At 66.0% G+C, this 56907-nt stretch carries 51 protein-coding genes (1 of these 51 only partly in view); 27 read left to right on the forward strand and 24 right to left on the reverse strand.

What is annotated here, in order from left to right; genetic code table 11:
* Window positions 1-41 precede the first annotated feature (41 nt).
* The 6 genes from IE113_RS13760 to IE113_RS13785 all read right to left on the reverse strand — a co-directional run bounded on the left by IE113_RS13760 (window position 42) and on the right by IE113_RS13785 (window position 11006).
* Entirely contained in the window at window positions 42-1115 is a 1074-nt protein-coding gene (locus IE113_RS13760) for a tyrosine-type recombinase/integrase (RefSeq protein WP_189542458.1), read from the reverse strand.
* A 322-nt stretch (window positions 1116-1437) separates the two neighbouring features.
* On the reverse strand, window positions 1438-3198 hold the full coding sequence (locus IE113_RS13765; protein WP_189542460.1) for an SLC13 family permease: 1761 nt from the start codon (window positions 3196-3198) through the stop codon (window positions 1438-1440).
* 67 nt (window positions 3199-3265) lie between these two features.
* Window positions 3266-4018 carry a FadR/GntR family transcriptional regulator gene (locus IE113_RS13770; RefSeq protein ID WP_189542462.1) on the reverse strand — a complete coding sequence of 251 codons (753 nt, stop codon included), beginning with the start codon at window positions 4016-4018 and terminating at the stop codon, window positions 3266-3268.
* Window positions 4019-4125: 107 nt separating this feature from the next.
* Complete coding sequence (locus IE113_RS13775) at window positions 4126-5391, reverse strand: MFS transporter (protein WP_189542464.1); 1266 nt, start codon at window positions 5389-5391, stop codon at window positions 4126-4128.
* Window positions 5392-5483: 92 nt separating this feature from the next.
* Window positions 5484-7889, reverse strand: coding sequence for a TonB-dependent receptor (locus IE113_RS13780; protein WP_189542466.1), 2406 nt, complete (start codon window positions 7887-7889; stop codon window positions 5484-5486).
* A gap of 669 nt (window positions 7890-8558) precedes the next feature.
* Entirely contained in the window at window positions 8559-11006 is a 2448-nt protein-coding gene (locus tag IE113_RS13785; RefSeq protein ID WP_189542468.1) for a TonB-dependent receptor, read from the reverse strand.
* A gap of 317 nt (window positions 11007-11323) precedes the next feature.
* On the opposite strand from IE113_RS13785, the gene IE113_RS13790 reads away from it, so the two are divergent.
* A complete protein-coding gene (locus IE113_RS13790) occupies window positions 11324-13246 on the forward strand; it encodes a flavin-containing monooxygenase (RefSeq protein WP_189542470.1) in 1923 nt (640 codons plus the stop codon).
* A gap of 65 nt (window positions 13247-13311) precedes the next feature.
* Here the strand turns inward: IE113_RS13790 and IE113_RS13795 are convergent, their stop codons facing one another.
* From IE113_RS13795 to IE113_RS13815, 5 genes are read right to left on the reverse strand one after another with little or no spacing between them, the layout of a single operon-like run.
* A complete protein-coding gene (locus tag IE113_RS13795) occupies window positions 13312-14163 on the reverse strand; it encodes an SDR family NAD(P)-dependent oxidoreductase (RefSeq protein WP_189542473.1) in 852 nt (283 codons plus the stop codon).
* A 1-nt stretch (window position 14164) separates the two neighbouring features.
* Window positions 14165-15103, reverse strand: a complete 939-nt coding sequence (locus tag IE113_RS13800; RefSeq protein WP_189542475.1) for an alpha/beta hydrolase — start codon at window positions 15101-15103, stop codon at window positions 14165-14167.
* A 13-nt stretch (window positions 15104-15116) separates the two neighbouring features.
* A complete protein-coding gene (locus tag IE113_RS13805; RefSeq protein WP_189542477.1) occupies window positions 15117-15728 on the reverse strand; it encodes a Dabb family protein in 612 nt (203 codons plus the stop codon).
* A complete protein-coding gene (locus tag IE113_RS13810) occupies window positions 15721-16065 on the reverse strand; it encodes a hypothetical protein (RefSeq protein ID WP_189542478.1) in 345 nt (114 codons plus the stop codon). Before IE113_RS13810 ends, IE113_RS13805 begins: the two co-directional genes overlap by 8 nt.
* A gap of 3 nt (window positions 16066-16068) precedes the next feature.
* Window positions 16069-16965, reverse strand: coding sequence for an SDR family NAD(P)-dependent oxidoreductase (locus IE113_RS13815; protein WP_189542480.1), 897 nt, complete (start codon window positions 16963-16965; stop codon window positions 16069-16071).
* 101 nt (window positions 16966-17066) lie between these two features.
* On the opposite strand from IE113_RS13815, the gene IE113_RS13820 reads away from it, so the two are divergent.
* From IE113_RS13820 to IE113_RS13830, 3 genes are all read left to right on the forward strand, one after another.
* Entirely contained in the window at window positions 17067-18056 is a 990-nt protein-coding gene (locus IE113_RS13820) for a quinone oxidoreductase family protein (RefSeq protein WP_229822508.1), read from the forward strand.
* Between the two features lie 3 nt (window positions 18057-18059).
* On the forward strand, window positions 18060-19118 hold the full coding sequence (locus IE113_RS13825) for a hypothetical protein (RefSeq protein WP_189542482.1): 1059 nt from the start codon (window positions 18060-18062) through the stop codon (window positions 19116-19118).
* A 127-nt stretch (window positions 19119-19245) separates the two neighbouring features.
* On the forward strand, window positions 19246-19899 hold the full coding sequence (locus tag IE113_RS13830; protein ID WP_189542484.1) for a TetR/AcrR family transcriptional regulator: 654 nt from the start codon (window positions 19246-19248) through the stop codon (window positions 19897-19899).
* 7 nt (window positions 19900-19906) lie between these two features.
* Here the strand turns inward: IE113_RS13830 and IE113_RS13835 are convergent, their stop codons facing one another.
* Genes IE113_RS13835 through IE113_RS13845 form a run of 3 tightly spaced genes read right to left on the reverse strand, consistent with a single transcriptional unit; the run spans window position 19907 to window position 21791 of the window.
* Window positions 19907-20329, reverse strand: coding sequence for a VOC family protein (locus IE113_RS13835; RefSeq protein WP_189542486.1), 423 nt, complete (start codon window positions 20327-20329; stop codon window positions 19907-19909).
* A 26-nt stretch (window positions 20330-20355) separates the two neighbouring features.
* The gene (locus tag IE113_RS13840; RefSeq protein ID WP_189542488.1) at window positions 20356-21582 is read right to left on the reverse strand and encodes a cytochrome P450; all 1227 of its coding nucleotides are present in this window, start codon (window positions 21580-21582) and stop codon (window positions 20356-20358) included.
* Window positions 21579-21791, reverse strand: a complete 213-nt coding sequence (locus IE113_RS13845) for a ferredoxin (RefSeq protein ID WP_189542490.1) — start codon at window positions 21789-21791, stop codon at window positions 21579-21581. The genes IE113_RS13840 and IE113_RS13845 overlap by 4 nt, the downstream gene beginning before the upstream one ends.
* 154 nt (window positions 21792-21945) lie before the next feature.
* On the opposite strand from IE113_RS13845, the gene IE113_RS13850 reads away from it, so the two are divergent.
* Both IE113_RS13850 and IE113_RS13855 read left to right on the forward strand, forming a co-directional pair.
* The gene (locus IE113_RS13850; protein WP_189542492.1) at window positions 21946-23577 is read left to right on the forward strand and encodes a GMC family oxidoreductase; all 1632 of its coding nucleotides are present in this window, start codon (window positions 21946-21948) and stop codon (window positions 23575-23577) included.
* Window positions 23574-24668: a zinc-binding dehydrogenase gene (locus tag IE113_RS13855; protein ID WP_189542494.1), complete on the forward strand. Its 1095-nt coding sequence runs from the start codon at window positions 23574-23576 to the stop codon at window positions 24666-24668. The genes IE113_RS13850 and IE113_RS13855 overlap by 4 nt, the downstream gene beginning before the upstream one ends.
* Window positions 24669-25057: 389 nt before the next feature.
* Here the strand turns inward: IE113_RS13855 and IE113_RS13860 are convergent, their stop codons facing one another.
* Together IE113_RS13860 and IE113_RS13865 are read right to left on the reverse strand one after the other, a co-directional pair.
* A complete protein-coding gene (locus tag IE113_RS13860) occupies window positions 25058-26572 on the reverse strand; it encodes an acyl-CoA synthetase (RefSeq protein WP_189542496.1) in 1515 nt (504 codons plus the stop codon).
* Window positions 26572-27372, reverse strand: a complete 801-nt coding sequence (locus tag IE113_RS13865; protein WP_189542498.1) for an enoyl-CoA hydratase/isomerase family protein — start codon at window positions 27370-27372, stop codon at window positions 26572-26574. The genes IE113_RS13860 and IE113_RS13865 overlap by 1 nt, the downstream gene beginning before the upstream one ends.
* A gap of 69 nt (window positions 27373-27441) precedes the next feature.
* Here IE113_RS13865 and IE113_RS13870 point away from each other — a divergent pair, with 69 nt between their 5' ends.
* From IE113_RS13870 to IE113_RS13885, 4 genes are read left to right on the forward strand one after another with little or no spacing between them, the layout of a single operon-like run.
* Window positions 27442-28806: a phosphotransferase family protein gene (locus IE113_RS13870; protein ID WP_189542501.1), complete on the forward strand. Its 1365-nt coding sequence runs from the start codon at window positions 27442-27444 to the stop codon at window positions 28804-28806.
* Window positions 28806-29894 (forward strand): acyl-CoA dehydrogenase family protein, encoded by a 1089-nt coding sequence (locus IE113_RS13875; RefSeq protein ID WP_189542503.1) that lies wholly within the window; start codon window positions 28806-28808, stop codon window positions 29892-29894. Before IE113_RS13870 ends, IE113_RS13875 begins: the two co-directional genes overlap by 1 nt.
* Before the next feature lies 1 nt (window position 29895).
* Window positions 29896-31116, forward strand: coding sequence for an acyl-CoA dehydrogenase family protein (locus IE113_RS13880; RefSeq protein WP_189542505.1), 1221 nt, complete (start codon window positions 29896-29898; stop codon window positions 31114-31116).
* Between the two features lie 2 nt (window positions 31117-31118).
* The gene (locus IE113_RS13885) at window positions 31119-32099 is read left to right on the forward strand and encodes an aldo/keto reductase (protein ID WP_189542507.1); all 981 of its coding nucleotides are present in this window, start codon (window positions 31119-31121) and stop codon (window positions 32097-32099) included.
* 8 nt (window positions 32100-32107) lie between these two features.
* Here IE113_RS13885 and IE113_RS13890 read toward each other — a convergent pair whose 3' ends face one another.
* Entirely contained in the window at window positions 32108-33598 is a 1491-nt protein-coding gene (locus tag IE113_RS13890; protein WP_189542509.1) for a class I adenylate-forming enzyme family protein, read from the reverse strand.
* 72 nt (window positions 33599-33670) lie between these two features.
* Here IE113_RS13890 and IE113_RS13895 point away from each other — a divergent pair, with 72 nt between their 5' ends.
* Together IE113_RS13895 and IE113_RS13900 are read left to right on the forward strand one after the other, a co-directional pair.
* The gene (locus IE113_RS13895; RefSeq protein ID WP_229822517.1) at window positions 33671-34957 is read left to right on the forward strand and encodes an FAS1-like dehydratase domain-containing protein; all 1287 of its coding nucleotides are present in this window, start codon (window positions 33671-33673) and stop codon (window positions 34955-34957) included.
* Between the two features lie 7 nt (window positions 34958-34964).
* A complete protein-coding gene (locus IE113_RS13900) occupies window positions 34965-35753 on the forward strand; it encodes an enoyl-CoA hydratase-related protein (RefSeq protein WP_189542511.1) in 789 nt (262 codons plus the stop codon).
* 2 nt (window positions 35754-35755) lie between these two features.
* On the opposite strand, the gene IE113_RS13905 is transcribed toward IE113_RS13900, so the two are convergent.
* Window positions 35756-36580, reverse strand: coding sequence for a thioesterase family protein (locus tag IE113_RS13905; protein ID WP_189542513.1), 825 nt, complete (start codon window positions 36578-36580; stop codon window positions 35756-35758).
* Window positions 36581-36669: 89 nt separating this feature from the next.
* Between IE113_RS13905 and IE113_RS13910 the strand changes: the two genes are divergently transcribed.
* Genes IE113_RS13910 through IE113_RS13925 form a run of 4 tightly spaced genes read left to right on the forward strand, consistent with a single transcriptional unit; the run spans window position 36670 to window position 40742 of the window.
* Window positions 36670-37890, forward strand: coding sequence for an acyl-CoA dehydrogenase family protein (locus IE113_RS13910; protein WP_189542515.1), 1221 nt, complete (start codon window positions 36670-36672; stop codon window positions 37888-37890).
* A 2-nt stretch (window positions 37891-37892) separates the two neighbouring features.
* On the forward strand, window positions 37893-38891 hold the full coding sequence (locus IE113_RS13915; RefSeq protein ID WP_189542517.1) for an acyl-CoA dehydrogenase family protein: 999 nt from the start codon (window positions 37893-37895) through the stop codon (window positions 38889-38891).
* Window positions 38892-38938: 47 nt separating this feature from the next.
* Window positions 38939-39226, forward strand: a complete 288-nt coding sequence (locus IE113_RS13920; protein WP_189542519.1) for a hypothetical protein — start codon at window positions 38939-38941, stop codon at window positions 39224-39226.
* Window positions 39227-39245: 19 nt separating this feature from the next.
* Window positions 39246-40742, forward strand: coding sequence for a class I adenylate-forming enzyme family protein (locus tag IE113_RS13925; RefSeq protein ID WP_189542522.1), 1497 nt, complete (start codon window positions 39246-39248; stop codon window positions 40740-40742).
* Window positions 40743-40746: 4 nt separating this feature from the next.
* Here the strand turns inward: IE113_RS13925 and IE113_RS13930 are convergent, their stop codons facing one another.
* The 4 genes from IE113_RS13930 to IE113_RS13945 all read right to left on the reverse strand — a co-directional run bounded on the left by IE113_RS13930 (window position 40747) and on the right by IE113_RS13945 (window position 44003).
* Window positions 40747-41724 (reverse strand): NADPH:quinone oxidoreductase family protein, encoded by a 978-nt coding sequence (locus IE113_RS13930; protein WP_189542524.1) that lies wholly within the window; start codon window positions 41722-41724, stop codon window positions 40747-40749.
* A 1-nt stretch (window position 41725) separates the two neighbouring features.
* Window positions 41726-42592 carry an SDR family oxidoreductase gene (locus IE113_RS13935; RefSeq protein ID WP_189542526.1) on the reverse strand — a complete coding sequence of 289 codons (867 nt, stop codon included), beginning with the start codon at window positions 42590-42592 and terminating at the stop codon, window positions 41726-41728.
* Between the two features lie 135 nt (window positions 42593-42727).
* The gene (locus IE113_RS13940; RefSeq protein WP_189542529.1) at window positions 42728-43153 is read right to left on the reverse strand and encodes a nuclear transport factor 2 family protein; all 426 of its coding nucleotides are present in this window, start codon (window positions 43151-43153) and stop codon (window positions 42728-42730) included.
* Window positions 43146-44003: an SMP-30/gluconolactonase/LRE family protein gene (locus IE113_RS13945; RefSeq protein WP_189542531.1), complete on the reverse strand. Its 858-nt coding sequence runs from the start codon at window positions 44001-44003 to the stop codon at window positions 43146-43148. Before IE113_RS13945 ends, IE113_RS13940 begins: the two co-directional genes overlap by 8 nt.
* A gap of 97 nt (window positions 44004-44100) precedes the next feature.
* Between IE113_RS13945 and IE113_RS13950 the strand changes: the two genes are divergently transcribed.
* From IE113_RS13950 to IE113_RS13965, 4 genes are all read left to right on the forward strand, one after another.
* Window positions 44101-44982 (forward strand): SDR family oxidoreductase, encoded by an 882-nt coding sequence (locus tag IE113_RS13950; protein WP_189542533.1) that lies wholly within the window; start codon window positions 44101-44103, stop codon window positions 44980-44982.
* Complete coding sequence (locus tag IE113_RS13955) at window positions 44982-45482, forward strand: SDR family oxidoreductase (RefSeq protein WP_189542535.1); 501 nt, start codon at window positions 44982-44984, stop codon at window positions 45480-45482. The genes IE113_RS13950 and IE113_RS13955 overlap by 1 nt, the downstream gene beginning before the upstream one ends.
* Entirely contained in the window at window positions 45475-46335 is an 861-nt protein-coding gene (locus IE113_RS13960; protein WP_189542537.1) for an SDR family NAD(P)-dependent oxidoreductase, read from the forward strand. Before IE113_RS13955 ends, IE113_RS13960 begins: the two co-directional genes overlap by 8 nt.
* A gap of 96 nt (window positions 46336-46431) precedes the next feature.
* Complete coding sequence (locus IE113_RS13965) at window positions 46432-47217, forward strand: FadR/GntR family transcriptional regulator (RefSeq protein ID WP_189542539.1); 786 nt, start codon at window positions 46432-46434, stop codon at window positions 47215-47217.
* Here IE113_RS13965 and IE113_RS13970 read toward each other — a convergent pair.
* Window positions 47214-48398: a thiolase family protein gene (locus IE113_RS13970; protein WP_189542541.1), complete on the reverse strand. Its 1185-nt coding sequence runs from the start codon at window positions 48396-48398 to the stop codon at window positions 47214-47216. The genes IE113_RS13965 and IE113_RS13970 overlap by 4 nt on opposite strands.
* Window positions 48398-48820 (reverse strand): Zn-ribbon domain-containing OB-fold protein, encoded by a 423-nt coding sequence (locus tag IE113_RS13975; RefSeq protein WP_189542543.1) that lies wholly within the window; start codon window positions 48818-48820, stop codon window positions 48398-48400. Before IE113_RS13975 ends, IE113_RS13970 begins: the two co-directional genes overlap by 1 nt.
* 138 nt (window positions 48821-48958) lie before the next feature.
* Between IE113_RS13975 and IE113_RS13980 the strand changes: the two genes are divergently transcribed.
* The 7 genes in view from IE113_RS13980 to IE113_RS14010 are tightly spaced (at most 28 nt apart) and all read left to right on the forward strand, a layout consistent with a single transcriptional unit that may run on beyond the window.
* Window positions 48959-50266, forward strand: coding sequence for an amidohydrolase family protein (locus IE113_RS13980; protein ID WP_229822519.1), 1308 nt, complete (start codon window positions 48959-48961; stop codon window positions 50264-50266).
* Window positions 50263-51519, forward strand: a complete 1257-nt coding sequence (locus tag IE113_RS13985) for a cytochrome P450 (protein WP_189542547.1) — start codon at window positions 50263-50265, stop codon at window positions 51517-51519. The genes IE113_RS13980 and IE113_RS13985 overlap by 4 nt, the downstream gene beginning before the upstream one ends.
* A 10-nt stretch (window positions 51520-51529) precedes the next feature.
* A complete protein-coding gene (locus tag IE113_RS13990; protein ID WP_189542549.1) occupies window positions 51530-53005 on the forward strand; it encodes an aldehyde dehydrogenase family protein in 1476 nt (491 codons plus the stop codon).
* Between the two features lie 13 nt (window positions 53006-53018).
* Window positions 53019-54248, forward strand: coding sequence for a CaiB/BaiF CoA transferase family protein (locus IE113_RS13995; RefSeq protein WP_189542551.1), 1230 nt, complete (start codon window positions 53019-53021; stop codon window positions 54246-54248).
* Window positions 54249-54276: 28 nt separating this feature from the next.
* Window positions 54277-55257, forward strand: a complete 981-nt coding sequence (locus IE113_RS14000) for an enoyl-CoA hydratase/isomerase family protein (protein ID WP_189542553.1) — start codon at window positions 54277-54279, stop codon at window positions 55255-55257.
* The gene (locus IE113_RS14005; RefSeq protein WP_189542555.1) at window positions 55257-56177 is read left to right on the forward strand and encodes a CoA transferase; all 921 of its coding nucleotides are present in this window, start codon (window positions 55257-55259) and stop codon (window positions 56175-56177) included. Before IE113_RS14000 ends, IE113_RS14005 begins: the two co-directional genes overlap by 1 nt.
* Window positions 56174-56907: the 5' portion of an amidohydrolase family protein gene (locus IE113_RS14010; RefSeq protein ID WP_189542557.1), read on the forward strand. 604 nt of this gene lie beyond the right edge of the window; only the first 734 of its 1338 coding nucleotides appear in the window; it begins with the start codon at window positions 56174-56176; the stop codon falls past the right edge of the window. The genes IE113_RS14005 and IE113_RS14010 overlap by 4 nt, the downstream gene beginning before the upstream one ends.

The following is a 56907-nucleotide window of genomic DNA, read 5'->3' on the forward strand; positions in this document are numbered from 1 at the left end:
CCGGGCCGAAAAGGCCAACCCTCACGTCTCAAAAGCCGCCATCAGACCCCTCGCGCCGCCGTCAAGCCAAAAACAGCCGGTTCTTCGAGGTGTCCAACTTCCTTCGGGAAATCTGTCTTCTCCGCTGCCCAGTCCGTGAAGGACGAGCGGAAGCCGTGAACCGTCGCGCCGGTGATCCCGTCGTTGCGGAGCAATTTGGTCATCGTCATGTCACTGATCGGCTTTTCGCCGTCTGCGGAGAATACAAGCCCGTCATCGCTGGTCCGTTCTTCCCACCGCTTGCGCAGCAGCGCCACGGCGGGCGGCGACAGTGGCACGACATGGGTTTCACGCGCCTTCATGCGCTCGCCGGGGATTGTCCAAATGGCCTTGTCGAGGTCGAATTCGGTCCAAACCGCGAAGCGCGTCTCGTTAGAGCGCACAGCGTTGTAGATCGTGAAGCGCAGTGCATCTCTACCAGTCGTAGGCGACGCTGCTGCCAATTGGGCCATAAGTGCTGGCACCTCGGCAAACGGCATTGCTTCAAGGTGCACCGCTTTCGCTGTCTGGCGCGGAAGGCCCTTTCGCACCGAACGCAGGGCAGCCTCCTCGGCCCGCCAGCCCTTGATATGGGCGAAGTCCAGGACTGCGCCTATGCGCTGAAGCAGGCGACGTGCTGTTTCCGGTATTTCCAGCCAGATGGGCGACAGCACGGTGACAACACAGGCGCTGTCCACCTGATCAACCGGCTTGGTGCCGATGTGCGGGAATACGTGGTTCTCGAAGCTGGAAATCCAGTTCGCGTAGCGGCGGTTCTTCCAGCCCTCCTTCAACGCGTCGTAGCAGTCGCGCGCCGCCGTCTCGAAACTCGGTATGACTTTGCGTGCCTTGCGCCGCTCAGCCACCGGATCAGCACCAGCCCTAACTTTGCTCCGCAGCGCCGTTGCCGCCTCTCGGGCTTCGACAAGGGACACGTCCAAGGCAGAGCCGAGCCCGTAATCCCTCCGTCTGCCTTTGTGCTGCATACGCAGCACCCAGGTCGCCGCGCCGCTCTCCTTGACCAGTAGGCAAAGGCCACGGCCGTCGACATAACGGCCCGGTTTCGCGTTCTTCACTTTCAATGCAGTCAGTGCCATCGTTCGAGTCCCGTTTAGGGAATCTTCGGCTTCCGTTCCCACGGAAAGGTCGCCGAAAATGCTCCCACATTCGTTCCCACAAATCAGTGGGATTTCAGGCAAATGTGAGCGACCGACCGCGAACACCTTACAAGCCAAATTGGCAAGATTACAGTGTGGTTAGGGATGCCTCGGCATTGCCTGAGACAGAATTTTTACGCCTCTTCTGGCACCATTACTGCTTCCAAGCAGGCAAAAAGACCAAAAGGCCCGGATTTTTCCGGGCTTTTTGCTGTCCGGGGCGCGGGGGTGCTGCGGGGCGTCGGCGGCTGCTGTGCGTTGGCTAGCTCCAGACCAGCGTGATCAAGGTCGTTCCCAGTATCAGGACCAGCGCGGTCAGCGGGGTGCCGACGCGGGCGTAGTCGGAGAAGCGGTAGCCGCCCGGGCCCCAGACCAGCGTGTTCGACTGGTGGCCGATCGGGGTCAGGAAATCGCACGAGGCGCCGATTGCGACCGCCATCAGCATGGCATCGACCGCGGTGCCGGTGGCGAGGCCGGTCTCGGCGGCGATCGGCCCCATGATCAGGACGGCCGCGGCGTTGTTGAGAAAGGGCGTGATCGCCATGGTCAGGCCCAGCGTGACGGCGATCATCAGCCAGTCCGGCCGATCCTGGCCGAACGCGCTGATCATGCCGGCGATCGCATCGCCCGCGCCGCTGTCGGAAAAGGCCTGGGCCACTGGAATCAGCGCTGCCAGCAGGATGATGATCGGCCAGTCGATGTCCTGATAGACCTGGCTCTTCAGCCGCCCGGTCAGGCCCAGCATGACGACGGCCAGCACCAGTGAGACCGCGAGGTTGGCCAGGCCGGTCGATGCCGCCGCGATCGCTCCGACCAGCGCGGCCAGCGGCAACCAGTCCCGCGCGGCCAGGCGCAGGTTCAGGGGGCGTTCGGCCAAGGGCAGCAGATCGAAGGCGTTGACCAGCTCGCCAACCCGCTCCTGCGCGATCTGCACCAGGATCACGTCGCCCGGTTGCAGCCGCAGCGCGGCCAGACCTTCCGCGATGTTTTTGCCGCGCCGGCTGATTGCGACCAAGGCCGCTCCGGATTGTTCCAGCAAGAGCGAGGGGTTCCCGCTGGCGATGAGCGCGCTCCTGTCGGTTACGACGCATTCGGCAAACGAGCCTTCGAGCAGGTCGTCCTCCGCGTCGGAGGCCAGTTCCAGTCCGAACCGTTCAAGCGCCTGCTCCACCACCGGCGCCCGGCCCTCGACCTGGACGATGTCGCCGGGGCGGAACGCGCGGCTCAGCCGGGGAGCGGTGAAGAGCAGTCCGCCCCGGTCGATCGCGTGCACGGCCAGACGGTCCTCGCCCGTGCCGGTTGCCGCGAGCTGCTCGACTGTCAGGGTGCGCCGATAGCCTTTGGGTATCCGCAGTTCGAACAGGTAGTCCGCGATCCTGAATTTCAGCGGTTCGGCATCGCTGCTGGCGCGGGATGGCAGAAAGCGGACCATCAGCAAGGTCAAGACAAGCCCCGCCAGAGCGAGCGGCAGGCCGACCCAGGTGAAATCGAACATCCCGAATGCAGGCCTGTCGTAATCGGCGCGCAATTCGGCCAGGATCACGTTGGGCGGGGTCCCGATCAGCGTGACCAGCCCGCCCAGCAGCGAGGCGAAGGCCATCGGCATGAGGATGCGGCTGGGCGCGACCTTTGCGGAACGGCAGGTTGCCAGGGCGGCAGGCAGCAGCAGGGCAAGCGCGCCGACGTTGTTCATGAACGCGGAGGCGATGCCGCAAAGCAGGGCATAAGTCGCCGCAATGCCGCTTTCCCGGTGCATCACCCGGCGCAGGGGGCGCAGGGCGTGGGCCAGGATGCCGGATCGCGAAATGGCCGCGCTGACGATCATGACTGCGGCAACCGTGATTACCACCGGATCGCCGAATCCGGAGAATGCCTGCTTGCCGGGTACGATGCCCAGCACGACAGAGGCACCCAGCATCAGCAGTGCGACCAGATCATGCCGCACCCGGTCGGTCGCAAAGCCGAACAGGCCAGCCACGAAAATCAGCGTGATCAGAACGGCATGATCAAGGCCGGGCATCATGCCCCGGACCTAAGCAGGAATACCCCCGTGGGCAAGCACCTGCCACCCGCACTGCCGGACGGGACGGTCAGGCCGTCGCGCGGGCGTAGCGTTCGCGCTTGGCCTGGGTCGCCCGGCGCGCTTCGGCCAGGGCCCGCTCTTCGGTGGCAAACAGCAGGCCATCCAGCACGGCGGAGAGATGCACGCGCATGGCCGCGCGGGCGGCATGGGAATCGCCCGCGCGCAGGGCGTCGAGGATGGCGGTGTGTTCAGCCACCACGGGCTTCACGTTGGCGTGCCGGGCCTTTTCATGCAGCAGGGCGGCCTCGGCCGAGCTTGCGCGCATGTCCCACAACTGCTCGATCACCTTGTAGACGGCGAGGTTGCGGGTGGCGCGGGCAATGGCGAGGTGGAATTCGCGGTCTGCCTTTTCGGTGCCGTTGGGGTCCTGGTTCTCGATCGCGATCTGCTGCACCAGCGCTTCGATTTCCTGAAGTTCGGCCTTCGTGATCTGGGTCGCAGCCAGGGCCGCGGCCTCGCTCTCGAACAGCAGGCGCGCTTCGGTCAGCTCGAACGCGGTCACGTCGAAACCGGGGCGGTCCTCGTCTCCGGGCAGGCGCTTGACGTATGCGCCGGAGCCGATCCGCACTTCGACCAGGTTCTGCACTTCCAGCGCGATGATCGCCTCGCGCACGGTCGGGCGGCTCACTTCGAACCGCGCGGCAAGTTCGCGTTCCGCAGGCAGGCGGCTGCCGACAGGGTAACGCCCGCTCGAAATTTCCTCGATCAGGGCGCGGGCCAGATCCTGGTAAAGGCGATCATTGGGCTGAATGTTTGCCATAGGGTGCTGATGGTATTACCAATCTTCCAGAATTGACAGGCCGAAGTTGCGCTGCGGTGCACACTTTTCGGCAGATGAACCGGGCTGGCGCGGGTGCTGCGCGGGGCTCAGGCCTTGGCAAAGCGCTCGCGCAGCAGGACCCACAACACCCCCGCAGCCAGCAGATCCAGCGCGGCCAGTGCAACGAACAGCGGGTTGTAGCCGAACTGGTCGGCGCTCTGGCCGATCAGCAGCGTGAACAGCATACCCCCGATCCACGCCGACGTACCCGCCATGCCGCTGGCCGTGCCGACCGTGCGGGCATCGAACACGTCGGCGCACAGGGTGATCAGCGCGCCGTTGAGCATCTGGTGGGCGAAGCCGCCGATGCAGAACAGGGCGATGGCAACCCCCGGCGAGGTGGCGAGGCCAATGCAGGCCGGGCCGATCATGCACAAGGCCCCCAGCGTCATCGTGATCTTGCGGCTGGCGATCAGCGAAACCCCCTGCGAGGAGAACCGGTTGGGTTTCATCAGCCAGGTCGGCAACAGTCCGGCGGCCAGGCTGCCGAAATCGGCGGCCAGGAAGGGCAGCCAGGCCCACAGCGCGATCGACTTGAGATCGAGGTTCCACACCGCGACCAGATAGAGCGGGATGAAGAAGTTGAAGGTCTGCCACGCCGGCTCCGACAGGAAGCGCGGCACGGCAATTGCCCAGAACGAGCGGCTTTGCAGCACATCGCGCTTGGTCGCGGGCTTGCCGGGCAGCTCGTCGCTGCGACCGCTTTCGATCACGGCGCGTTCCTCTGCCGACAGGCGCGGGTGTTCGCCCGGATCGCGGTATCCGGTCCACCACAATCCCGCCCAGAGCAGCGACAGGGCGCCGGTGACGATAAAGGCCGCCTGCCAGTTCCACGCCAGGATGCAGAAGGCCACCAGCGGCGGGGCGATCATGTTGCCGACGCTGGTGCCCATCTGGAACAGGCTGGTCGCCAGCGGCTTTTCACGCGGCGGGAACCAGGTGGCGACGGTCTTTGCCCCGGCCGGAATGGCGGCCGCTTCGGTCGCGCCCAGCGCGGCGCGGAAGAAGGCCAGGCTCTGCCAGCCGGTGGCCATGGCGTGGGCCATGTTGGCAACGGCCCAGCCCACCGCGAACACGAAGAAGCCCAGCCGGGTTCCGAGTGCGTCGAGCACCGATCCGGCCACGGTCTGCATGACCGTATAGCTGGCCTGAAAGGCCAGCACGACCCAGCTGTACTGCTCGGTCGTCATCGAGAATTCGTCTTTGAGAGTCGGGGCTGCGACCGAAAGTGTCGAACGAGCGAGGTAGTTCAGGATCGTTCCGAGGGTGACCAGTCCGATGATCCACCAGCGCAGCGGCAGTCGCTTCAGCATGCCTCAATTCCCTTCGATTGCCTGCCCCGGCCAGGAAAGGACCGGATCGGGACCGCCAAGGCAATCCCGATCCGGCAGGGGGGTGGACTGGATCAGAAGCTGACGGTTGCCTTGATCCCGGCATAGCGCTGGGAATCGCGGCTGAGGAACTGGTAAATGACGTGGGTGTCGTTGCTGGCGCTGCCACCCAGCGTGCCGAAACCGTCGGACAGGCTGGAAGCATAGCGCTTGTTGAACAGATTGTTGACGAAGGCGACCAGCTTCACCGAGCCGAATTCGGCGCCAAGGCTGGCGTTCATCACGCCATAGCCCTTCTGCACGGTCAGCGGGTTGCCAAGCAGGTCGAAGTTGACCGCGCTCTGGTGCTGGTAGCTGATGATCGCCGTGCCGGTTGCATCGCCCAGCGGGAAGTCGGCGGTCGCACCAATGTTCCACTTGAAGCGCGGCGAGTTGGGCAGGCGGGCGCCCGAGCGGTCCTGGAAGGCGCAGGTCGTGCGCGGGGCAGCGGCGGTGGCCGCAGCAGCCGAGACGCAGGGGCCGACGAGGACCGAAGCGGTGCCATTCCAGATCTGCCCGGTCTGGCCCGGATAGCCCTGGGCCTGCGGGAAACTGGTCATGACCGCATCGGTATAAGCCGCGCCGGCATCGATCTTCAGCCAGTCCGACGGCTTCGCGACGAGTTCCACCTCGAAGCCCTTGGTGCGCAGCTTGCCGACGTTGTTGAGCACGAACTGCGGTGCCGGCGGGGTGCCGACGAGAATCGCCGACTGGGCCTGGAAGTTGTTGTAGTTCGTCAGGAAGCCGATCAGGTTGAACTGGATGCGGTTGTCTGCAAAGCGGCTCTTGAGGCCCAGCTCGTACGAGGTCGAGGTTTCCGGCTTGACCGGACCGACGCCGATCAGGCCAGCGCCGGTGCCATTGAGAGCGCCGTTGATGCGGGCCGGGTTGAAGCCCGACGTGATGTCGTAGGCAAAGCCCTTGTAGCCCCGCGCGACCGACCCATAGACCATGACCTGCTGTGCCAGTTCCTGCGAGATCGAGCCCTTCCAGGTCACCACCTCGTCAGTGTTCGAACCGCGGCACAGCGGGTTGCCTGGGGCGCACTGGTTGGCCGTGGCGCCGGCAACGTTGTTGTCAAAGGCAACGGCGATCTTTTCATGGTTGTAACGCACGCCGCCGCTGATCGTGGTGTTGGTCGGCAGCGTGTAGTCAAGCTGCGCGAACAGGCCCAGCGTCTCGCTGGTGTTGCGGGCCGACCAGTTCGCCACGGCCACCACCGGGCCGCGCAGGAACGCGCGGGTGGTGCGGGCGTTCGAATAGAACCCGCCCACGACATACTTCAGGGCGCTGCTGCCGCCCGAAACGAGCCGCAGTTCCTGCGTGAAGTTCTTCGAGTGATAGGGGCCGCTCTGCGTGAGGCCGCCGTTGACCGCGCCGCCGGTAAAGGCCGAAAGCACGTTGAGGTCGGTGTTATCGAAATCGTTCTGGAAGTTGTACTTCCAGTCCTGGAAGGCCGTGACCGAAATCAGGTCGGCAAAGCCGAGGTCGACCGAGAGCTTGCCGGCAATGCTGGCGGTCTCGTTTTCGGTCGCGCCAAAGGCATCGACGCGGGCGTTGGTGTTGCCGGCGCCGGGCGTGATGCCGGTCAGGCTGGGCAGCAGGGGCAGGGCCGGGCTGCCGAACACGCGCGGGGTGCCGGTGCCGCGAATCTCGCGGATCGTGGTGGCGGTCCCGTCCTGGGTAGCCTTGGAATAGGCACCGGTGAGCGTGAGCGTGACCGCGCTGCCCAGTTCTGCGCGCAGCTTGGCGCGCACGCCATAGTTGCTCTGGTCGTTCAGCTTGCGACCAGAGGTCAGGTTGCGCACGTTGCCGGGGTAATCGTGGTAGAAGCCGGTCAGGCGCAGGCCGACGCCATCGGCGAGCGGGGTGGACACCATCGCTTCGGCGCGGACATCGCCATCGGTGGCCACGGTTGCGCCGATCGAGCCTTCGAAGCTGGAGCCCGGATCCTTGGTGACGATGTTCACGACGCCGGCCGACGAGTTCTTGCCGAACAGCGTGCCCTGCGGACCCTTCAGCACTTCGATCCGCGACAGGTCGGCCATGTTGTCGAAGGCCTGGGCCTGCTGCACCACGGGCATGTCATCGATGATCACTGCCACGCTGGGCTCGACGCCGATCGAGAAGGCGAACGTGCCGATGCCGCGCAGGATGATCGAGTTGTTGGGCGAGGACGTGGTCTGCGTGATCGTCAGCGACGGCGCGGCGCGCGTCAGGTCGGAGAAGTCGGCGATCCGCTGGTTGGCGATGGCTTCACCCGACAGCGCGGTAACCGCGACGGGAACGGACTGCATGTTCTGTTCGCGCTTCTGCGCAGTGACGACGATATCTTCCAGCCCGCTATTAACGGCTTCCTCTGCCGTTGCCTCCTGGGCCTGAGCAGCCTGGGCGAATGCCAGGATCGATGCGCCGGCGATCAACATAGTCTTCTTGTGCATTGCTGTCCTCCCAGACTTACCACTTTGGACAGGCCAATTGCACAGTCTGATCAGTCAATCAACCCATAATTAATCTGTCCAGTCTCAGGAGTGTCTGTGCGAGCGGCGGCGGGATCGGCAGTTCGGGCTGTTTCCGGCATAATCGAGACAGTCCGGGTTTCGCACGGGCTGGCCGCAAAGATGGCGCAATTCCTCGATTTTCCGAGTTTCGCGGCATTCGGCTTGACCAAAGTCAGATTGCAATCGCAATCCTGGTAAGGCCAGTTTTCGATGATGCGGGAATTGGCGGCGTGGCCCGGATGACACGGTATTTTGACCCGCCGGGCAGGGATTGGTCAGGCGGGTTTGCCTCTTCGCTGCCCGGAGTCGCGGAGGTGCCTGGTCGCCAGGCACGGCTGTTACGGACACATGAGGCGGGCGATCCGCTACCACCCGGCGTACCGGAGTTTGCGCGGCAGCCTGCGCGATGGCCGCCTCTTCGGGTCTGTCGCCGCTTTGCCAGATCTGCGGCGATGGTCGCGACTTGCGCCGTGATGGGGCAGCCCTGCTTCGGGACAGGCGCCTTTGGTGCGGACCGCTTCGGCGCCGGGGGCAACTGCTCCGGCCCCAACGCAAACGGACTTCGGGATCGCTCCCGAAGCCCGTCGTGCCGCTGCCGGAAGGCAGGCGCTAGAACTTGAAGCCCAGCGTGGCCCCGAATTCGCGCGGGTTCATGACATTGACCGGGCGATAGCCGGAGTCATAAACGCCGCCGCCCACCCCGGCGAGGATCGAGCTGATGGTCTGGGTGCCCAGCGTGATGTTGGTGATCTTCTGCTGGTTGAGCAGGTTGCGGGCAAATACCGTGACCGACCACTTGTCATCCGGCCCGCGCACCCCGACGAATGCGTTGAGCTGGGTCCGCGCATCATAGTCGTACTGCACCGTCTGCGAGAAGAAGCCGGGGCGATAGGCCAGCATGGCCGAGGCGAACGGCGTGACCGAACCCATCGGGAAGCGGACTTCGGTGTTGGCGGTCAGGCCGAAATCGGGAGTATCCGAAATCCGCCCGTTGTTGCGGCAATAGCTGACATTGCCGGTCCCGGTGACGCGCGGCGCGCCGGTCTGGTTGGGCTTGCCCGTTCCGGCGTAGTCGTTGCAGGGCAGCAGCGCGTTCTTGTAGCGCGCCTTGGCATAGGATGCGCTGAGGCCGATGCCCCAGTTTTCCGTCACCCGCCCGTCGAGCGAGGCTTCGATGCCCTTCACTTCGGCATCGCCGTTATAGTTGAAGCCGAAGAAGCCCTGGCCCTGGGGGTCGGCGGCAGACACCCAGTAGATCTGCTCGAAGCGGCGAATGTAGCCGTCGAACTTCTGGTAGAATCCGGCCACGCTGTAGTTCAGGCGGCCCAGCACCTTGCCCTTGATGCCCGCTTCGAACGAATCCGTCTTTTCCTCCTTGGTGCGGATCAGGTCGGCGGTGATCCCGGCCGGCAGCGACACCCCGGTGGTCGGCGCGCGATACGAGTGGCCATAGGCGGCATAGACAGTGAGCGTGTCGGTCACGTCATAACTGATGTTCGCGCCGCCGGTCCACGGTTTGGCCGTGGTGCGCTGAAGGTTGGCCGGGATCGCTTCGTTCGGGCCGCTGTTCTGGAAGCCGGTGGTGGTGATCTGGGTCGTCTGGGTGCTGCGACGGATCGAATAGCGCAGCCCCGCCTCGATCCGCAGCGGCCCGGAATTGTAGCGCAGGTTGCCCGCGAACGACCAGGTGCTGTTGCGCACCGGAACGACCACGTGGACCAGCAGCGGCAGCTTGTTCGGCACCGTGATGAACGAACCGCCCGCGCCCAGCGGCGCCTTGACGAAGCCGTTGGGGTCGGTGTTGTAGACGAACAGGTCGTTATAGATGTCGTTGATGACATCGCCCGTGCGGTTGTAGTGGAAGGCGCTCACGCTCCACCCGAACCCTTCGGTATTGTTCGAATGGAGCCGCAGTTCCTGCGTGTCGAACTTGCTGGGCACGGAGACGAAGTTCTTCTGGACATAGCCGGGAATGGCATTGCCCAGATCCTGGTCGCGGTCGGTCAGCACGCGGCTGTACTGGTGCGCGCCGACGAATGACAACGTTGCCGGGCCCAGATCGTAATCCGCCGACAGGTTCACGATATGCGTCTTGTTGCGGATACGATAGCCGCTGTCCGACACCGCCGCATAATTGCCCGCGGTCAGCGCCGGGCCGGAACGGACGGCGGTGTTGGTTGCGAACGGTCCGCCGCCGAACGAGGGCGGCATGAAGATGCTGGGGATGCCGAAAATCTCGGAATAGACGCGCTGCGGCGTGTTCCCGGTGCCGACAACCTGCTGGTACGATTTCGCATCGGAATTGAGGTACTGATAGCTGAGGTAGGCGGTGAAGGCCTCGCTCGGCTGGAAGCCCAGCGTCACGCGGCCGCTGGCCGTGGTGTTGTAGCCGCGCTTGTTGGCCAGCGTCAGGTTGCGGACGTGATTGACCCGGTTGCCGTCGTAGAGCCCGGCCACGCGCAGCGCCAGCGTATCCGACAGCGGCAGCGTCACGCCGCCCTGCACGTTCACGCCGCCGCGATCGGTCGCGCTGGCCTGGGCATAGCCTTCCGTCACGCCGAAATCGGGGCGGCGGGTGGCGATGGTGATGGAGCCCGCCGGGGCCGACAGCCCGCGCAGCAGGCCCTGGGGACCGCGCAGCACTTCGATCTGCGCAACGTCGTACATCGCGGTGTAGACGGTCTGCGCGTCGGTCGGAATTTCGTTGAAGTAGACTTCCACCGTCGGGCTGGTGCCCTGATCGGGATCGAACGAGATGCCGCGCAGCGTGGTGGTGTTCTTGCGCGGGTCGTTGTTGTTGAGATCAAGCCCCGGCGCGAGCTGCGAGATGTCCTTGATGTCGAACAGGCTCAGCTTTTCAAGCTGCTCGCCCGTCGCGACGTTCACCTGCATTGCCACTTCCTGCAGGCTGCGGGAATCGCGGGTGGCGGTGACGATGATGTCGGTGCTGCTGTCACCGCTGCCATCGGCCTCCTCTGCCTGCGCATGGCCGGAAAATGCCAGTGCGGATGACCCGCAGGCCAGGATGGCCAGACGACGAAGCTTTGTGATGCGCATGCATTCCCTCCCCAGTTCAGGCTTGTCAGCCGGATTGCTTGCCGGGCTGCCAATCGACGCGATCGCTGGGAATCATGCGCAACAGCGGCCCGTCTGGGCCCGCGTTTCATCACTCTTCCCGGTCACGAGTCGGTTGGTTGCCCGCTTATTTGTGAGTATATACTTACCCATGAGGATCCACGGCGTCAACGGGGCGCGGTGGCTGCGATGAAATGATCCATGCCGTTCGTCAAAAGTCGCAAACAGGGGCTTGCAGTCCATCCGGCAATATGTGAGTAAACACTCACAAGATTGATCGAGGGAAATGGGAGTCCGCGATGTCGCAAGTGCTGAACCCTGCCGCGAGCCTGCCGCTCGCAGATTCGCCGGAGCTGCAACAGGCCCTGGCGCAGGCCAATCTGCCCACCCTGCTGGCGGTTTACGTGCACCTGTCGCACGACGCGGCCATGCTGGACCGGTTTGCCGATTGCATCCGGCCCGCGTTCGCGCCGGTGCCGACGTCCATTCCCGATGATCTCGCGGCGGACTTGCGCGGCAAGCTGCACCACTTGCTGGTCACTGGTGAGGGCCTTGCCACTGGCGCGCCCGATGATGCCCTGTTCCAGCGCATCATGTCGGTGATGGTCGGTGAGCCGGTGGAGCAGGAATTCATCGAACTCGCCTTCGACCAGTGCGGCTTCCGCCCGTGGATCGACCGTTCGGCCCTGCCGGGCCGGGCGAGCCGCCCCGCGAACTTCAAGGTGCTGGTGATCGGCGCCGGGATGACCGGGATGGCCGCCGCGATCAAGCTGGAGGAAGCGGGCTATGACTATGTGGTGATCGAGAAGAACGCCGAAGTCGGCGGCACCTGGTACGAAAACCGCTACCCCGGCGTCGGAGTCGATACGCCCAGCCATTTCTACAGCTTCAGCTGGGAAATCTGGCCGGACTGGCACCATTACCACCCGCAGGGCGCGGACATGCAGCGCTACATGGTGGAGGTGGCCGACAAGTATGGGCTGCGCCGCAACGTGCAATTCAACACCCGCGTCGAAACGCTGGTTTATGACGAGGCGAGCGGCATGTGGACCGTCACCGTCCGCCGCCCGGATGGCCGGACGGAAGACCTGGTGGTCAACGCGGTGATCAACGGCCATGGCCCGGTCAACCGCTTCAAGTGGCCCGACATTCCCGGCCTTGCCGATTTCAACGGTCCCGTGGTCCATACCGCCGACTGGCCCGCCGACCTTGACCTGAAGGGCAAGCGCGTGGCGGTGATCGGCACGGCCGCCAGCGCCGCGCAGCTGGTCGGCGCGATTGCCCCCGAAGTGGCAAGCCTGACCGTCTATCAGCGCACCCCGCACTGGGTGATCCACAACCCGGAAATCGCCGACGAGGTGAGCGCCGGGATGCAGTGGGCGCTGCGCAACATTCCCGGCTTCAAGGAATGGTTCCGCTTCAAGGTCTATTGGGCGGCGGCGGACGGCCTGTTTGCCAACGTGTTGCAGGACCCGGCCTGGGTCGGCAACGACCTGGCGGTGTCGGAACTCAACGAGATGACCCGGCAATATGCCCTGTCCTACCTGCACCAGAAGTTCGCCGACCGGCCCGACCTGATCGAGAAGCTGACGCCAGACTTCCCGATCTTTTCGAAGCGGATCGTGCTGGACAACGGCTGGTTCGACGCGCTGCTGCGGCCCAACGTCACGCTGGAAAACAAGGGCATCGCGCGGATCCTGCCGAACGGGATCGAGGCGAAGGACGGCAGCGTGTTCGAATGCGACGTGATCGTCTGCGCCACCGGGTTCAACGTGGCCAGGATGCTGGGCAACCTGACGGTCAAGGGCATCGGCGGGCGCGATCTGGGCGCGGAATGGGGCGAGGAGGATGCGCGGTCCTACATGGGCATGTGCGTGCCGGGGTATCCCAACTACTTCCACACCGTCGGCCCCAACAGCGCCCCCAACCACGCTGCCGGGCAGAACCTGATTTCGGAATGCCAGGTCAACTGGATCATCGAGGCACTGGACCGCGTGACCGAAGCCGGGGCAAAGTCGTTCGAGGTGACCGAGCAGGCCTATGACGACTGGAACCGCAAGGTCGAGGCCAGGATGCCGCAGATGATCTGGTCGCACCCGCGCGCCAGCAGCTATTACATGAACAGCAAGCGCCGCATCTTCCTGTCGTGGCCGTGGCGGCTGGTGGACTTCTTCAACGAAACCCGCGCCCCGGCCGAAGGCAGCTACGTGCTGCATCGCTGACGTGCGGAACCGGCGGGGCGCACCCTCTCAGTGCCCCGCCGGATACCGCAGCAATGGTTTGGCCGTCAGTCGACCAGCTCGCGCACGGCCTCGTTCATCACGGGCGGCTGCTGGCTGTTGAAGAAGGCGATGCGGCTTTCAATCGCGGACATCGTCATGTCGGGCTGGGTATGGACCCAGAACCGGCCTTCCGCGACCTGCTCCATGATGCGCTGGCACCCTTCGGCCAGGTCCATGCCGTAATCGCGCATCATCTCGAACATCTTGCGGCGATGCGTGGCGGCGGCGGGCGGTTCGCCCGCACCGGCGCTGGCTTCGAAGATGCTGGTCTTGAGCATGCCGGGCATGATCGAGCAGACATGGATCGGCGCGCCTTTCAGCTGCATTTCCAGATAGAGGCATTCGCTGAATGCCTGCACCGCATGCTTGGTCATGATGTAGGCCGTCTGGCATGGCATCACGCTGAACGCCCCCATCGAGGCGAGGTTGGCGATCCAGGCTTCCTGACCACTGGCCAGCATCCGGGGGGCAAAGGCGCGCACGCCGTGGACCACCCCGTGCACATTGATGTCCAGCGTCGCGTCCCAGCGCTCGGCCGGGATTTCCCAGCTATAGCCGATCGTCTCGATCCCGGCATTGTTGACCAGCAGGCGCACATCGCCGTGCCGGGCGTGGACCGTTTCGGCCAGCCGGTCGAGCTCTTCCGCGCGCGATACATCGACGCGGATCGGATCGGCGAGGCCGCCCGCCGCGCGGATCTCGCCGGTAATGGCCTGTGCCCGGTCCAGATCGACATCGGCGACGACCACCGTCATGCCCAATGCGCCCGCGCGCCGGGCCAGCCCGGCGCCGATGCCAGCACCGGCCCCGGTGATCACCGCTACGCCATGGCTGAAAACTTCCACATCGCGGCCCATGTCAATTCTCCAGGTGAAGTTTCAGAAAGGCCGCCGCGTCCTGCAGCACGGCCCGCGCGCCCGGCAGGAAGCCGACCCACGAGGCAAAGCCATGGACCATGCCGGGATAGCGCTTCACGGTAACCGGCACGCCCGCAGCGGCCAGCTTTGCGCCAAAGGCTTCGGCGTCGTCGCGCGAGGGGTCGCATTCGGCCGTGCCGACGAAAGTCGGCGGCAGGTTCGCATGGCTGGCGGCGCGCACGGGGGAGGCCTGCGGATCGTGCTGCTGCACGGCCGGATCGTGCAGGTACTGTTCATAGAACCACGCGATGTCGTCCTGCTGAAGCAGCGGCCCGGCGGCAAATTCGCGCGCCGATGCGGTCAGTTCCGAGGGGTAGTTGCACGAGCCATAGATGTTGACCTGCGCGCGTAGCGCCGGCCCGCCAAGGTCGCGCGCGCGCAGCGCGGCGGCGGCAACCAGATTGCCGCCCGCACTGTCGCCCGCCACCGCCAGCCGGGCCGGATCACCGCCAAAGTCCGCGGCATGGCCCGCCGCCCATTGCAGCGCGGCGAAAGTATCGTCGGGCGCGGCGGGGAAGGGATGTTCCGGGGCGAGCCGGTAATCGACCGAGACGACGATGGCCCCGCTCCACGCGCAGAGCGCGCGGGCGATCATGTCCTGCGTGTCGAGATCGCCCACGACATAGCCGCCGCCGTGGCAATAGATGACCACGGGGAAGGGGGCGCTGCCCTCCGGCGTGTAGAGGCGCAGGCCCAGCGGACCGCCGGGGCCGTCGATGGTCCGGTCCTCCACCGCTGCCACCGGGGCATCGGGCGGGGGCGGGAGCATCACCGAACTGTCGCGCACGGCCTGTCGCAAGGTGGCCAGGTCCATGTTGCGCACCCCCGGCCAGGGCGGCGCGGCGGCCAGCATGGCTTCGATCTGCGGGTCTACCGGCATGGCTGACGCTCCCTCAGCCGAGCACGGGCGCGCCGAACGCGGCGAAGCTGTGGCACAGGCGGGTGTTGACGATCCAGTCGGGGCATTCGGGATCGAACCAGCGGTCGATCACCGCCCAGTGATAGGGGTGCAGCATATATGGCCCCATCAGTCCGCCGATGTCGGCGTATTCCTGTTCCCACACGTGGGTCCAGGGCAGATCTCCGCCAGATTCGATGGCGGACGCCAGCCGCCAGTTGCGGATTGCCGGAATGTATTTGGGCATCAGCACCATTTCGGCCTCGAACTCGGCCAGGCGGGCCGTCGCCTGCGGGCGGTCGGCACACAGCAGCAGGCCGCGCCAGACCCCATCGGCCAGGCCGGGCGCACCGACGGCGCTCTGGCCGTTGCCGAACAGGGCCCAGTTGCACTGCACGGCACCGGCCGCGGCAATCGCGGCATCGATCGCGGGGCGGGCTGCGCGATAGGCCGACTCGTCCGCGAACGCGAAGCGGGCTGCCACATCGCCGCCGTTGAAGTTCCCTTCCATCACCGGCGCGGCGGCACCGTTCAGCGCCTTGAGGGCCGCGGTCAGGTCAGTGCGCGCGGCTTCATCCGCGCTGACCAGGCAGATCAGGTTAAACATGGCTGAGGGCCTCCACGTCGGCCTCGGCCGATCCGAAATAGCGTGCACGCGAGGCGATCAGCGGGGCGGCTTCGGCCCAGAACGCCTCGACCGCGGGGTCATAGCGCGATTGCACCGCCTGCCCCCACCAGCCACCGGGGCCGGTGACCGTCCAGGTGATCAGCAGGCGATTGGACAGCTCGTCCAGCCACATCGGCGGCGCGACGATTTCGCGGTCCAGCACCATGCCCCGCGCCAGCGCGGCGGGGGCATAGCGGGTGCGATACAGCTCCAGCAGGTCCCGCGCCCGACCGGGGGCGGCGACGATATCGTCGATGATGAAGATGGTCTGGTCCATGGCTTACAATCCGTCGAGGCTGGTGGCCGGGTGGGAATAGAGCGGCAGTTCCGCCGGCGGCAGTTCGCCCGTTCCGTCCAGCGTGCGCACCGGAAAGCCCATGGCGTGCGGGAAATGCATCGAGAACGCCACCAGCCCGGTCCGCTCGGCAGCGGGCAGGTGGCACATTTCCAGAACCGTCTGCGCCAAATAGGCCGGGTCCTCGCACGGATAGTCTGCCGGGATCAGGGCGTCCGCGCCGGGAGTGCGGATCGCGGTGGACGGGCCGACCACGTTGACGGCGATGTTGCTGTCCACCAGTTCGGCGGCCATCCCCTGGGTCAGCCGGTGCAGCGCCGCCTTGCTGGCCGCATAGACCGAATCCCCGCCCGCTCTGGCATAGTCCAGATAAGGGCGAACCGGCGGATAGGCCGTGATCGAGCCGATGTTGACGATCCACCCCGCGCCCGCCTGCAGCATGTGCGGGATCGCCGCCTGCGCCAGCCGGAACGGCACGCGCAGGTAATGGTCGAACGTGCGGTCGAACGTGTGCAGCGCCATCTGGTCGACCCGCGCATAGTCGGCGAACCCGGCGTTGTTGACCAGGATGTCCAGCCCGCCAGCCAGCTTGGCCGCACGATCGATCAGCGAATCGCGCTGGTCCGCATCCTCCAGATCGGCCGCCAGCGCGATGGCCTTGCCGCCCGCCGCCTCGATCAGGGCGACCGTTTCGGCCAGCGTGCCGGGCACGATCTGCTGCTGGCCAAAGCGCACGCCGCCTGCCGGCTTGTCAGCCGAACGGGCGGTTACCACCACGGTCGCGCCCGCACTTGCTAGCCGCTGCGCCACCGCGCGGCCGATCCCCCGACTGCTGCCGGTTACCAGCGCAATCTTGCCCGCCAGCTTCTGTTCCTGATCCATTGAATTGCCTCTCCCCTTGCAGATCCCTGCATAATGAGTGTTTACTTACTTGCATAGGCAAATTAGGAATCGAGTCAATCGATCCGGGGAGAGAAGCGACAATGAAAGCGATGGTGCTCGATCAATTCGGCGGGCCAGAGGTCCTCCACATGGCGGAGATCGAGCGGCCCGAGGCAACGCCCGGCCAGGTCGTGGTGCAGGTTGCCTATGCCAGCGTCAATCCGGCTGACTGGAAGGCGCGCGAAGGCTGGCTGGCGCAGTATTTCCAGTATCAGTTCCCGTTCGTGGTCGGCTTCGACGCTGCCGGCGTGGTGGCCGCGGTGGGCGAAGGCGTGACCGGGCTGGCCGTGGGCGACCGGGTGGTGACGCCGGGCAACCAGGGCCTGGGTGAGCGCGGCTCCTATGCCGAATACGTGCGCAGCGCGGCCGAGCGGGTGATCCCGCTGCCCGCCAATGTCAGCTTTGCCCAGGCCGCCACGCTGCCGACGGCCGGGATGACCGCGTGGAAGGCCGTGTTCGACAATGGCCGCGCCGGTCCGGGGCAGAAGGTCGTGGTCAATGGCGGGGCGGGCGGCACCGGCAGCTTCGCGATCCAGCTGGCGCGGATGGCCGGGGCGGAAGTGGCGGCCACCTGCTCGGCGGGCAATTTCGACTATGTCCGCAGCCTTGGGGCCAGCCACGCCATCGATTACCGCGCGGGCAGTGTGGCGGACGCGATCCGCGTCTGGGCGCCGCAGGGCGTGGACCTGATCGTCGACACGGTCGGGCAGGGCACCTTCGTCGACACCATCGAAACCGTCCGGCGCGGGGGCGTGATCTGCCCGATCGGCACGCTGATCGCCGATGAGGCACCTTATGATCCGGCCCGCCTGACCGCCGCCGGGGTCAGCGTGATCCCGACCATTTCCGATTTCGACAGCCAGCCCCGCCAGCTCGCCGGACTGGTCGAGGCGCTGTCTGCCGGGCGCATCCGCGTGCCGGACCACGTGATCATGCCGCTGGCCGAAGCGGGCCGCGCCCAAGCGCTGGTCCAGGCCGGCCACGTGCGCGGCAAGATCCTGCTTGAAGTCAATCCTGCTCTGGAGAACTGAACCATGAATCCCGAAATCATCGCCAAGTTCCGCCCGGTCGCGCCGCCCCGGATCATCGAGGACGCCTATACCGCCGATCAGTTCGAGCGGCTGGTCGGCGTCGTGACCGAGAACGGCCCGTGGAGCCTGATCCTGGCCCAGCATTTCAAGACGCCCGAAGAAGTGATCGCCACGACCACCGGCTCCGTCCCTGAAGGGTTCCAGCCGACCTGGGACATGTTCCTCTCCCCGGTGTTCCGTGGCTACCTCGCCAAGGGTTCGACCAGCCTCTACCCGGAAATCGAGGACTGCTTCCTCAACATCAAGTTCCTGGACCTGGCGCGCGAATACTGGGGGGCGAAGTATGCCCAGCCGGAATCGATGCTGTTCAACATCCAGGGCCCCTGCCCGATGGGCGGGATGCCGCACATCGACGGCACCCGCTTTCGCGGCATCGACATGGACAACACACCGCCCTGGCTGATGAACACGATGTGCAAATCGACCCTGTTCCAGCGCTGGCAGGCCAAGAAGGCGCAGGTCATTGCCTGGTATTACAAGGGCAGCGTGGGCGGCGGGTTCCACTATTGGCCCGATGGCCCCGCCAACCCGTTCAAGACCGTGCCCGCCCCGATGTGGGGCCGCGCCGTGGTGGTCGAGAACGAGATGATGTACCACACCGCCGAAGCCAACGGTCCTGAAGACATGCGCCGTCCGGCCGGGCTGGACATCACCTCGCTGATCGAACCTGACCGGGCGCATCCCGGCGGCTGGCAGATCACCACCGATGGCCAGGTGATCCAGCAGATCCCGGTGGAGGAAATGCGCTATCTGTTCCACTGGAACGCGCAGATCTTCATGGACCTCGACGAGCTCAAGCTGACGCTGGACCACAAGGACGACCTGACCCACGATCAGGTGTTCGACACGTTCATTGCCGACTTGCGCCAGCGCGGCCACACGTTCGAAGTGCCGAGCGACCCGATGTACGATCCCGCCTTCATCGGCCTGCTGACGCGGGTCTATGACCACGGTTATCCGACGCACATGCCGACCGAGCCGCTTTCGCCGCTGGCGGCCTGATGCCCTTGCGGGGCGCGCGCGGTAAGCGGGCGCCCCGACAGGTAAGTGAGCGCGACCACCGGAAGGCCGGATTTTTCAGCCTTCGACGGTTGACGTAAGCCGCAATCGGGGTAAGTGAGCGCTCATCATGGCTGGCAAACGCATCCCCGGTACCGAGCGCCGCGACCTGATCCTGGCCGCCGCGCGCCGCGTGTTTTCCCGCAGCGGCTTTCATGGCGCCAAGACCCTGCAAATCGCGCGCGAGGCGGGCGTGTCGGAAGCGCTGGTCTATCGGCACTTCCCGTCCAAGCTGTCGCTCTACCGCGCCGTGCTGCGCCAGATCTTTCGCGAGCAGGACGAGAACTATGCCGAAGTCGGCGTGGTCGAACCCAGCACGGCCGGGCTGATCAGCTCGCTGGACCGCTATTTCCGCAGCATCATCATGGACCCGCACGGGCCGGGGCGCGAAGGCTATCGGCTGACGCTGGCCAGCCTGTCTGGCGACGGCTATTTCGCCAGCCTGATCTATCGCCGTGCGCAGCGCCGCTCGCTGGGTGCGATCCGCGCCGCGCACGATGCCGCCCGCGCGGCCGGGGACGTGACAGGCGAACCGCTGACCATCGCCAACACCAACATGTTCATCGAACACATCGGCACCATGATCAACGCGATCGCGGTGCTCGACCCGGCCTCGCGCCCCTATGCCAACGATGGCGAGGCGCTGGTGCGCGAAGCGCTGTGGTTCTGCTGCCGGGGGCTGGGCCTGACCGACGAGGCGATCAGGCGGCACCTGGGTAGCTGAACCAGGGTTACTGGCCGATCATTTCGATCACTTCGATGACATGCCCTTCGGGGTCGAGGATGAAGGCGACCTTGATCCCGTATTCCGGCACCTCGCGGATCGGCTGGGGCACCGTGCCGCCATGCGCTATGGCCCGCTCGCACGTGGCGGCAAGGTCCGTGGCGACGAAGCCCTGCACCGCCTCGCCGGGCGGCGGCGGGTTGCCATCGGTATAGCTGATCATGGTGAAGGCCGGGCCGCCGGGATAGCTGGCCTGGTACATGATTTCCGAAATCGGGCGGCCCAGCATCGTGTCCTGGTGGCGGGCAAAGGGGATCAGGCCCAGCACCGCTTCATAGAACCGGGCCATCGCTTCCAGATCGGCGACGAACGTCTTGGCGAACATGTAGGTCATGCCAAAGTTGGAGCCAGCGGGGCGGGGATCGGTCATTGCAGGTTCCTTGTCAGGGTGGGAAGTCAACGGGGCGGCCAGCGCAGCCACAGGCTGTCAAAGCCCATGACCGAGCCGCCAAACGCGGCGCCCGGCGGCTGGGCCGGGTCAAGTTCGAAGTCCGGGATGCGCCGCAGCCATTCCTGCATCGAAACCATCACTTCGCGCTTGGCGAGGTGGGAGCCGATGCAGCGATGCGGGCCGACCCCGAACGTGACATGGACGTTGACCGCGCGGTCAAGGTCGATCGCCTGCGGGTTCTCGAACACGCGCTGATCGCGGTTGGCGATGGTGTTGGGCAACACGACGCGGTCGTTGCGGCGCAGCTGCACGCCGCGAAACTCGCAGTCGTGAGTCACCCGCCGGAACAGGCTGGACACTGCGTTGATCCGCATCAGTTCCTCGATCCCGCGCAGGAAGGCATCGGGATCGTCCAGCCGGTCGCGGAAATAGCGCCGCGCATCGGGCGTGGTCGCCAGATAGCGCCAGATATAGGCCAGCGTGTTCGTGACCGTATCCAGTCCGGCAACGAACAGCAGGAACCCGCAGTTGAGGATATCGGTCCAGTCGTGCGGCTGGCCGTTGGCGTCGCGCGCCAGCACGATGGTGCTGGCAATGTCGGTGCCGGGGCTGGCCTGCTTTTCGCGGAACAGCGCGTCCAGCACGGCATAGATTTGGGTGATGTTGTCCGCCCGCTCGGCCGGGGCGGTCGAGCGGAAGAACGTGCTGGCCAGCGCCAGGAATTCGTCCAGCCGCTCTTCCGGCAGCCCGAACAGGTGGAGGAACGTGCCGGTGGGATAGCGCGCCGCGAAATCGGCAATGAAATCGCATTGCCCGCGCGCCGCAAACCGGTCGATCAGGCCGGCGGCGCGGCGCTGCAATTCGTCCACCATCCCGCGCACCGCGATTGGCGTGAACAGCGGGGCCAGCAGCCGCCGGAAGACATTGTGCTCGGGCGGATCGACGCCTTGCGGCTGGACCACCGGGAACGGTTCGATCGGCGGAACCGGGGTCTGGTAGGTCGAAAAGACGGTGTGGTCGCGATAGGCCTCGACGATGTCGGCATAGTCCATCAGCACCCAGTGCCCGCCATTGCGCGGGGTGTAGAAGATGCTGGGCACGCCCTGCCGGACCAGATCGTGCCAGATCTCCGTCGGGTCGGCCATGCCGGGAGGCACCGCGAAGAAATCGAAATCGACCATCCGCTCTGGCGGCACATGGTCCGGGGCGGGTGGCTGGAAGTGCAGGGTCATGCCGCGCCCGTGGCGCTCTTGGCGATGCGCAGGGCGCCTTCCGGGCAATTGCGCACGGCCAGCCGCACGCGCGCTTCCAGTTCGGGCGGGAATTCCGGCTGGGCAATCACGCACTTGCCCTCGACCGCATCGGTAGCGAACACTTCCGGACACAAGTCCTCGCACCGCGCATGGCCCTGGCATCGGGCCAGATCGACCACCACCTTCATGCTCGCACCCTCTCGGTTCCCGGCCGATGCGAGAGCGCCCGGCCATGTTGTAAGTTGACACTCACATATCGGACGTCCACTCACAAGCAGGAATCGCCAGCATCGTAACGGCACGGCCTGCACGGTGAAAAATGGCACAAACGGAGGGGTTTCGATGTCTGGGCTGGACTTCGATTTTGTCATCGTCGGCGGCGGCGTGGCGGGCTGCGTGCTGGCCAACCGGCTCAGCGAGGACCCGGCCAACCGGGTGCTGCTGCTGGAAGCGGGCGGGACGGATTCCAGCCCGCTGATCGCGGCGCCGGGCGGATTGCTGCCGATCATGATGTCGGGCCGGTTCGCCTGGCCCTATGTTTCCGCCCCGCAGGCGCATCTGGATGGGCGCGTGCTCTATGTCCCGCGCGGCAAGGTGCTGGGCGGCGGGTCGTCGATCAATGGCATGGTCTATGACCGGGGCTTTCACAGCGATTACGACCGCTGGGTGGCAGAAGGAAACCCCGGCTGGTCGTTTGCCGATGTGCTGCCCTATTTCCGCAAGCTGGAAAGCTATGCCCCCAGCCGCGACGACTGGCATGGCGCGGATGGCCCGATCGCGGTGACGCGCGCGGGACAGGACCACCCCTTTGCTCAGGCGTTCATCGCTGCCGGGCAGCAGGCGGGCTATCCTTTTTGCGCGGACTTCAACGGCGCGCGTCGCGACGGATTCGGACCGGTCGACCTGACCGTGGGCCGGGGCCGCCGGTCCAGCGCGGCCAGTGCCTACTTGCGCCCGGTGCGCCGCCGCGCGAACCTGACCGTGCTGACCGGCGCGCACACCCGGAAGCTGTGTTTCGCTGGGCAGCGCGCGAGCGGGGTGGAGTTCCGCCACGGCGGGGAAACGCGCTTCGCCACCGCGCGGCGCGAGGTGATCCTTTCAGCCGGGGCGATCAACACGCCGCAGTTGCTGATGCTGTCCGGCCTGGGACCCGCCGCGCATCTGGCCGGGCACGGCATAGCCGTACGCGCCGATCTGCCGGGCGTGGGGCAGAACCTGCAGGACCATCTGGCCGCCCATGTCCGCTACCGCTCGACCAAGCCGTGGTCGATGCTGCGCTATCTCAATCCCCTGCGCGGGGCCGTGGCGATGGGCCAGTACCTGCTTACCCGCAGCGGCCCGCTGGCCGATCCGGGGATGTCGGCGGCGTGCTTCGTCCGCTCCGATCCGGCGCTGGCGGAACCGGACCTCAAGATGCTGCTGGTCTCGGCGCTGTTCAGCCACAACGGCAGCCGGCTGGTGCCGATGCACGGGTTCTATGCCCATATCAACGTCGCCCGCCCGCAGGCGCGCGGTGCGGTGACGCTGGCGGGGCCGGACCCGGATCAACCGCCAGTGATCGACCAGAACTACAACGGCACGGACGCAGACCGGATCGCCTTGCGCGAAGGGGTGCGGATTGCGCGGCGGATTTTCGCGCAGGCGGCCTTTGACGAGATGCGCGGCGAGGAGCTGGGGCCGGGCAGCGCCGTGCAGGACGATGCCGCGATCGACGCCTATATCCGCGCGAGCGCAGAGGCGGACTATCACTCGGTTGGCACCGCGCGCATGGGCGGTGACCCGCTGGCCGTGGTCGATCCGGAACTGCGCGTGCGCGGCGTCGCGGGGCTGCGGGTGGTCGATGCCTCGGTCATGCCACACCTGCCCGGCGGCAACACGGCGATTCCGGTGGCGATGATCGCCGAGAAGGCGGCGGACCTGATCCTGGGCCGCGCACCACCGCCACCCGCGCTGCTGCCGCAGGTGCAGCCATGAAAGTGCGGGCAATGGTCTGCCACGCCCCCGGCGCGCCCTTGGTGCTGGAGGAGCTGGACCTCGATCCACCTGCCGCCGGCGAAGTGCTGATCGAGATCATGGCCAGCGGGCTGTGCCACAGCGATCTTGGCCAGATCGAGGGCACCGCCGCGCCGTTTCCGTTCCCGGTGGTGGTCGGCCACGAAGGCGCTGGCATTGTCCGCGCCACGGGGCCGGGAGTGACCGGGCTGGCGGTGGGCGATCACGTGGTCCCGCTGTCGCTGGCGGAATGCGGCGAATGCACCGCATGCCAATCCGGGTGCACCAACCTGTGTGACCGGTTCATGGCCGAACTTGGCACGCAGACCCCGCGCTTTCGCCTGGGCGGGCGGCCCGTGGCGACATATGCCGGGGTCGGCTCGCTGGCGCAGTTCATCGTCATGCCAGAGCGCAACGTCGCCCGGATTCGCGCCGACGTTCAGTTCCATCTGGCCTGTACGGTCGGCTGCGCGGTCGCCACCGGGGTCGGGGCGGTGCGGAACACGGCGCGGGTCACGCCGGGCACCAGCGTGGCGGTGTTCGGGCTGGGCGGGATCGGCCTGAACGTTGTTCAGGGCGCCCGCCTCGCCGGGGCGTCGGTGATCATCGGCGTCGATCGCAACCCGGCGCGCGAGGCCAGCGCCGCCGCATTCGGCCTGACCCACTTCATCCCCGCCGATGGGCCAGACCCGGTTGCCGCGATCCGCACGCTGACGGCGGGCGGGGCCGACTACAGCTTCGAATGCGTCGGCAGCACGCGGACCATGCAGCAGGCGCTGTCCGCCACGCGTCCCGGCTGGGGCTGCTGCACCGTGCTGGGCGTTCCACCCGATGGCGAGGCGCTGGCCATCATCCCGTTCGAGCTGCAACTGGGGCGCACTTTGCTTGGCTCGTTCATGGGCAACATCAAGGGCCGCAGCGAGTTGCCCGCCCTGCTTGACCTGTTCGCATCGGGCCAGCTCAACCTGGCCGATCTCGTCACCCATCGCCTGCCGATGGCAGAGGTCAACGCCGGGTTCATGCTGATGAAAAGCGGCGCCGCGCTGCGCGTGGTGGTCAGTTTTCAGGAATGAACGCTCACCGGTTGGCGCGCCAGGCTTGGCCTCTGGGCGACAGATGCGGCGCAGGCACATGCTGGAAATTCGCGCCGCCCCAATGGAACGCCACGCGGTTGCCTGATGCGGACTCTTGAGGCGCAGGCCGCGGGCACATGGTGGCGGTGGTGACAGTCTGATGCGAAACGTTCTCTGCCGGTCAAGTGTTTCCTTGCCCTCAGCATCTCCTAGGCGGCGTGGCGGAATGGCGGAGTGGTCTGCTCACGTTTACCGGGCGGTTTGGTCATGCCGCCGGACCGCCCGTGCTGTTCGATACCAATCGTCGTCACCACCTATGCGTGGTTGGTAATCTTTCTGGACAAAAGTGCTTTCGTCGAAAGCTGTTGCGGTTCCAGGGTGAACGCCCCTCACTCTCGATCACTTAGTGGCCAATAGCGGTCCTTGACCAACCGCTTGTACAGCTTGCCGTTATCGAGCCGGGGCAGGGCGGGATCGAAATCGACCGAGCGCGGGCATTTGATCGGGCTGAGCTGCGCCTTGCAGAATGCGATCAGTTCGGCAGCGAAGGCGGGGGTTGCATCCGCCGGATCGAGCGGCTGGATCACTGCTTTGACTTCCTCGCCAAAATCCGCGTTCGGCACGCCAATCACCGCGGCATCGGCGACCTTGGGGTGGGTGATCAACAGATTTTCGACTTCCTGCGGATAGATGTTCACGCCGCCTGAGATGATCATGTAGCTCTTGCGGTCGGTCAGGAACAAATAGCCGTCGGCATCCAGATAGCCGACATCGCCCAGGGTCGACCAGCTCGGGTGCAGCGGGTTGCGGCTGTTGCGCGTCTTGTCCTCGTCACCCAGGTACTTGAAGTCCCAGCCGCCCTCGAAATAGACGGTGCCCTGCTCGCCCGTGGGCAGTTCGTTGCCGGTATCGTCGCAGATGTGGATCGTGCCCCAGCTGGCCCTGCCGACCGAACCGGGCTTTTCCAGCCATTCCGCGCTCGTGATCCCGGTCGACCCGTTGCCTTCGGAGCCGCCGTAGTATTCGAAAATGATCGGCCCGAGCCATGCGATCATCGCCTGCTTGACGGGGACGGGACAGGGCGCGGCGGCGTGGATCACGGTGCGCAGCGATGACAGGTCATATGCGGCGCGCTCCGCTTCGGGCAGCTTGAGCAGGCGCGAGAACATCGTCGGCACCATCTGCGTGATGGTCACGCCAAAGCGCTCGATCGCGGCCAGTGCCGGTTCGGGTTCGAACCTGGGCATTTGCACCACGGTCGCGCCCAGGCGGTGGCAGGTGGTGGTATAGGCCAGCGGCGCGGTGTGATAGAGCGGCGCGGGCGACAGATAGGTGTCCGCCGGGCCAAGCCCGTAGCGCCGGCCAATCTGCGCCGCGATCATGTGTTCGCCGGTCACCTCGCCTTCGGGCAGGGGCAGGCGCACGCCCTTGGGCTGGCCGGTGGTGCCGCTGGAATAGACCATGTGAAAACCGGGGCTTTCATCGGCAATCGGCCCTGCGGGCTGGCGGGCCAGCGCGGCGCGCAATTGATCGAGCGTCAGCACCGTCACGCCCGCGCGCGCCGGCAAGGTGGCCAGCCCCGGAATCGCCGGTGAAACCACCAGCAGCTTCGCGCCGGAATTGCCGATGATGTAGTCAGCCTCAGCCGCGGTCAGCGCGGTGGCGAGTGGGGTGATATAGGTCCCGGCGCGCTGGCCGGCCCAATAGACTTCGAACACTTCCGGGCAATTGGGCAGCCAATAGGCGATCCCGTCCCCGCGCGCGATCCCCAGCGACCGCAGCAGGTGCGCGCCGCGATTGGCGCGGTCCTCCAGCTCGCCATACGTCAGGCCGGGCGCGCCGTCGGTCATGATGACGGCGGGCCGATCGGGATCGGCCAGCGCGTGAAGGCGGGGGTGGGTCATCAGCGGATCGTGTACTTCTTGGCCTTGTCCGCCATCAGCGCGGCGCGGTCGACCTGGGGCACGCCCACCGGGTTGCCGATCTGCGGGTACTTGAGCGCGTTGGCGAGCGCGACCGAGCGCGGCATGTCGAGGCTGCTCCAGATCGCCTTGATCGAACCCTGGATCGCCGCCGGGGGCTTGGCCGCGATTTGCAGCGCCATTTCGTGCGCGCGGTCCCACAACCGGTCGAGCGGGACGACTTCGCTGACCAGCCCGATCGATTTGGCGTATTCCGCGCTCATCCGCTCATCATTGCCCAGCAGCACCATCCGCAGCACGTCGGCCAGCGGCATCTTGTAGGTCATGCCGATCGGCTCCAGCGCGCTGGTCATGCCGTATGTCACGTGGGGGTCGAAGAACGTGGCGTCTTCCGAAGCGATGATGATGTCGGCCTCGTTCAACCAATAGAACGCGCCGCCCGCAGCCATGCCGTGGACCGCGCAGATCATCGGCTTCCAGCACTGCATCGACTTGGGGCCCAGCTGATCGCCCGGATCGAAGCAGTGCCAGATGTTGTCGAGGTCGACCGCGGGGCGATCCCCCGCAACCGCGCCTTTCACATCGACCCCGGTGCAGAATGCCCGGCCCGGCGCGGCGCGCAGCACGGTTACGTGGATATCGTCATTCCACGAAATTTCGTGCCAGACGCGGGCGAAATCGTCCATCATCTGGCGGTTGAAGCTGTTCATCGCTTCGGGTCGGTTGATGGTGATCGTGGCGACATGATCGGCGACATCGAACAGGATAGTTTCGTAGGTCACGCTTGACTCTCTCCCGGCGCGAGTGTGTAAGAAGTGATGTTTAACGTAGTTATATAACTGGATGACCTGATGGCAAGTGCAATCCCTGCCGATCTGCGGGCAGAGGTAGAGCAGCAGACCGGCGCTGTCATCGCCGGCGAGCAGGCGCGCGGTGGCGGCGGTGCGTCGCGGCAAGGCGCGGAAGTGATGCTGCGCTATCCCGATGGGGCCGAGCGACGCTGCTATCTGGCGTGGGACGGGCGCGCGGGCGACCCTTCGCGGATGCCGTATTTTGAACGGGAGACGGCGATTCTGGCCGCGCTGTCCGGACCGTACCATGGCAGTGGCGTCACCGTGGCGCCGCTGGTCGGGACGTTTCCGTCGCATCTGGCGCTGCTGAGCGAATTCGTCAGCGGCAATGACCGGTTCCCGCAGGCCGAGGACAAGGCGGCGCTGGCCCGCGCCTTCGTGGGGCAGCTGGCGGCACTGCACCGGCTGGACGCGCGCAATCCGGCCTTTGCCGCGCTGGGCGATGCAACCGAACCGCCCGCCTCCCGGATTCGCGCCAACATCGCCCAGTGGCAGCGCACCAACCTGAGCGCTGGGGCCGATCCGATCTATCAGGTGGCGCTGGCCTGGCTGGCGCGCAACGTGCCGCCGGATCGCGGCCCCGCGGTGGTGCTGCACGGCGATGCCGGGCCGGGCAACTTCCTGTTCAATGGCAATGAAATCGCGGCGCTGGTCGATTGGGAGCTGACCCACCTGGGCGATCCGATGGAGGATCTGGCGCAAATCTGGGTGCGCAGCCTGATCCAGCCGTTCGTGCCGATGGCCGACGTGTTCGCGGCCTATGAGGCGGCGAGCGGCCAGCCGGTCGATCTGGCGCGGGTGAAGTATCACCGGCTCTATTTCCAGCTGTCGTTCTCGGTCCCCAGCGCGGCGCTGGCGAGCGGCGAAGGCTCCAGCATCGGCGCGACCGGCACCGGCCTGCTTTATGGCACCATGCACAAGCGGGTGATCGTGCAGTCGGTGGCGCAGCTGGCCGGGATCGCCGTGACCGATCCCGAACTGCCGCTGTGCGAGCCGGACTGGACCGACCGCTTCTTTGCCACTGCGCTGGCCGACCTCAGGGACGATATCGTCCCCGCCGCCGGCAACCAGCGCGCTGCTGCCAAGGCCAAGGAACTGGCGCGGTTGGTGAAGTTCTGGCGGATGCGCGCCAGCCACGGCGCGGCGTTCGATGCGGCGGAGCTGGCGGAGATCCGGGCGCTGATGCCGTCTGCCCCGGCTAATCTGAAAGGCGCCCGCGCCGCGCTGGCCGAGGCGATTGCCGCCGACGCGGTCGATTTCGCCGCGGCTGTGCAGCTGTGTCACAACCGCGTGGTGCGCGAAACCGCGATCATGGCCGATGCAATGGGTGGACTTGCCACCACCTGGTATGAGGATCTCGACTGATGGATTTCGATCTTTCCGACGAACAGAAAATGCTGGCCGAACAGGCGCGTGGCCTGTTGGCCGAGCGCACGCCTTACGATCACCTGCGCAAGCTGATCGACAGCGGGGCTGAATGGGACGAGCCGCTGTGGCGCGAACTGGGCGAAATGGGCTTCCTTGGCGCGAACATTCCCGAGGCCTTTGGCGGGCTTGGCATGAGCGAGCTGGACCTAGGCGTGATTTCGCAGGAACTGGGCCGGGTCAACGCGGCGGTGCCGTTCTTCTCCTCGATCGTGCTGGCCGCCGATGCGATCCGGCTGGCGGGCAGCGAGGCACAGAAGGCGCAGTGGCTGCCCAAACTGGCCAGCGGCGAAGTGGTGGCTTGCTTTGCCAGCGCGGAAGGCGCGGGGCCGGTGTTGGGACAGGGCGCGAGGCTGGCGGGCGGCAAGCTGAGCGGCACGAAGCAGCCGGTCGCCGATGCCGGGATCGCCAGTGTCGCCGTGGTGCAGGTGGGAGATGGACTGGCGCTCGTCCAGCTCGATCAACCCGGTGTGACCCGGACCAAGCTGGACAGCTTTGACCAACTGCGCAGCCATTACCGGATTGATTTCGACGGTGCCGAGGCCGAGGCCCTGCCCGGCAAGGACGCGCTGCCGACCTTGCTTGACCGCGCGGCGGTGCAAGCCGCGTTTGAAGCGGTGGGCGGTTCGGAAGCCTGCCTCGCCATGGGCCGGAACTACGTGATGGAGCGGCAGATGTTCGGCCGTCCGCTGGGCGGCTATCAGGCGATCAAGCACAAGCTGGCCGACGTGGCGGTGGCAATCGAACTGGCGAAATCGAACGCCTATTTTGCGGGCTGGGCGGCGGAGGCTTCGGCGGATGACTTGCCCGGCGCGGCGGCGGCGGCGCGGCTGACCGCGATCAAGGCCTTCGAACTGGCCGCGCGCGAGAACCTGCAGGTCCACGGCGGGATCGGCTATACCTTTGAGGCCAACTGCCACTTCTATTACCGGCGCGAGCGCCTGCTGGCGGTGATCGTCGGCAATCGCGGATACTGGGCGAACCGCCTGCTGAACGCCCAGAGCGGCTCGCAAGAAAAGGCTGCCTGAGATGGACTTCAACGATACCCCCGCCGAAGCCGCCTTCCGCGCCGAGGCGCAAAGCTGGCTCGCTGCCCACGCCCCCGCGCACGAACTGCCCACCGGCATCAAGCTGGCCGACACCGAGGAGGCCGCACGTGGCCGCGCCTGGATGCGCGAGCTTTACAACGGCGGCTGGTCCGGGCTGACCTTCCCCAAGGCGCTGGGCGGGCGGGGCCTGTCCGGCATCGAGGCGGTGATCTTTGCCGAAGAGGAGGGTAAGTATCACCTGCCCAAGGGCCCGTTCACCTCGATCGGCACCGGCATGGCCCTGCCGGTGATCGCCAAGCACGGTAACGACGCCCAGCGCGCGCAGTTCATCGAACCGACGCTGAAGGGCGACATTACCTGGTGCCAGCTGTTCTCCGAGCCCTCGGCCGGGTCCGACCTTGCCGCGCTGCGCACCAAGGCGGTGCGCGCGGACGATGGTTCGGGCGACTGGATCGTCAACGGGCAGAAGGTCTGGTCCAGCTGGGCGCACCTGACCGACTGGGGCATCCTGGTGGTCCGCACCGATCCCACCGTACCCAAGCACAAGGGGCTGACCTTCTTCGTGGTCGACATGAAGACGCCCGGCATCGAAACGCGCCCGATCCGCCAGATTTCGGGGATGAGCGAATTCAACGAAACCTTCCTCACCGATGTGCGCATCCCCGATGCCAACCGCCTTGGTGCTATTGGCGAGGGCTGGGCCTGCTGCATGACCGTGCTGATGGGCGAGCGGCTGGGCTCTGGCGCGCACCGCAGCGGGGTTGAGCCGCTGCTGGCGCTGGCGGGCAAGACTCCGGCGGGCGATGGCTCGACCATGCTGGATGACAAGGCCGTGCGCCTCGCGCTGGCCGATGCCCTGGCCGAGGAGCAGGGCGAACGCTTCTTCCAGGCACGGCTGCGCACCATGGTGTCCAAGGGCGAGAATCCCGGCGCGATGGCCGGGATGATCAAGCTGGCCTATGCCGGGCGGCAGCAGAAAGTGCTGGGCCTGGGCATGGAATTGCGCGGGCTGGATGCGATTGCCGCCGATCCGTCAGACAGCGTCACGCCCGACCTGCAATATGATTACATCTATTCCACCGTGATGCGCATTGCGGGCGGCGCGGACGAAGTGCTGCGCAACCAGATCGCCGAGCGCGTGCTGGGCATGCCGGGCGAGGTGCGGATGGACAAGGATGTCCCGTTTGAACAATTGAAGTGACCATGAAGTACATCCGTCTTGGCCGCACCGGCCTCAAAGTGTCGCGCCTCTGCCTCGGCTGCATGAGCTTTGGCGAACCCGGGCAGGGTGCCCATCCGTGGGTGCTGGATGAGGCCGCCAGCCGCGCGATCATTGCCCGCGCGGTAGAGGCCGGGATCAACTTCTTCGATACCGCAAACGTCTATGCCGATGGTGCGTCCGAGGAAATCACCGGGCGCGCGCTGAAGGATTTCGCGCGGCGCGACGAAGTGGTGATCGCGACCAAGGCCTGGGGTGCTTGGGGCAAAGGTCCGAACCAGGGCGGCCTTTCGCGCAAGGCGCTGTTCCAGGCAGTGGATGACAGTCTGCGCCGGCTCGGCACCGATTATATCGACCTCTACCAGATCCACCGCTGGGACAATGAAACCCCGATCGAGGAGACGCTCGAGGCGCTGAACGACATCATTCGGGCAGGCAAGGCGCGCTACATCGGTGCATCTTCGATGTATGCCTGGCAGTTCCAGAAGGCACTGCTGGTGTCGGAGCGCAACGGCTGGGCGCGGTTCGTATCGATGCAGAACCACCTCAACCTGCTCTACCGCGAGGAAGAGCGCGAGATGCTGCCGCTCTGCGTAGAGGAAGGCATTGGGGTCATCCCGTGGAGTCCGCTGGCGCGCGGCCGCCTGACCCGGCCCTGGGGCGAGGTGACCGCCCGTTCGGGCAGCGACCGCTTTGGCAAGATGCTTTATGCCCGCACCGAGGACAGCGACCGGCAGGTTGTGGAAGCCGTCGCGGCCATCGCTGGCGCGCGCGGCGCGCCGATGGCGCAGGTCGCGCTGGCGTGGGTGCTGGCCAAGGCCGAGGTCACGGCGCCGATCATTGGCGTGACCAGACTGGCCCAGTTGGAGGACGCACTTGCCGCCCTGGACCTGCGGCTGACTGCGGAAGAAATCGCTGTCCTGGAAGCGCCTTACGTGCCCCACCCGGTGCTGGGGCACAACTGAGGCCGACCTCAGCCCGCCGCGCGGCGGGCCTTGGCGGCTTCGGTCAGCGGACCGACCAGTTCCTTTTTCAGGATCTTGCCGTTCGGGTTCAGCGGCATTTCGTCCAGCACCAGCAGCGTGCGCGGCACCTTGTTGTCGGCCAGGTGCTGGCGGCAGAATGCGATGATTTCGTCCGGTGTGGCGGACTGGCCGGGGCGCAGGGTCACGGCCGCAGCGATATCTTCGCCCAGCACCTCGTGTTCCACGCCAACCACGGCGGCCTGCTGCACGGCCGGGTGCTGGTGCAGCGCGGTTTCGATTTCCAGCGGGGTGATGTTGTAGCCGCCCCGGATGATCAGTTCCTTTGACCGGCCCGCCATGATCAGGTCGCCGTCGTGATCAACGTAGCCAAGATCGCCGGTCTTGGTCCACCCGCCGATAAAGCTGGCGGCGGTGGCTTCGGGATCGTTCCAGTAGCGCCGGGCGTGCTTCTGGAAGCCATAGATTTCACCCACAACGCCGGGCTGGGTCACGACATTCCCCGCCTCGTCGCGCAATTGCATATGCGGGGGCAGCTTGCCGACGCAGCCGGGCTTCAGCACTTGTTCGCGGGTGGTTGTGCCCACGCCGATGCCGCCTTCGGACATCCCATAGCTGTTGCGCATCCGCACGTGCGGCCACAAGTCCAGCGCGCGCTTGACCGAATCGTGCGGTAGCGGCGCAGTGCCGGTCATCAGGTATTTCACGCCCGCGAAATCGTAGTTGGCGACGTCCGGATGATCGAGGATCAGGCGCAGCATCGAGGGCACCAGGTAGACCAGGTCCGGCTGCTTTTCCTTGACCAGTTCGAGGAAGCCCTTGGGATCGAACTTCGGCTGGGTGATCGCGGTGGCCCCGCCGCGCGCGGGCAGCATGACGATGCCCAGGTTCCCGCCCGAGCCGGTCAACGGCAGCGCGTTCAGCGTGGAGCGCGATTTGTCCATGTTGGTGCCGGTCACGCCCTTCATCAGGTCCGGGTGTGACACTACGACGCCCTTGATCTTGCCGGTGGTCCCGCTGGTGCCAAGGATTTCGGCGTCAGCTTCGGGATCAAGGCTGGCTTGATCGGGCAGCGCCGCCAGATTGCGCGGCATGGCGTCCACCGTCCAGCAGCCGTCGAGCTTCAGTCCCGCCACCACGTCCGGCACGTCGGTGATGCACCAGCGCGGGGTGGTCAACTCGGCAAAGTCGGCGATTTCCTTGGCGTTCAGGCGCGTATTGATCGGGCAGGCAATCCCGCCGGCGCGGAATACCGCGAATACCGCGGTCGCCATTTCCACGGCATGGGCATTGCTGATCGGCAGGAACACCCGGTCCCCCGGAACCAGCCCCGCCGCGGCCAGCCCGCCGCCAATCTCATCCGCCTCGCGGTCCCATTCAGCATAGGTAATCTGCCGGTTGATGCCGTCGTGCGCGATCTCGCCCGCCTGGTGCTGTGCCCGCACCTTCAGCGCATCGCTGATCCGCCTGACCTGACCCATCCTGAAAATCCCTTGCCTGCTTACCCGGCTTCTATTACCTAGTTATACAACTGGGATCAAGGAGCGATTGCCGTGAGCGAAGCAAAGACCGACATCAAACAGAGCGAAGAATGGCAAAAGGCCGTCGCCTATAAGATTCTGGACGAAGATGTCGAACGGCAGCGCAAGCTGATCGGCGTCTGGGAACCCCAGAAGACGGCCGAATATGTCCAGACTGCGTCGGAAGATTCGATTCGCAACTGGGCCTATGGCTGCGGCGATGACAATCCGCTGTTCACCGACCCCGCCTATTCCCGCAAGACCCGCTGGGGCGGGGTGATCGCGCCGGGCATGATGGTCGGCCAGATCAACAAGCCGATGAAGGGCGATCCGACTCCGCCGGAAGTGAAGGCCCTGAAAAAGAGCCTGTTCAAGGGTATTCACGTGTTCGTGTCGGGTTCTGGCTGGAATTTCTATCGCCCGGTTCGCCCCGGCGACACGATCTACAGCTATGGCGGCGACCTGACCTGCGAGGTCAAGCAGAGCGAATTTGCCGGCCGGTCCGTGATCATCACCAGCCGCCGCGTCAAAGTGAACCAGCGCGCCGAAGTGGTCGCCACCTATGACATCCTGCGCGTCCTTACCGAGCGCAAGACGGCGGTGAAAAAGGGCAAGAACCTGTCGATTCAGCCTGCCACGTATACCGACGACGAATGGGCCGAGATTGAGGCCGCCTATGCCGCCGAACAGGTGCAGGGCAGTGCCAAGCGCTATTTCGAGGATGTTGAAAAGGGCGATTCGCTGGGCTTGCAGATCAAGGGGCCACTGACGGTGACCGATGTGATCTGTTTTCATGCAGCGGGCTATGGCTTCACGCCTTATGCTCCCACCGCCAACCGCCGCGCGCACAAGAACCGTCAGCGCATTCCGGCGTTCTATGTCAAGAACGAGCACGGCATTCCCGACGTCGCCCAGCGGCTCCACTGGGACCCGGTGTGGGCCCAGGCGATCGGCAATCCGATGGCATACGACTATGGGGTGATGCGCGAAAACTACTTGTGGCAGTACCTCAACGACTGGGCGGGCGACGATGGGATCATCACCCACGTCCACGACGAAATCCGCAAGTTCAACTTCATGGGCGACGTGCAGCGCGTCACGGGTGAAGTGCTGGGCAAGCGGACCGAAAACGGGCAGAACCTAGTCGATGTGGCCGTCCGGTTCGTCAACCAGCGCGGCGAGGAGTCCGTCCGCTCGACCGCGACGATCGCGTTGCCGAGCAAGGACAAGCCGCTGCCGCTATATCCGGAAGTACCGGCCGACATTGCGGAAACCGCTGTGCGGATGATGGCGCGGCACTGGGAACTGGGTGGGGAATAATCAGCCGATGACCGATGAAGTCCTGATCGATAATGAGGGCGGGGTCCGCATCATCACCCTCAACCGGCCTGACCGGCTCAACGCGCTGACCGGATCGATCATGGCGCCGCTGGCCGATGCCTGCGCCGATGCCGCGCGCGACCCGGCGGTGGGTTGTGTGGTGGTCACCGGCGCGGGTCGCGGCTTTTGCGCCGGGGGCGACCTGAAGGAAGGCGGGGCCGACAAGGCCGTGGTACCGCCCAACCCCGAATCCGGCAGCCGCGCCGAGCAGGGCTTTGCCCGACTGCGCGGGTTCATGGAAACATCCCGCCTGCTGCACGAAATGGGCAAGCCGACCATCGCGATGGTCAACGGCCCGGTGGCAGGCGCCGGGATCGGCATCGCCGGTGCCTGCGACCTGCGCTTTGCCGCGCGTTCGGCCACGTTCCTGACCGCGTTCGACCGGATCGGCGCGGGCGGGGACTTTGGATCGACCTGGTTCTGGACCAAGATCGTCGGAACAGGCGTGGCGCGCGAACTGTTCCTGCTGGGGGAAAAGCTCTCGGCCGAGCAAGCCTTTGCCAAGGGGCTGTATACCCGCCTGTTCGATGACGATGCGCTGCGCGATGAAACGCTGAAGGCGGCGCACCGGCTGGCCGACGGCCCGCGCATGGGCTTCCGTTATATGAAGCAGAACCTCAACAATGCCGAGGACTGGTCGTTCGAGGCCCAGTTCGATGCCGAAGCGCTCAACATGGGCCTGTCGACCCAGGCGACGGCGATGATCTGGCGGGAACAGAACAAGCCGAAAGGCTGATGTCAGGCAGGCGGTCGGGGCACGCTCTTGGACAAGTGCCCTGGCGCCACGAAGATCGTCTGGAAGCCGCGCGCATAGACGCCCAGTTCGTCCGCGAACACGTTGCGCGCGGTGCCGTGGCCGTTGCCGGCCATGTGCGTTTCGGCATCGAGCAGGAACCATTCGCCCACCGGCATCCGCAGGAACTGGATGGTGATGTCGAGATTGGCATAGCTCCATTCCCCGGCATCGGTGGCGTTGCCAAAGCCGTTGCCGAAATCGGCGAACAGGCAGGCCTTGACGAAGATTGATGGGGCCTGCCCGGCGATCACTTCGCCCTCCATCGCCAGCCATGACACGCCGCGCCCCGGCTCGCCCGGGCCGCCCAGCACGCGCCGCAGGCTGATCGCCCCGCCCATCCGTGCGCCGCGTGGGCCCTCCTGCACGGGGATGGTTGCAGGGGCGGGGTAATCGTGCGGCACCGGGAAGGCGGGCGTTTCCAGCCGCCGCACGCGCAGGATGTGGGCCTGCGCGACGGTGCGGTCCTCGGCCAGCAGGGTCACGCAGTGCAACTTGGTCTGGCGGCCGTTGCGCAGCACTTGAATCGCAATGGTCAACGGCTGGTGCGGCACTTTCCCGAAGATGTCGACCGAGAAGCGGGCAATCTCGAACGCCGCATCCAGCGCGGCGTCTTCAGCCCCGCTCGCCAGCAGGGCGCTGACCGGCCCGCCGGCAATGGCCTTGGCGTCCCACGGGCTGCGGGCCAGCGCCGTCGGCACATAGACCGCCCCGTCACGCTGGTAATAGCAGGGCGGAAAAGGGTGCGGCGAAGGGTCGGTTACTGTCATAGTTTCCGCTTCGAGATATTTGACCTAGTGATACAAGTAAGGCATAGGAAGCCGTGCCGTGCAAGTGGCGCATCGAGAGAGGAAGTGCAATGGACCTGAGCTATGGAGCAGAGGCGGAAGCCTTTCGCGCAGAAGTGCGCCGCTTCCTGGCGGACAACTGGCAGCCCGCCGAACGGCGCGGCGCCGAGCTGAAAGAGTTCATCCGCGCGTTCCGCCGCGCGGGCGTTGAGCGCGGCTACCTCTATCGTTCGGTCCCCAGGCGCTATGGCGGGTCCGAACAGCCGGTCGACGTCATCCGCGCGCAAGTGATCCGCGAGGAATTCGGCCGCGCGCGCGCGCCGCTGGAAGTTGGCGGCAACGGCGTGAACATGACCGTCCCGACCCTGCTGGAAAAGGGAACCGAGGAGCAGCGCGAACTGTTCATCCGCAAGACGATCGAGGGCGATTACATCTGGGGGCAGGGCTATTCCGAACCCGGTTCGGGATCGGACCTCGCCTCGGTCCGGACCAAGGCCGAACTCTCGCCGGATGGCACCCGCTGGATCATCAATGGCCAGAAAATCTGGACCAGCCAGGGGATGCAATCCACGCATATGTTCATGCTGGTGCGGACCGAACCCGATGCCGCCAAGCACGATGGCATTACCTATCTGCTGATCGATCTGGATCAGCCCGGCATTACGCGCCGCCCGATCCGCCAGATGACGGGCGAGCAGGGGGCGCACACGTTCTGCGAGTTCTTTTTCGATAACGCTGAAACGCCGGTCAGCTGGCAGGTGGGGGGACGCGGGCAGGGCTGGTACGTCAGCCGCACCACGCTGAAGCACGAGCGTGCCAGCATCGGCAGCGCCGACGGGCTGGGCAACCAGTTCAGGAAGCTGGTGGACCTGGCCAGGGAAACCGGCCGGATTGGCGATCCGCTGGTGCGCGATTCGCTGGCCCGGATCGAAGGCTTCGTACTGGCGCATCGCTATACCAGCTTCCGCCTGTTTTCCTGTGCGGCAGCGGGCGAAGATGCCGGGCCGGTGCAGCTGATGATGAAGCTCTACCTGACCGAGATCGGACATGAAATGGCGCTGCTGGCGCAGGAGCTGATTGGCGAGTACGCCTTTATCGAGCCCGCCGGTGCGGGCGGCCGCGGGCCGCGCGGTGTGCGCGGGCCGGAAAAGTGGCTGGACCAGATCATGGGCAGCCTGGGCAATTCGATTGCGGGCGGTGCATCGAATATCCAGCGCAATATTATCGGCGAACGCGGGCTGGGCCTGCCGCGCGATCTGGCGCTTGCGCTTGAAGCAGGCGCGGAGAAGTAACGATGCGCTTTCATTTGTCCGCAGAGCAGATCGCCATTCAGGATGCCGTGCGCGGCACACTGGCTGATTGCTGGCCGATGGACCGGCTGCACGCCTTTGCCGATGGCGCAGACGATTTCGATCCCGCCAGCTGGGAAGCGCTGATGGCGCTGGGGCTGGGCGGAATCCTGTTGCCTGACAGCGACATGGGCCTGCTCGATGCGGCGCTGGTCAACGAAGTAGCGGGCGCGGCAGCCGCGCCGGGGCCGCTCATCGGACAGCTGCTGGCGGTTGCGGCAGTGGCGCGTTCGGGCAATGCGGCGGCGCGCGCACATCTGGACGCGCTGGTGGCCGGAACGACTGTCGCCGCGCTGGCGCTGGGGGACAGCCCCTACGTCCAGTGCGCGCGCGCCGCGCAGGTATTCCTGGTCGGTAGTCGCGAATCCGGGCTGGCGCTGGTCGAAGCGGGTGCGGGCGTGGTGATCGAGCCAGTCCAGCCGACCGACCGCAGCCGCCCGGTGTCCCGCGTGACGTTCGAAGGCGCGGTTCGGCACGAACTGGCCGCCGCCAGCGATCCCCTGACGGCGCAAATCTGCGATGCCGCGCTGGTACTGGTTGCGGCGGATTCGCTGGGCGGCGCATTGCACTGCACCGACATTTCGGTCGCCTATGCCAAGGAGCGCGAACAGTTCGGCCAGCCGATCGGGCGGTTCCAGGGACTGAAGCATCAACTGGCGCATATGGCGCTGGATGTCGAACCGGCCCGCGCGCTGGTTTGGTATGCGGCCTATGCCCACGATGCCGCGCTGGACGATGCCCCGCGCGCTGCCGCGATGGCCAAGGCGCATCTGTGCGATGTTTATGTCCGCTCCACCCGTGCAGCCATCGCGGCGCATGGCGGGATCGGTTATACGTGGGAATATGGCCTCAACTACTGGCTCCGCCGCGCCGCCTTCAATCGCGCGTGGTTGGGCAGTCCGGCCCAGCACCGCGCCCGCGCGGCGGATCTGGCGGGCTGGTAACCGGTGCGGCACACAGCAACAGACGGCATGAACAACGGAGCGAATCCATGAAACCCGGCAGCAGACTGAAAAGCAGCGCGTGCGATACCGAAGTGGTGGTGATCCGCTGCGGCAGCGGCACGATCCAGTGCGGCGGCGCGGCGATGAGCGAGGGCGGCGGCGATGCCGTGGAGCTCAATCCCGATTTTGCGGGCGGTTCGGTGATGGGCAAACGCTATGTCGATGCCGCGGGGACTACCGAGCTGCTGTGCGTTAAGCCGGGCAAGGGCTCGCTCGCGCTCGACGGCACGGTGCTCGTGCTCAAGGAAGCCAAGCCGCTTCCGGCGTCGGACTGATCGCGGAACGGCACGCCCGATGAATATCGCCCTTCTGCTCGAAATGGCGGCCGATGCCGCGACCGATCGCATCGCGCTGGTCTGCGATGGCAAGCGCTGGACTTACGGCGAACTGCTGGCCGCCGCGCGCGGCGCGTATGAACTGATCGTCGATTCCGGGGCCAGCCATGTCGCGCTGCTGGATGAAAGCAGCGAGGCATCGGTAATCGCGCTGTTCGGCGCGGCGCTGGCCGGGGTGCCCTATTGCCCGCTCAATTACCGGTTGGCCGATGCCGATCTGGCGGGGCTTTTGGGGCGGATCGCTCCGGCGCTGATCGTGGGCGATGCGGCGCGGGTGGCCCGGCTCACCCCGGATCAGGGCCATGTGGTCTATCCGCGCGCCGAATTCACGCTGGCCGCGCAGGAAGCGGTCGCCAGCGACGGTGCGGACTATGACGCGGGCGAGGGGGTTGCGATCCAGCTGTTCACCAGCGGCACCACGGCTGCACCCAAGGCGGCGATCCTGCGCCATTCGAACCTAGTGTCCTATATCCTCGGCACGGTGGAGTTCGCTTCGGCCGAGGAAAGCGACGCCGCGCTGGTGTCGGTGCCGCCTTATCACATCGCTGGCATCGCCGCGCTGATCTCGTCGATCTATGCCCAGCGCCGGATCGTGCTTCTACCCGCTTTCGCGCCCGATGCCTGGCTGAAGCTGGTCGATGCCGAACGCGCGACCAATGCCTTTGTCGTGCCGACAATGCTCAGCCGGATCATTCACGCGCTGGACAAGGGTATCTATGCCGACATCTCATCGCTGCGCTCCATCGCCTATGGCGGCGGCAAGATGCCGTTGGAACTGATCCAACGGGCGCTGGACCTGTTTCCGGACACCGGTTTCACCAATGCTTATGGCCTGACCGAAACGAGCTCCACCGTTGCCCTGCTGGGGCCGGAGGAGCACCGCGCCGCGCATGGGGCGAGCGATCCCAAAGTGCGGGCCCGGCTCGCTTCGGTGGGCAAGCCGCTGCCGACGATCGAACTTGAAATCCGGGGCGAAAGCGGCGAGGTTCTGCCCCACGGCCAGCCGGGCGAGATCTATGTCCGCGGCGATCAGGTGTCGGGCGAATACCGCGAAAAGAGCGCGCTGGATGCCGATGGCTGGTTCCCGACCCGCGATGCCGGATATCTGGACGAGGACGGCTATCTGTTCCTGTCGGGCCGCGCCGACGACGTGATCGTGCGCGGGGGTGAGAACATTTCGCCCGGCGAGATCGAGGATGTCCTGCTGACCCATCCCGCGATTGCCGACGTCGCCGCCGTGGCGATTCCTTCCGCCGAATGGGGCGAGGCCGTGGGCCTCGCCGCCGTGCTGCGCGGCGGCTGCGATCAACCGGGCGACGAAGAACTAAAGGAACTGATCCGCGCGCGCCTGCGTTCCAGCCGGGTGCCCGAACGCATCCTGTTCGTGCCGAGCCTGCCCTACAACGAAATGGGCAAGCTGCTGCGGCGCGAGGTCAAGTTGATCCTGGCGGAATAGTTCGTCAGTTCATCGTCAGCACGATCCGCCCGGCGGTTTCGCCGCGCGCGGCTTCAGCCATCGCGGTGCGGAATTGTTCCAGCGGATAGCTGTGTGCGACGGCTGGGCGCAGCACGCCGAGGGCGGCCAGCCGGAAGGTTTCGGCGCGGTTGGCCTCGGCCCGGTCGGGTTCATATTCGCCGAACTGGCGGATATCGACGCCGATCAGGCTGGCACCCTTGATCAGCGCCAGATTGGTGCGCAGCGTGGCCATGCCGCCGGGAAATCCGACCACCAGATGCCGCCCGCCCCAGCCGAGGCAGCGGAATGCCGGATCGGTCGCGTCACCGCCCACGGGATCGAACACTACATCGACCGGCTTGCCGCCGTTCGCGGCCTTGACCTGATCGCGCCAATCGTCGGCCCCGGCCTCGACCGCCACATCCGCCCCGCCCGCCAGCGCCAGCGCGCGCTTGTCCGCGCTGGAGGCAGAGGCGATCACGCGCGCGCCAAGGTGCTTGCCAACTTGCACTGCGGCATAGCCCGTGGCCCCGCCAGCACCCAGCACCAGCAGCGTTTCGCCGGGGCGAATCGCGGCGCGGTCAACCAAGGCGTGCCAGGCGGTGGCAGAGCTGACCGGAAATACCGCCGCTTCGGCAAAGCCGATCCCCTCCGGCAGCGCGCGTACCATCCGCTGCGGCAGGACGGCTTCGGTCGCGAACAGGCCGCCCCAGCCGGTGCAGACCACCCGGTCGCCGGGCACCAGTGTGCTAACGCTGTCGGCCACTTCCAGCACCACGCCCGCCGCTTCGCTGCCGGGAATGAACGGCACGGGCGGCTTGACCTGATAGTTGCCGCCGGCGGTCAATACATCGACGAAGCTGATCCCGGCAGCCCGGATCGCGACCCGGACCTGACCTTCGCGCAAGTGCTGCGCGGGCACTTCGCGCAGGTCATAAGTCTCGGGTGGGCCGAGTTGATCGGCAATGACGACACGCACCATGTCAGGCCCCCTTCTGTGCGGCCAAAACATCGGCCACGATACGGTTGACGTCATAGCGAGCAACGTTTTCGTCCACCGGCGCTTGTTCGGCGAAGGCAGCTTCGATCTCAGCATAACGGCGCTGCGCGGCGGCGAGGGCGTTAGCGTGGGTAACGATCAGGAAATCCCCGCGCAAGGTTCCCTCCAGCGCCGCGCGGGCTGCCGCGACGGCGGGCATGCCGTGCTGCTGCACGGCTTTGCCCAGCGCACGCTGGCGCTCGCCCAGCTGCGGGAGATTGGCAGGGCGAAGCGCATCGCCAAGATTGGTAGCGACGAGTCCGGGGCAAAACGCACTGACGCTTATCTTGGGCGGCAGTTCGGCCCGCATCACATCGGCAAAGCCCAGTACGGCGTGCTTGGTGGCGGTATAAAGCCCAGCACCCGTGTGTTGCAGACCCAGCGAGTGTTCAGACGCAGTCACGCAAATCCGCCCGCCACTGTCCTGCCCCAGCATGACCCGGGCAAACGCGCTCATCGTGGCCCAGGCCCCGCGTGCATTGATGGCGAAAATCCAGTCAAACTCGGCCACGCTGGCTTTTATCAGCGGGCCATTGGCGATCACCCCGGCGTTTGCGAACACGGCATCGACTGTGCCGAATTCGGCAACGGCGCGCAGGGCCAGCGCTTCGATTGCGAATGGATCGGCAATGTCGCAAACCTGCGTGCGCACCGACGCGCCCAGTTCGCGGCCCAGTGCTGCAAGCGGCGCTTGCGCAATATCGCTGGCCAGCACGGTTGCCCCGGCGGCGACCAGGGCTTCAACCATCGCCCGGCCAATTCCGGATGCGGCCCCGGTAACGACGATGTGCTTGGCGTTCCAATCTGACATGGGTTTTCCTGTTGCCATTCGGGCCTGATCGGCTCCGATATCATAGTGTTCGGGGGCATGCGTCTCGTTTGGCGCGAAACTGGAAGCCGGGCAGGTCCGGACTGTGTCGAAATGCCATGAAGGCGTCCACCAAGATCACCGCGTGACCATCGGCCGAAACAGCGATTGCGGCGATTGCCAGTCGATCCGCACCAGCCGGTGGGCAAAGCGCCAGCCGTCTGGTGTCCGCAACAGCGTGTCGGAATAGGTGCCACTGTGGTCTGGCCCGATATCGGTGTGGACGGCGAAATAGCTGCGCGCGGTCGCCGTATCCCCGTGCACTTCGATCAAGGGGTTGGTGATGTGGTGGCGCACGAAGGTCAGCGCCGGATTGCGCACGCCGCCGCCAGACAGCGCCGCAGCAATCGCGGCGGGGCCGGTGGCGCTGTTACCGGGGAATTCAATTGTGCCATCATCGGCAAAGCAGGCGGCCAGTTCGGCCACCCGACCCCGGTCGCCGTTGTAGGTATAGCGCGCGAGGAGGTCGCGGATCGCGTCGCGGTCGGTGGCCAGATCAACCATTGAAATGCAACTTCAGGCCGGGCTCGTCCCAGCGCACTTTCACCAGTTGCCCGCGTGAGGACAGTGTGATCCAGGCATCCTGCATGTCGGCACCGCCAAACGCGATGTTGGTGGTGTAGCGATCGCCGAAGTCGCGTTTGGTGGTCTGGCCGCCGGGCGTGATCGTGGTGATCCCGCCATCGAACAGCGTCGCGATGCAGACATTGCCCGCCGCCGTCACCGCCAGGCTGTCAAACCCGACCGGTCCCGCCGCGGTGGCGACCCAGATGCCGCGCTGGGGTTTGACCTTGCGGTCATAGCGATAGATCCGCGCCTGATGGGTGTCGGCGCAATAGATCGTGCTGCCATCGGGGGACAGGCCGACGCCATTGTAGGACAGCGGATGCCGGTCGATCGCGGTGATTTCCAAGCCATCCACCCGGCAGGTGAACAGGCCGCTGGCAGTGCGGATGCCGTCGTGGCTCTTGCCCAGATCGGTAAACCACAGCCGCCCGTCGGCATCGAACACCAGATCGTTGGGGGCTTGCAGCGGTATACCGTCGCAGGCATCGAACAGGCGTTCGAACTTGCCGGTGGCAAGGTCCACCCGCTCGATCCGCCCTTCGGCGCCGGGGCCGCGCGCGTTCTGGAACTCCGCGGTATCGAGCCCGCCGTTGTTGCAGACATAAAGCGCGCCGTCCGGCCCGATGGCCGCGCCGTTGGGGCCGCCGCCGATTTCGCAGACCACTTCCTTGCGCCCGCCCCAGCAGCGCGTGATCCGCCCACCCGCCAGTTCGACCACGATGACGGAGCCATCGGCCATGACCACCGGACCTTCGGGAAAGGCCAGCCCCTCGGCAACGATCTCCATACACCCTCCTGTTCGGCTCGGCTTATATAACCTGGTTATCTATGTCTTGACATGGCCTCGGCGCCTGCGCAACCCTGCGGGCGGGAGAACCTGTATCATGCCAGTGCCAAGCCACCATATCGTGCCCTTGCCGCCGCCGTTTGGCGCGCCGCCCTATCCGGCGGACATCTTTGCCGGACAGACAGTGCTGGTGACCGGGGGCGGAACCGGCATGGGGTTGGCAATGGCGATGGCCTTTGCCCAGGGCGGGGCAAACGTCGCGGTGATTGGTCGGAGCATCGACAAGGCCGAAGCGGGCGCCGCTAGGATCGCCGCACTGGGCGTGCGGACGCACGCGATCAGCTGCGATGTGCGCTGGCCCGATCAGGTAGCGGCTGCGTTTGACGAGGCTGAACGGGCGCTCGGTCCGGTCAGCCTGCTGGCCAACAATGCTGGCGCCAATTTCCCGGTCCTGGCCGAGGATATTTCGGTCAACGCGTGGAATGCAGTAACGCGGATCGCCATCGACGGGACGTTCCTGTGCTCCACCGAATTTGCCCGCCGCCGCATTGCGCGGGGGCAGGGCGGGGCGATCATCAACAATTCGGCGCAGTATATCTGGACCGGCTTTCCCGGCGACGCGCACTCCGCCGCCGCCAAGACCGCGCAGGCGACGATGACGAAGAAGCTGGCGCGGGACTGGGCGGCTTTCGGCATCCGCGTGAACGCAATCGCCGCCGGTTTCTTTCCCCACGAAACATCGACCGCTGGCCGCCGCGAAGGGGGAACCGAAGTCTTGCAGAACATGATCCCGGCGGGCCGGACAGGCTCGATCCACGAATTCGGCTGGCTCTCGGCGATGACCTGCACGCCATTGCTGGCGGGGCTGACCGGTCAGGTGATCGTGCAGGACGGGGGCGAAAGCCTGCGCCGCTCGCTGATGATGCCGGACTATGTCCCGCCGCGCGAACGGGCCGAAGGTCCGTGGGGGTGGCGCTGATGGGCTGGCTGGATGGACGCACCGCGCGGTTGGTCGGCCATTGCCCGGCGATTGCGACGGCCTTGACCGCTCAAGGGGCCACGCTGGTGGCGGACGGCGATTGTGACGTGCTGATCCATGTCGCGCCGCCGCCGCCAGTCCAGCTGGCGCACGAGCAGAGCCATGCCGAATGGCGCGCGACACTGGACGCCGGGCTCGATCAGCGGTTCCTGCTGGCGAAGGATTTCGCCGCTGCGCGCCGCGCGGCGGGCAAGGGCGGGACAGTGGTATTCGTCGGCGCGCCGGAACAGGCACTTGGTGCCGATCAGGCTGCGGCAGGGGGCGCGTTGGGCAACCTGACCAAAACTTTGGGCGTCGAATGGGCGCGCGACGGGATCCGGGTCAACACGGTGCAGACCGAGGCGGATGACGCAACGCTGGGCAATCTCGTGGCCTATCTCGCCAGCGACTACGCCGCCTATGTCACCGGCGCAGTGATGGGAGTGGGCCTTGATGACTGAGCGAGGGCGGCTTGACGGGCAAGTGGCGTTTGTAACCGGTGCCGGCGGCGGGATCGGCCGGGCGATCGCGCTGGGACTGGCGGCAGCCGGAGCCGATGTCGCGCTGTTCGAGATCATTCCCGAACGCGCAGAGGAAACCGCCGCGCGGATCGCGGAGCTGGGCCGGCAGGCGCTGGTACTGCCAGGGGACGCTATGGACACCGAGGCATTGCGCAGCGCGATTGCGGCCACCGATGCGGCGTTCGGGCGGCTCGACATCCTGATCAACAACGCGGGCGGCGTGTCGGCCCGGCCCTTTCTGGAGCAGAGCGAGCGCAGCTGGCGGCGGCATATCGACATCAATCTGGTGTCGATGCTGGCTGCGACTCACGCTGCCGCACCGATCATGGTGCGCGAAGGGCGGGGCGGGGCGATTCTCAATGTCGCCTCAATCGAGGCGGAGCGCGCCGCGCCAAACTTTGCGGTCTATGCCGCGTGCAAGGCCGGGATGGTCAGCTTTACCAAATCGATGGCGGTGGAACTGTCCGGCCACAGCATCCGGGTCAACTGCATCGCGCCCGATCACACGGTTACGCCCGGCAACCAGGGTAACCGCGCCGGGCCAGTCGATCCGGCCAGCTGGCGCAAACCGTCGCCCGGGGAGGCCGACGCCATGAACCGGCTGATCCCGCTGGGCCGCGAGGGCGCGGACGCCGAATGCGGCGATGTTGCTGTTTTCCTTTGCTCATCGCTTGCCAGCTATGTAACGGGCGTAACGCTGCCCGTGGACGGGGGAACCTGGGCCGCAGGTGGCTGGGTGCGGGGCAGCAACGGTAAGTGGACGTTGAACGAAGGCCTGACCTTTGGTGGATAACTCCGCCGCTGTTGCCGATTTCCCTTTAGTTATAAAACCACGTTTACTATCTGTGCTCCAGGGACTGCGGGCGACGCCCGCCGAGGAGGGCGTGCGATGCTACTTGGCAATGATGACGATACCGGCCTGACCACGCGAATCCACGTTCCCAAGACCAGCGAAATCGTGGCCGACAAGATCCGCGCACAGATCATTCGGGGTGAGCTGAACGAGGGCGATACTCTGCCGCCGGAAGGCCAGCTGATGGACAGCCTGGGCATTTCGCGACCGACTTTGCGCGAAGCGTTCCGCATTCTGGAAGCCGAAGGGCTGATCAGCGTGGTGCGCGGATCGCGCACCGGGGCGAAAGTTCACAAGCCGTCGGTCGATCTCGTGTCGCGCTATGCCGGGTATATGCTGGAAGCGCAGGGGACGACCATCGCTGATCTTTATCAGGCGCGGCTGGCGATCGAGCCGTCGGTGGTGCGCTGGCTGGCGACGGACAAGGGCGGCGGCGCGATCGTGCGCCTGCGGACCTTGCTGGCGGAAATGGCGGCCTTGCTGGACGAGGAAAAGCACGAGGAATTCATTGAAAAGGTTGAAGTGTTTCACCAGTCGCTGGTTGCCGCGACGGGCCTGAAGACACTGACCTTCATGAGCCGGATGCTGCTGAACCTGGCCGCGAAGCATCAGCGCGAGTTTCAGCGCCGCCATGCTCGCTCACCCGAAGCGCGCCGCAAGAGTCATCGGGCCGGGCTGCGCTCCTATGAAAAGGTCGTCGACCTGATCGAGGCCGGCCAGGTCGAGGAAGCAGTGGCGCATTGGCGGCTGCATCTCAACAATGCCAATGCCACCTGGACCAGCGAGGGCGAGGGCGACCGGGTGGTGGATTCGCTCGGTTAATCGCGCACCAGCAACATTGCTCCGGCCAACGGTCCGCCTGCCGTAGATGTTGCGCAGACTTGCGGCCCGCCCTTGACCTGACGTTCGCCGCCCCGACCCCACAACTGGGTGCAGGCTTCGTGAACCGCGCCGTAGGCATGGAGCCGTCCGGCCGATAGCGCGCCGCCGCCGGTATTGACCGGCAGATCCCCTTCAAGCGCGATCCGCGTGCCGCCCTCGATGAAGTCCTTCGCGCCGTAGCGTTCGCAAAATCCGAAGTTTTCGAGCCAGTTGAGCGTGTGAAAGGTGAACCCGTCATAGAGCTGGGCGATGTCGACATCCGCCGGTTTCAGGTCGGTCCGGCTCCACATCATCTCTGCCACTTTGGGCTGGGCCTGGGTGTCGAGTGCATCGAGTTGGGTCCACGAATTGCGGTACTGCATCGATGATCCGATTGCCTCGATCCGCACCGGCGGGTTGCGCAAGCCGCGCGCCACGTCGAGCCGCGAGACGATGATCGCGACGGCACCGTCGCAGGGGACATCGCAGTCAAATAGCCGCAGCGGCGTGGCGATGAGCGGGGCGGCGAGGTAATCGGCGAGCGTGATGGGCGTGCGATAGACCGCCTTGGGGTTCAGTCCGGCATTGCGGCGCTGGTTGATCGGGATCTGCGCGACCTGTTCGAGCGTGATCCCGCTTTTGTGGACATAGAGGTTGAAGAACAGCGCCTGCTGGAGCGCGGCGGCATACGTGTAATACGGTGCATACCACGCAAACGGCCCGGCCTGGCGCTGGCCTTCTTTCAGCAGGGCATTGGCGAACGCGGTCTTGCGCGCGGTGGCTTCGTACATTGTACGGAAAATCAACACGTTGCGGCACAGTCCGGCAGCGATCGCGCCGATCGCGTTGAACACCGCACCGTACTGTCCCGGCGCTTCGCCGCCCCCGGCATACCAGCCCAGCTTGAGCCGCAGCGCGTCCTGCACCGCTGCGCAGCCGACCGCCGAGAAGCCCGAGCCATCGGCGCGTTCGCCCGGCCAGGTGGCGATTCCGTCAATCTCGGCGCGGGTCAGGCCGGCGTCGGCAATGGCTTCAAGGCAGGCATCGACGGTCAGCGCGAGCGCCGATTTGGTCGCGCCGCGAGATACTTCGGACATGCCGATTCCGGTGATGGCGGTGTCTTTTTCGGCATAACGGGTCATCAGAGGCGCTCCACAGGACGAAAGAGCGGCACCCACAGGTCATCAAGCTGCTCAAACCAGACCTCAACGGCCATCCCGAACGTCACCTCGGCCGGGTCGCAGTGGGTGATGTTGCCGACCAGCCGGACGTCGGCCTGCTCCTCCAGTTCGACCAGCGCCAGCACATAAGGGACCGGCAGGCCGGGCACCCATTGCTTGTGGTTGATGGTGAACGTCGCCACCCGTCCGCGCCCCGATACCGGCACCGGCGCGACGTTGCGGCCTTCACAGGCGGGGCAGAACGGCACTGGCGGGTGCACAAAATACGCACAATCGGCGCAGCGATGGATCAGCAATTGCCCATCCTTGCCGCCGGTCCAGTAGGGTTGGCTGTCCATGTCCACGGCGGGCGGGATCCGGGCGGGCGGTTTGGGTGTGTGCATCCTCGTCCTCTGCCGTGACTTATCTAACCAGGTTGCAAATATCCCATTGCGGGGAGAGCGTCCATCGGATAAATTGACACATTATCAGTTTTTGAGTCGCGAACCATACGCCGACCTGACAGGAGAGATGCGATGCAAATGAACGACATGGTCATCATCAGCGTTGACGATCACGCGGTCGAGCCGCCCGAGGCTTTCATCCGGCACTATCCTGAAGGCAAGAAGGATCAGGCACCGCGCATTGTCCACGAAGATGGCAAGGACATCTGGCAATGGAACGGCGCGCGTTTTCCCACCATTGGCCTGAACGCAGTGGTGGGCCGCCCGCGCAGCGAATACGGGATGGAGCCGACCACGTTCGAGCAGCTGCGCCCCGGCACTTACGATCCCAAGCTGCGCGTCGACGATATGAACGCCAACGGCGTGCTGGCCAGCCTGAACTTCCCGACGATGCCCAGCTTTGCGGGCGGCGTGTTCGTCGGCATGGCGCAAAAGGACCCGGCGGCGTCGCTGCTGGCGGTGCAGGCGTGGAATGACTGGCACGTCAAGGAATGGTGTGCCGCCGCGCCTGGCCGGTTCATCCCGATGTGCCTTGTGCCTGCCTGGGACATGGCCGAAACGCTGAAGGAACTGAAGCGGATGAGCGACCTTGGCGTGCACGCCGTGTCGTTTTCCGACAACCCGTCGAACATCGGCCTGCCCAGCATCCACAACGAATACTGGGAACCGTTCTGGAAGGCGTGCAGCGATTACAAGATGGTGATCAACTGCCATATCGGCACTGGCGCGCGGGCGCTGCATCCCAGCCCTGAAAGCCCGATCGACGCGTGGATCACCGCGATGCCGATCTCGATTGCCAATTCTGCCGCCGACTGGACTTTCGCCAGCTTCTGGAAGCGCTATCCCGACCTCCGCATGGCGCTGTCCGAAGGCGGGATCGGCTGGGTGCCCTATTTCCTGGAACGCGCCGATTTCACGTACGACCATCACCGTGAATGGACCTTCAGCGACTTTGCCGGAGAACGCCCGTCGGACGTGTTCAAGCGGCACATCATCAGCTGCTTCATTGACGATCAGTTCGGGGTGAAGAACCTTGACTACATGAACGCCGACATGGTTGCCTATGAATGCGATTATCCGCATTCGGATACCGTCTGGCCGAACGTGCCGGAATACCTGTGGGCCTCGGTCAACGGGCTGGACCCCCGGATTGTGGACAAGATCACCCATGAAAACGTGATGCGCGAGTACAGCTTCGATGCCTTCGGCCTCAACGGCGGCAAGGCGAACTGCACGGTGGGTCACTTGCGCGAACTGGGCAAGGATGTGGACGTTTCGCCGCGCCACAATCTGGGCGGGCTGAAAACCGACAGCATGGATGCCATCGGCAAGGCGCGGCGTCCAGTGACGTCGGGCGATATCGAACGGATGTTCGCTTCGGCATGAGCGCGCTGGCTGAGTGGCGGGTTGAAGAACCCGCCCCCGTGCATGTGCCGCGCGAGCGCGTGGTGGATGTGCGGTTCGCACTGGGCGGGGGGCGCAACGACCTGCTTGACCCCTACCTCCCGACCGACGCCCTGCGTGCGCCCGGTGTGCCGCGCCTGCTCTACAGCCCCTATCCGTTCGGCGACAAGTCGGTCGGCACGTGGGTGGTCGCGCATTACGAGGACATTCGCCGGGTCTATGAGGACAACGACCACTTTTCCACCAAGGGCGTGGCGCAGTTCCAGCTGCTGGCCGGAGAGACGTTCCCGTCGATCCCGTTGGGGATCGATCCGCCGCAGCACGGCAAGTACCGCAAGTTCCTGAACGGCCATTTCACGCCGGTTGCGCTGAAAAAGCTGGAACCCAAAGTGCGCGCGCTGGCGGTGGAGATGATCGAGAGTTTCGCCCACAAGGGCGAAGTCGACATCGCCTATGACTTTGGCCGGGTCTTTCCGGTGCGGGTGTTCCTGGACCTGATGGGCCTGCCATTCGCCATGTTCGAACAGTTCCTGGCGTGGGAATACGAAATCCTGCACTCGCGCGATCATGCCCGGATGGGCGCGGCGGTGCGGCAGGTAATTGCCTATTTGCGCGAATTCATCGCGGAAAAGCAGGCCAATCCGGATGACAAGCTGGGCAGCCACATCGCCAACGGCGTGATCGACGGCCAGCCGATGAGCGCGGACGAGATCATCGGGATGACGTGGTTCCTGTGGCTCGGCGGGCTGGATACGGTGGCCTCGACCATCAGCCAGATGTTCCGCCGCATGGCGCTGGATCAGCCGCTGCAACAGCGCCTGCGCGACCAGCCCGAACTAAACCACAGCGCGGTCGAGGAGTTCCTGCGCACGCAACCGCTGGTCAATTCGTTCCGGCTGGTGAAGCAGGATCTGGACTGGGACGGGGTGACGCTGAAAGCGGGCGATTACGTGACCTGTCTGAACACCAGCGGCAATTTCGATCCCGATCAGTTCGAGAATCCACGCACGTTCGATCCGGCGCGCGGGGCCAACCGGCACTTCACCTTCGTCGGCGGCGTCCACTTGTGCCTGGGCGCGCATCTGGCCCGGCGCGAGCTGCGCATCCTGCTGGAAGAGTTCCTGAACCGCGTGCCGACGTTCCGGGTCAAGCCCGGCGCCGATACCACCGTGACGGCGGGCCTGCTGTCCATTCGCAACTTGCCCATCGTCTGGGACGTTGCCGCCAAGCCTTGAAGGACCGAACATGGCATTCCTGAAACACCCCGGTTGCATCTACATCGGCGGCGAATGGCAGCCGACTGATACGCGCGAACCGGTGATCAACCCGGCCGACGAAAGCCTGCTGGTCGAGGCCCCGGTGGGCAGCGCGGCGCAAGTTGACGCCGCGATTGCGGCTGCGCGCCATGCGTTTGACCGCAGCGACTGGCCGCACTGGCCAGTGGCCCGTCGGCAGGCGCTGATGACCCGGTTCCTCGACGCGATCGACGCGCGCAAGGCCGAGATTGTCGACATGATCGTGGCCGAGGCGGGATCGACCCGGATGCTGGCCGAATTCCTGCAATACGGCATCCCGATGAAGCACGCCCGCCGCACGGTGGAGGTGGCGAGCCGCCCGGCGATCACGCCGTTGCCGATTGAGCTCACGCCTAATGCGGCTGGCGGCAAGACGCTGGGTACGGGCGTGGTCAGCCGCGAGCCGGTGGGCGTCGTCGCGGCGATTTCGCCCTATAACTTCCCGTTCTTCCTCAACATCGGCAAAGTCGTCCCCGCGCTGGTGGTGGGCTGCACCGTGGTGCTGAAACCCTCTCCCTATACCCCGATGCAGGCGCTGATCCTGGGCGAGATCGCTGACGAGGTGGGGCTGCCGAAGGGCGTGCTCAACATCGTCACCGGGGATATCGAGGCGGGCAAGCTGCTGACGACCGATGCCCGCGTCGATCTGGTCCACTTCACCGGATCGGACAAAGTGGGTGAGGCGATCCAGGCGCAGGGCGCGCCGACGCTGAAGCGGATCGTGATGGAACTGGGCGGCAAGTCCGCGCTGATCGTGCGCGCCGATGCCAATATCCAGGAAGCGGCGCATGCGGCGCTGGGCGGGTTTACCGTGCATTGCGGGCAGGGCTGCGCGCTGACCACGCGGCATCTGGTTCACAACAGCGTTCGCCCGCAATTCGTGGCGACCTTGCAGGCGATGCTGGGCCATGTGAAGATCGGCAATCCGGCGGACCCCACGGTCAATTACGGCCCGCTGATCCGCGCCGTCGCGCGGGAACGGACCGAACGCTATGTCCAGATTGCACTGGATGAAGGCGCGACGCTGGTCGCCGGGGGCAAGCGCCCGGATGGGCTGGACAAGGGCTTCTATTTCCAGCCGACGCTGTTCGACAACGTCCGTAACGACAGCCGTCTGGCGCAGGAAGAAGTGTTCGGCCCGATTGGCGCGGTGATCGGCTTTGACGATGACGATGAAGCGATCGCGCTGGCCAATGCCAGCGATTTCGGACTGTCCGGCGCGATCTGTTCCGCTGATGCGGGGCGCGCGTTCGAAATGGCGCTGCGCATTCGCACTGGCGGGGTTTCGATCAACGGCGGCGGCGGCACGATGCTGTCGGACGCGCCGTTCGGCGGGATCAAGCGCTCCGGCTATGGCCGCGAATACGGCGAGGATGGGCTGAACGAGTTCACCTATCAGAAAGTCATCAGTTTCCACGCGGCTTAAGGGAGGATTTGCCATGACCCAGGTCATGAAGGGCGTGCGCATGCTCGAAGTTGCGCAGTTCACGTTTGTCCCGGCGGCGGGTGCGGTGCTGACCGATTGGGGCGCAGACGTGATCAAGATCGAACACCCGGTGCGCGGCGATGCCCAGCGCGGGATCAAGGAATTGCAGCGGTTGGCGGTCAATCCGCAACGCTCCTCGCTGATGCAGCACCCCAACCGGGGCAAGCGCAGCGTGGGCATCGATATCTCGACGCCGGAAGGGCGCGAACTGATCTATGCCATTGCCAAGACCTGCGATGTGTTCCTGACCAACTACCTGCCTTCTGCCCGGCAGAAGCTGGGCATAGACATCGAACATATTCGCGCCGCCAACCCCGACATCATCTATGTGCGCGGGTCCGCGTTCGGGGAAAAGGGGCCGGAACGCGATAAGGGCGGGTTCGATTCCACCGCCTATTGGGCGCGCGGCGGGTCGGCGGTGCTGGTGACGCCCAAGGAGCTTGAAGGGCCACTCACCCAGCCGGGGCCGGCCTATGGCGATACCATCGGCGGGATGAACATCGCGGGCGGGATCGCCGCCGCGCTGTTCCACCGCGAACGCACCGGAGAGGCGACCGAGGTGGACGTCTCGCTGCTGTCATCGGGCATATGGGCGACCGCGTGCAGCATCGACGTGTGCATGGAACTGGACGTCAACCCGTTCGCCAATGCTCTGCCGGGCAAGGATGTGGTGGGCACCAATCCGTTCATGGGCGTGTTCAAGACCAGCGATGGCGGCTTCATCAACCTGACTGTGCTGTCGCCTGCGCCCTTGATCGCGGATACGTTCGCGCACCTCGACATTCCCGCTTGCGCGGAAGATCCCCGCTTTGCGACGATCGAGCAGTTGTGGGAAAACTCTGCCGCAGCCTTTGCCGAAGTGAAGCGGGCGATCGCGGCCAAGCCCTTCGCGTACTGGCTCCAGCGGCTCAAGACGATGAAGGGCCAGTGGGCGGCCTATCAGTCCCCCGCCGATATCGTGCATGACGAGCAGGTTCAGGCGAACGGCTGGATCTTCGAAGTCGACAGCGCCGATGGCGGTGCGCCGATCAAGCTGGTGGCCAACCCGGTGCAGTTCAACAAGCAGTCCGTGACCAACACCCGCGCGCCCGAGGCGAGCGAGCATACTGAGCTGTTCCTGATGGAGCTTGGCCTCGACTGGGATCGGATCGAGGAGCTGAAGGGCAAGGGGGCCATTGCCTGAACCGATCGATTGGTCGATGGAACGGGCAATGCCAACCGTTCCATCCGACCTGATCGGCGCCGAAGCGCTGTCCCCGCTGGCGGGATCGCCGCTGGTGCTGGTGGAGCCGGGCGATCCGGTGCCGCCGGGCGGGGTGATGGTGGCGGTGGACCGGGCCGGCGCGCTGCCGCTGCTCGATCCGGCCGAATACGATGCGCTGGTCACCACCCGGTCCGCCGCGCCCGCGCCGTGGGTGAGCGTTGCGCCGGACCGGCTGGACGCGCAATTGGCGGCGGCGGCGCAAACCGCTGCGCAAAGCCCGATCGCGACCGCCATGCTGGCACGGGTGCTGCGGCTTGGAGAGACGCTCGACTTCGAGGGCGCGTTGGAACTGGAATCGCTGGCCTACTCCACGCTTCTGGGCGGGGGTGAGTTCGCGCGCTGGCTGGAAGCCGCCCCGCGCGAGGATGGCGGCGCGCAGGCCGCCGATCCGGTGCGCTACGAGCGTCAAGGGGATACGGTCACCCTGACGCTCACCTCTCCCGGCAATCGCAACGCGATGACGGCAGCGATGCGCGACGCGCTCTATGGCGCGCTGGTCAACGTGCTGGAAGATCCCAGCTTGCCCAGCTTGATCCTGCGCGCCGATGGGCGCTGCTTTTCGACTGGCGGCGACCTGCCCGAATTTGGCACGGCGCGCGATCTGGCCGCTGCCCATGTCATCCGGACCCAGCGGTCCTGCGCGCGGTTGCTGCACCGGCTGGGGCCGCGCGCAGAGGCACACCTCCACGGCGCGTGCATCGGTTCCGGCATCGAGGTGCCCGCCGCCGCCGCCCGCCGGATCGGCGCGCCCGATCTGGTCGTGCAACTGCCCGAATTGGGCATGGGCCTGATCCCCGGTGCGGGCGGCACGGCCAGCGTGGCGCTTGCCATCGGGCGGCACCGGCTGCTGTGGCTGGCGCTGGGAGCCTTCCGGATCGGCGCGAAACAGGCGCTGGACTGGGGCCTGATCCACAGTATCGAACCGTGATGGCGCGGTTGCACGACGTGCTGGCGCAGCGGCTGGCCGGACTGGACCTGACACCGCAGGATTTGCTGGCGCGTGACGCACCGGGCGGGCTGGCCGCGCCGGGGCAGATATCGGCCAACGGTTCGTGCCGGTTGATCGCGGCGCGGGATGGCTGGATCGCGCTAAATCTGGCGCGCGGCGATGATCTGGACCTGATCCCGGCGCTGACCGGACGGGATGGCGATCCGTGGGAAGCTGTCGCCGCAGCCGCGGGCGACAGCACGGCTGCCGATTTCCGCAACCGCGCGGCGGAACTGCAACTGCCGGTTGCGGTCGTGGGGGAGAGCGCGCCGCAAGCCTTGGCTGCACCCGGCGGCAGCGTGGTGCCGCGCAAGGTGGTGGATTTGTCGGCGCTCTGGGCCGGGCCGCTCTGCGCCGGATTGCTGGCGCGCGCCGGGGCGGAGGTGCTGCGGATCGAGAGTGTGGGGCGGCCCGATCCGACCCCGGCGGGATCCCCGCTGCTCGACGCGCGGATCAACGCGGGCAAGGCGCGGCTGGCGCTGGACTTGCGCGATCCCGATGGCCGGGCGCGATTGCGCGCTGAACTGGAGCAGGCCGACGTCGTGGTGACCAGCGCGCGCCCTGCGGCCCTCGCGCGGCTGGGGCTGGAACCGGCGGCTTTCCCGCGCCTCACCTGGGTTGCGATTACCGCGCATGGCTTTGCCGGGCCGGGTGCGGCGCGGGTGGGGTTTGGTGACGATTGCGCGGCGGCGGGCGGACTGGTCCGGTGGGAGCAGGGCGAGCCGCGCTTCTGCGGCGATGCGCTGGCCGATCCGCTGACCGGGCTGGAGGCCGCGCTGGCCGTGCTGGCGGGCCAGCGCGGGTTGATCGACATGGCCATGGCGCGGGTCGCGGCGGCCTATGCGGCGGGGCTGGCATGACGCTGGTGCTGCGCGATGTGCGCCCGTGGGGCGGGGCGTCAGTCGATCTGGCGCTGGCGGACGGACGGATCGCGGCGATGGGCCGCAACCTGCCGCGCGGATTGCCGGACATCGACGGGCGCGGCGATGTGCTGCTGCCGGGGCTGCACGATCACCACCTGCATATTCTTGCCACGGCGGCGCGGCGGCATTCGGTCGACCTGACCGGGCTGATCGATCCTGCTGCGGTCAAGCAAGCGCTGAGCGCCGGGCCGCGCCATGGCGGCTGGGTGCGGGCGGTGGGCTATGACGAGCGTGCGGGCGGGTTGCCCGATGCGGCCCTGCTCGATCAGTGGCTGGCCGACACGCCGCTGCGCTTGCAGGACCGCACCGGCGCGCTGTGGGTGCTCAATTCGCCCGCGTTGGCGCGGCTCGGCAACACGCCGCTGCCACCGGGGGCAGAACGCGACGCGCAGGGCCAGCCGACCGGGCGGTTCTGGCGCGAGGACCAATGGCTCGCCGCCGCGCTGCCCGCCGCCGTGCCCGATCTGGCCCGACTGGGGCAGGATCTGGCCGCGCTGGGCCTGACCGGGCTGACTGACGCGGGCGCGAACAACGGCCCTGCCGAGGCCGCGCTGCTGGCGGGCAAACCGCCGCAGCGGCTGGTTCTGATGGGCAGCGAGGCGTTGGAGGCAGGGGCGGGCTATGCACTGGGGCCGCTCAAGTTGCTGATCGACGAACGCGATCCGCC

Origin of the sequence: Novosphingobium arvoryzae, from assembly GCF_014652615.1 — a bacterium.
In the GTDB taxonomy this organism is placed as follows: Bacteria; Pseudomonadota; Alphaproteobacteria; order Sphingomonadales; family Sphingomonadaceae; genus Novosphingobium; species Novosphingobium arvoryzae.

Coding starts and splice junctions, on each gene's coding strand:
- IE113_RS13760 (WP_189542458.1), bottom strand. CDS start 1,115: ATGGCACTGACTGCATTGAAAGTGAAGAACGCGAAACCGGGCCGTTAT.
- IE113_RS13765 (WP_189542460.1), bottom strand. CDS start 3,198: ATGATGCCCGGCCTTGATCATGCCGTTCTGATCACGCTGATTTTCGTG.
- IE113_RS13770 (WP_189542462.1), bottom strand. CDS start 4,018: ATGGCAAACATTCAGCCCAATGATCGCCTTTACCAGGATCTGGCCCGC.
- IE113_RS13775 (WP_189542464.1), bottom strand. CDS start 5,391: ATGCTGAAGCGACTGCCGCTGCGCTGGTGGATCATCGGACTGGTCACC.
- IE113_RS13780 (WP_189542466.1), bottom strand. CDS start 7,889: ATGCACAAGAAGACTATGTTGATCGCCGGCGCATCGATCCTGGCATTC.
- IE113_RS13785 (WP_189542468.1), bottom strand. CDS start 11,006: ATGCGCATCACAAAGCTTCGTCGTCTGGCCATCCTGGCCTGCGGGTCA.
- IE113_RS13790 (WP_189542470.1), top strand. CDS start 11,324: ATGTCGCAAGTGCTGAACCCTGCCGCGAGCCTGCCGCTCGCAGATTCG.
- IE113_RS13795 (WP_189542473.1), bottom strand. CDS start 14,163: ATGGGCCGCGATGTGGAAGTTTTCAGCCATGGCGTAGCGGTGATCACC.
- IE113_RS13800 (WP_189542475.1), bottom strand. CDS start 15,103: ATGCCGGTAGACCCGCAGATCGAAGCCATGCTGGCCGCCGCGCCGCCC.
- IE113_RS13805 (WP_189542477.1), bottom strand. CDS start 15,728: ATGTTTAACCTGATCTGCCTGGTCAGCGCGGATGAAGCCGCGCGCACT.
- IE113_RS13810 (WP_189542478.1), bottom strand. CDS start 16,065: ATGGACCAGACCATCTTCATCATCGACGATATCGTCGCCGCCCCCGGT.
- IE113_RS13815 (WP_189542480.1), bottom strand. CDS start 16,965: ATGGATCAGGAACAGAAGCTGGCGGGCAAGATTGCGCTGGTAACCGGC.
- IE113_RS13820 (WP_229822508.1), top strand. CDS start 17,067: ATGAAAGCGATGGTGCTCGATCAATTCGGCGGGCCAGAGGTCCTCCAC.
- IE113_RS13825 (WP_189542482.1), top strand. CDS start 18,060: ATGAATCCCGAAATCATCGCCAAGTTCCGCCCGGTCGCGCCGCCCCGG.
- IE113_RS13830 (WP_189542484.1), top strand. CDS start 19,246: ATGGCTGGCAAACGCATCCCCGGTACCGAGCGCCGCGACCTGATCCTG.
- IE113_RS13835 (WP_189542486.1), bottom strand. CDS start 20,329: ATGACCGATCCCCGCCCCGCTGGCTCCAACTTTGGCATGACCTACATG.
- IE113_RS13840 (WP_189542488.1), bottom strand. CDS start 21,582: ATGACCCTGCACTTCCAGCCACCCGCCCCGGACCATGTGCCGCCAGAG.
- IE113_RS13845 (WP_189542490.1), bottom strand. CDS start 21,791: ATGAAGGTGGTGGTCGATCTGGCCCGATGCCAGGGCCATGCGCGGTGC.
- IE113_RS13850 (WP_189542492.1), top strand. CDS start 21,946: ATGTCTGGGCTGGACTTCGATTTTGTCATCGTCGGCGGCGGCGTGGCG.
- IE113_RS13855 (WP_189542494.1), top strand. CDS start 23,574: ATGAAAGTGCGGGCAATGGTCTGCCACGCCCCCGGCGCGCCCTTGGTG.
- IE113_RS13860 (WP_189542496.1), bottom strand. CDS start 26,572: ATGACCCACCCCCGCCTTCACGCGCTGGCCGATCCCGATCGGCCCGCC.
- IE113_RS13870 (WP_189542501.1), top strand. CDS start 27,442: ATGGCAAGTGCAATCCCTGCCGATCTGCGGGCAGAGGTAGAGCAGCAG.
- IE113_RS13875 (WP_189542503.1), top strand. CDS start 28,806: ATGGATTTCGATCTTTCCGACGAACAGAAAATGCTGGCCGAACAGGCG.
- IE113_RS13880 (WP_189542505.1), top strand. CDS start 29,896: ATGGACTTCAACGATACCCCCGCCGAAGCCGCCTTCCGCGCCGAGGCG.
- IE113_RS13885 (WP_189542507.1), top strand. CDS start 31,119: ATGAAGTACATCCGTCTTGGCCGCACCGGCCTCAAAGTGTCGCGCCTC.
- IE113_RS13890 (WP_189542509.1), bottom strand. CDS start 33,598: ATGGGTCAGGTCAGGCGGATCAGCGATGCGCTGAAGGTGCGGGCACAG.
- IE113_RS13900 (WP_189542511.1), top strand. CDS start 34,965: ATGACCGATGAAGTCCTGATCGATAATGAGGGCGGGGTCCGCATCATC.
- IE113_RS13905 (WP_189542513.1), bottom strand. CDS start 36,580: ATGACAGTAACCGACCCTTCGCCGCACCCTTTTCCGCCCTGCTATTAC.
- IE113_RS13910 (WP_189542515.1), top strand. CDS start 36,670: ATGGACCTGAGCTATGGAGCAGAGGCGGAAGCCTTTCGCGCAGAAGTG.
- IE113_RS13915 (WP_189542517.1), top strand. CDS start 37,893: ATGCGCTTTCATTTGTCCGCAGAGCAGATCGCCATTCAGGATGCCGTG.
- IE113_RS13920 (WP_189542519.1), top strand. CDS start 38,939: ATGAAACCCGGCAGCAGACTGAAAAGCAGCGCGTGCGATACCGAAGTG.
- IE113_RS13925 (WP_189542522.1), top strand. CDS start 39,246: ATGAATATCGCCCTTCTGCTCGAAATGGCGGCCGATGCCGCGACCGAT.
- IE113_RS13930 (WP_189542524.1), bottom strand. CDS start 41,724: ATGGTGCGTGTCGTCATTGCCGATCAACTCGGCCCACCCGAGACTTAT.
- IE113_RS13935 (WP_189542526.1), bottom strand. CDS start 42,592: ATGTCAGATTGGAACGCCAAGCACATCGTCGTTACCGGGGCCGCATCC.
- IE113_RS13940 (WP_189542529.1), bottom strand. CDS start 43,153: ATGGTTGATCTGGCCACCGACCGCGACGCGATCCGCGACCTCCTCGCG.
- IE113_RS13945 (WP_189542531.1), bottom strand. CDS start 44,003: ATGGAGATCGTTGCCGAGGGGCTGGCCTTTCCCGAAGGTCCGGTGGTC.
- IE113_RS13950 (WP_189542533.1), top strand. CDS start 44,101: ATGCCAGTGCCAAGCCACCATATCGTGCCCTTGCCGCCGCCGTTTGGC.
- IE113_RS13955 (WP_189542535.1), top strand. CDS start 44,982: ATGGGCTGGCTGGATGGACGCACCGCGCGGTTGGTCGGCCATTGCCCG.
- IE113_RS13960 (WP_189542537.1), top strand. CDS start 45,475: ATGACTGAGCGAGGGCGGCTTGACGGGCAAGTGGCGTTTGTAACCGGT.
- IE113_RS13965 (WP_189542539.1), top strand. CDS start 46,432: ATGCTACTTGGCAATGATGACGATACCGGCCTGACCACGCGAATCCAC.
- IE113_RS13970 (WP_189542541.1), bottom strand. CDS start 48,398: ATGACCCGTTATGCCGAAAAAGACACCGCCATCACCGGAATCGGCATG.
- IE113_RS13975 (WP_189542543.1), bottom strand. CDS start 48,820: ATGCACACACCCAAACCGCCCGCCCGGATCCCGCCCGCCGTGGACATG.
- IE113_RS13980 (WP_229822519.1), top strand. CDS start 48,959: ATGAACGACATGGTCATCATCAGCGTTGACGATCACGCGGTCGAGCCG.
- IE113_RS13985 (WP_189542547.1), top strand. CDS start 50,263: ATGAGCGCGCTGGCTGAGTGGCGGGTTGAAGAACCCGCCCCCGTGCAT.
- IE113_RS13990 (WP_189542549.1), top strand. CDS start 51,530: ATGGCATTCCTGAAACACCCCGGTTGCATCTACATCGGCGGCGAATGG.
- IE113_RS13995 (WP_189542551.1), top strand. CDS start 53,019: ATGACCCAGGTCATGAAGGGCGTGCGCATGCTCGAAGTTGCGCAGTTC.
- IE113_RS14000 (WP_189542553.1), top strand. CDS start 54,277: ATGCCAACCGTTCCATCCGACCTGATCGGCGCCGAAGCGCTGTCCCCG.
- IE113_RS14005 (WP_189542555.1), top strand. CDS start 55,257: ATGGCGCGGTTGCACGACGTGCTGGCGCAGCGGCTGGCCGGACTGGAC.